This is a genomic window from Paenibacillus sp. LC231 (genome assembly GCF_001860525.1).
Taxonomy (GTDB): Bacteria; Bacillota; Bacilli; order Paenibacillales; family Paenibacillaceae; genus Paenibacillus_AQ.
Genome location: NZ_JFOM01000023.1, coordinates 1 through 55,974 on the forward strand (window position 1 = coordinate 1; position 55,974 = coordinate 55,974).

General features: G+C 48.0%; 71 protein-coding genes and 1 other annotated feature (1 of these 72 only partly in view). Of the genes, 3 read left to right on the top strand and 68 right to left on the bottom strand.

The window, feature by feature from the left end; genetic code table 11:
* Nucleotides 1-336: 336 nt before the first annotated feature.
* Nucleotides 337-567 (bottom strand): hypothetical protein, encoded by a 231-nt coding sequence (locus AK95_RS16265; protein ID WP_009592811.1) that lies wholly within the window; start codon nt 565-567, stop codon nt 337-339.
* A gap of 211 nt (nt 568-778) precedes the next feature.
* Entirely contained in the window at nt 779-1,387 is a 609-nt protein-coding gene (locus AK95_RS16270; RefSeq protein ID WP_071220999.1) for a stage II sporulation protein M, read from the bottom strand.
* Nucleotides 1,388-1,481: 94 nt separating this feature from the next.
* Between AK95_RS16270 and pdaB the strand changes: the two genes are divergently transcribed.
* Nucleotides 1,482-2,285, top strand: a complete 804-nt coding sequence (gene pdaB, locus AK95_RS16275) for a polysaccharide deacetylase family sporulation protein PdaB (RefSeq protein WP_071221000.1) — start codon at nt 1,482-1,484, stop codon at nt 2,283-2,285.
* A 55-nt stretch (nt 2,286-2,340) separates the two neighbouring features.
* On the opposite strand, the gene AK95_RS16280 is transcribed toward pdaB, so the two are convergent.
* Complete coding sequence (locus AK95_RS16280; RefSeq protein ID WP_071221001.1) at nt 2,341-2,934, bottom strand: KinB-signaling pathway activation protein; 594 nt, start codon at nt 2,932-2,934, stop codon at nt 2,341-2,343.
* A 238-nt stretch (nt 2,935-3,172) separates the two neighbouring features.
* On the opposite strand from AK95_RS16280, the gene gerD reads away from it, so the two are divergent.
* Nucleotides 3,173-3,886: a spore germination lipoprotein GerD gene (gene gerD / locus AK95_RS16285; protein ID WP_071221002.1), complete on the top strand. Its 714-nt coding sequence runs from the start codon at nt 3,173-3,175 to the stop codon at nt 3,884-3,886.
* An 82-nt stretch (nt 3,887-3,968) separates the two neighbouring features.
* Here gerD and AK95_RS16290 read toward each other — a convergent pair whose 3' ends face one another.
* From AK95_RS16290 to AK95_RS16600, 65 genes are all read right to left on the bottom strand, one after another.
* Nucleotides 3,969-5,063: an Mrp/NBP35 family ATP-binding protein gene (locus tag AK95_RS16290; protein WP_071221003.1), complete on the bottom strand. Its 1,095-nt coding sequence runs from the start codon at nt 5,061-5,063 to the stop codon at nt 3,969-3,971.
* Between the two features lie 63 nt (nt 5,064-5,126).
* Nucleotides 5,127-5,900, bottom strand: a complete 774-nt coding sequence (gene cwlD / locus AK95_RS16295; protein WP_071221004.1) for an N-acetylmuramoyl-L-alanine amidase CwlD — start codon at nt 5,898-5,900, stop codon at nt 5,127-5,129.
* A gap of 70 nt (nt 5,901-5,970) precedes the next feature.
* Nucleotides 5,971-7,140 carry a sulfate adenylyltransferase gene (gene sat / locus AK95_RS16300; protein WP_071221005.1) on the bottom strand — a complete coding sequence of 390 codons (1,170 nt, stop codon included), beginning with the start codon at nt 7,138-7,140 and terminating at the stop codon, nt 5,971-5,973.
* Nucleotides 7,141-7,197: 57 nt separating this feature from the next.
* The gene (locus AK95_RS16305) at nt 7,198-7,890 is read right to left on the bottom strand and encodes a phosphoadenylyl-sulfate reductase (RefSeq protein ID WP_071221006.1); all 693 of its coding nucleotides are present in this window, start codon (nt 7,888-7,890) and stop codon (nt 7,198-7,200) included.
* A 190-nt stretch (nt 7,891-8,080) separates the two neighbouring features.
* Nucleotides 8,081-9,730 (bottom strand): MDR family MFS transporter, encoded by a 1,650-nt coding sequence (locus tag AK95_RS16310; protein WP_071221007.1) that lies wholly within the window; start codon nt 9,728-9,730, stop codon nt 8,081-8,083.
* Nucleotides 9,731-9,739: 9 nt separating this feature from the next.
* Nucleotides 9,740-10,192 carry a MarR family winged helix-turn-helix transcriptional regulator gene (locus AK95_RS16315; protein WP_071221008.1) on the bottom strand — a complete coding sequence of 151 codons (453 nt, stop codon included), beginning with the start codon at nt 10,190-10,192 and terminating at the stop codon, nt 9,740-9,742.
* Nucleotides 10,193-10,514: 322 nt separating this feature from the next.
* On the bottom strand, nt 10,515-10,907 hold the full coding sequence (gene rpsI / locus AK95_RS16320) for a 30S ribosomal protein S9 (RefSeq protein ID WP_006212891.1): 393 nt from the start codon (nt 10,905-10,907) through the stop codon (nt 10,515-10,517).
* 20 nt (nt 10,908-10,927) lie between these two features.
* A complete protein-coding gene (rplM, locus tag AK95_RS16325; RefSeq protein WP_071221009.1) occupies nt 10,928-11,365 on the bottom strand; it encodes a 50S ribosomal protein L13 in 438 nt (145 codons plus the stop codon).
* 310 nt (nt 11,366-11,675) lie between these two features.
* Entirely contained in the window at nt 11,676-12,458 is a 783-nt protein-coding gene (gene truA / locus AK95_RS16330; RefSeq protein ID WP_071221010.1) for a tRNA pseudouridine(38-40) synthase TruA, read from the bottom strand.
* A gap of 313 nt (nt 12,459-12,771) precedes the next feature.
* Nucleotides 12,772-13,137: a 50S ribosomal protein L17 gene (gene rplQ / locus AK95_RS16335; protein ID WP_071221011.1), complete on the bottom strand. Its 366-nt coding sequence runs from the start codon at nt 13,135-13,137 to the stop codon at nt 12,772-12,774.
* 39 nt (nt 13,138-13,176) lie between these two features.
* Nucleotides 13,177-14,121: a DNA-directed RNA polymerase subunit alpha gene (locus AK95_RS16340; RefSeq protein WP_071221012.1), complete on the bottom strand. Its 945-nt coding sequence runs from the start codon at nt 14,119-14,121 to the stop codon at nt 13,177-13,179.
* A 134-nt stretch (nt 14,122-14,255) separates the two neighbouring features.
* Nucleotides 14,256-14,651 (bottom strand): 30S ribosomal protein S11, encoded by a 396-nt coding sequence (rpsK, locus tag AK95_RS16345; RefSeq protein WP_009589209.1) that lies wholly within the window; start codon nt 14,649-14,651, stop codon nt 14,256-14,258.
* 19 nt (nt 14,652-14,670) lie between these two features.
* The gene (rpsM, locus tag AK95_RS16350; protein WP_006212897.1) at nt 14,671-15,039 is read right to left on the bottom strand and encodes a 30S ribosomal protein S13; all 369 of its coding nucleotides are present in this window, start codon (nt 15,037-15,039) and stop codon (nt 14,671-14,673) included.
* Between the two features lie 20 nt (nt 15,040-15,059).
* Nucleotides 15,060-15,173 carry a 50S ribosomal protein L36 gene (rpmJ, locus tag AK95_RS16355; RefSeq protein ID WP_003333770.1) on the bottom strand — a complete coding sequence of 38 codons (114 nt, stop codon included), beginning with the start codon at nt 15,171-15,173 and terminating at the stop codon, nt 15,060-15,062.
* A 131-nt stretch (nt 15,174-15,304) separates the two neighbouring features.
* Nucleotides 15,305-15,520: a translation initiation factor IF-1 gene (infA, locus tag AK95_RS16360; RefSeq protein WP_006212898.1), complete on the bottom strand. Its 216-nt coding sequence runs from the start codon at nt 15,518-15,520 to the stop codon at nt 15,305-15,307.
* A gap of 2 nt (nt 15,521-15,522) precedes the next feature.
* Entirely contained in the window at nt 15,523-15,828 is a 306-nt protein-coding gene (locus AK95_RS16365) for a KOW domain-containing RNA-binding protein (RefSeq protein WP_071221013.1), read from the bottom strand.
* A 9-nt stretch (nt 15,829-15,837) separates the two neighbouring features.
* Nucleotides 15,838-16,590 (bottom strand): type I methionyl aminopeptidase, encoded by a 753-nt coding sequence (map, locus tag AK95_RS16370; protein WP_006212900.1) that lies wholly within the window; start codon nt 16,588-16,590, stop codon nt 15,838-15,840.
* A gap of 5 nt (nt 16,591-16,595) precedes the next feature.
* Complete coding sequence (locus tag AK95_RS16375; protein ID WP_071221014.1) at nt 16,596-17,240, bottom strand: adenylate kinase; 645 nt, start codon at nt 17,238-17,240, stop codon at nt 16,596-16,598.
* Nucleotides 17,241-17,329: 89 nt separating this feature from the next.
* Entirely contained in the window at nt 17,330-18,628 is a 1,299-nt protein-coding gene (secY, locus tag AK95_RS16380; RefSeq protein WP_071221015.1) for a preprotein translocase subunit SecY, read from the bottom strand.
* Nucleotides 18,628-19,068 (bottom strand): 50S ribosomal protein L15, encoded by a 441-nt coding sequence (rplO, locus tag AK95_RS16385; RefSeq protein WP_071221016.1) that lies wholly within the window; start codon nt 19,066-19,068, stop codon nt 18,628-18,630. Before rplO ends, secY begins: the two co-directional genes overlap by 1 nt.
* Before the next feature lie 46 nt (nt 19,069-19,114).
* On the bottom strand, nt 19,115-19,300 hold the full coding sequence (gene rpmD, locus AK95_RS16390) for a 50S ribosomal protein L30 (protein ID WP_006212904.1): 186 nt from the start codon (nt 19,298-19,300) through the stop codon (nt 19,115-19,117).
* A 12-nt stretch (nt 19,301-19,312) separates the two neighbouring features.
* Nucleotides 19,313-19,810 carry a 30S ribosomal protein S5 gene (gene rpsE, locus AK95_RS16395; protein WP_009589212.1) on the bottom strand — a complete coding sequence of 166 codons (498 nt, stop codon included), beginning with the start codon at nt 19,808-19,810 and terminating at the stop codon, nt 19,313-19,315.
* A 26-nt stretch (nt 19,811-19,836) separates the two neighbouring features.
* Nucleotides 19,837-20,205: a 50S ribosomal protein L18 gene (rplR, locus tag AK95_RS16400; protein ID WP_071221017.1), complete on the bottom strand. Its 369-nt coding sequence runs from the start codon at nt 20,203-20,205 to the stop codon at nt 19,837-19,839.
* Between the two features lie 111 nt (nt 20,206-20,316).
* Nucleotides 20,317-20,859 carry a 50S ribosomal protein L6 gene (gene rplF / locus AK95_RS16405; RefSeq protein WP_071221018.1) on the bottom strand — a complete coding sequence of 181 codons (543 nt, stop codon included), beginning with the start codon at nt 20,857-20,859 and terminating at the stop codon, nt 20,317-20,319.
* A gap of 29 nt (nt 20,860-20,888) precedes the next feature.
* Nucleotides 20,889-21,287 carry a 30S ribosomal protein S8 gene (rpsH, locus tag AK95_RS16410; protein ID WP_006212908.1) on the bottom strand — a complete coding sequence of 133 codons (399 nt, stop codon included), beginning with the start codon at nt 21,285-21,287 and terminating at the stop codon, nt 20,889-20,891.
* A 33-nt stretch (nt 21,288-21,320) separates the two neighbouring features.
* Entirely contained in the window at nt 21,321-21,506 is a 186-nt protein-coding gene (locus tag AK95_RS33490; protein ID WP_074961883.1) for a type Z 30S ribosomal protein S14, read from the bottom strand.
* Between the two features lie 46 nt (nt 21,507-21,552).
* Complete coding sequence (rplE, locus tag AK95_RS16415; protein ID WP_007132558.1) at nt 21,553-22,095, bottom strand: 50S ribosomal protein L5; 543 nt, start codon at nt 22,093-22,095, stop codon at nt 21,553-21,555.
* 28 nt (nt 22,096-22,123) lie between these two features.
* Nucleotides 22,124-22,480, bottom strand: coding sequence for a 50S ribosomal protein L24 (gene rplX / locus AK95_RS16420; RefSeq protein ID WP_006212910.1), 357 nt, complete (start codon nt 22,478-22,480; stop codon nt 22,124-22,126).
* Nucleotides 22,481-22,557: 77 nt separating this feature from the next.
* On the bottom strand, nt 22,558-22,926 hold the full coding sequence (gene rplN, locus AK95_RS16425) for a 50S ribosomal protein L14 (protein WP_006212911.1): 369 nt from the start codon (nt 22,924-22,926) through the stop codon (nt 22,558-22,560).
* Nucleotides 22,927-22,962: 36 nt separating this feature from the next.
* The gene (rpsQ, locus tag AK95_RS16430; RefSeq protein ID WP_009589223.1) at nt 22,963-23,229 is read right to left on the bottom strand and encodes a 30S ribosomal protein S17; all 267 of its coding nucleotides are present in this window, start codon (nt 23,227-23,229) and stop codon (nt 22,963-22,965) included.
* 45 nt (nt 23,230-23,274) lie between these two features.
* Nucleotides 23,275-23,472 (bottom strand): 50S ribosomal protein L29, encoded by a 198-nt coding sequence (rpmC, locus tag AK95_RS16435; RefSeq protein WP_007132561.1) that lies wholly within the window; start codon nt 23,470-23,472, stop codon nt 23,275-23,277.
* Entirely contained in the window at nt 23,462-23,896 is a 435-nt protein-coding gene (gene rplP, locus AK95_RS16440; protein WP_009589221.1) for a 50S ribosomal protein L16, read from the bottom strand. The genes rpmC and rplP overlap by 11 nt, the downstream gene beginning before the upstream one ends.
* A gap of 2 nt (nt 23,897-23,898) precedes the next feature.
* Nucleotides 23,899-24,564: a 30S ribosomal protein S3 gene (gene rpsC, locus AK95_RS16445; protein ID WP_006212915.1), complete on the bottom strand. Its 666-nt coding sequence runs from the start codon at nt 24,562-24,564 to the stop codon at nt 23,899-23,901.
* A 13-nt stretch (nt 24,565-24,577) separates the two neighbouring features.
* Nucleotides 24,578-24,910, bottom strand: a complete 333-nt coding sequence (gene rplV, locus AK95_RS16450) for a 50S ribosomal protein L22 (protein ID WP_015737624.1) — start codon at nt 24,908-24,910, stop codon at nt 24,578-24,580.
* Between the two features lie 36 nt (nt 24,911-24,946).
* Nucleotides 24,947-25,222 (bottom strand): 30S ribosomal protein S19, encoded by a 276-nt coding sequence (gene rpsS, locus AK95_RS16455; RefSeq protein ID WP_006212917.1) that lies wholly within the window; start codon nt 25,220-25,222, stop codon nt 24,947-24,949.
* A 71-nt stretch (nt 25,223-25,293) separates the two neighbouring features.
* A complete protein-coding gene (gene rplB, locus AK95_RS16460) occupies nt 25,294-26,124 on the bottom strand; it encodes a 50S ribosomal protein L2 (RefSeq protein WP_006212918.1) in 831 nt (276 codons plus the stop codon).
* A 29-nt stretch (nt 26,125-26,153) separates the two neighbouring features.
* Entirely contained in the window at nt 26,154-26,447 is a 294-nt protein-coding gene (gene rplW / locus AK95_RS16465; RefSeq protein ID WP_006212919.1) for a 50S ribosomal protein L23, read from the bottom strand.
* Nucleotides 26,447-27,070 (bottom strand): 50S ribosomal protein L4, encoded by a 624-nt coding sequence (rplD, locus tag AK95_RS16470; RefSeq protein ID WP_071221019.1) that lies wholly within the window; start codon nt 27,068-27,070, stop codon nt 26,447-26,449. The genes rplW and rplD overlap by 1 nt, the downstream gene beginning before the upstream one ends.
* 26 nt (nt 27,071-27,096) lie before the next feature.
* The gene (rplC, locus tag AK95_RS16475; protein ID WP_009589211.1) at nt 27,097-27,720 is read right to left on the bottom strand and encodes a 50S ribosomal protein L3; all 624 of its coding nucleotides are present in this window, start codon (nt 27,718-27,720) and stop codon (nt 27,097-27,099) included.
* A gap of 41 nt (nt 27,721-27,761) precedes the next feature.
* Nucleotides 27,762-28,070 carry a 30S ribosomal protein S10 gene (gene rpsJ, locus AK95_RS16480; protein ID WP_009589214.1) on the bottom strand — a complete coding sequence of 103 codons (309 nt, stop codon included), beginning with the start codon at nt 28,068-28,070 and terminating at the stop codon, nt 27,762-27,764.
* Nucleotides 28,071-28,530: 460 nt separating this feature from the next.
* Complete coding sequence (gene tuf, locus AK95_RS16485) at nt 28,531-29,721, bottom strand: elongation factor Tu (protein ID WP_071221020.1); 1,191 nt, start codon at nt 29,719-29,721, stop codon at nt 28,531-28,533.
* Between the two features lie 95 nt (nt 29,722-29,816).
* On the bottom strand, nt 29,817-31,898 hold the full coding sequence (gene fusA / locus AK95_RS16490; protein WP_071221021.1) for an elongation factor G: 2,082 nt from the start codon (nt 31,896-31,898) through the stop codon (nt 29,817-29,819).
* Nucleotides 31,899-31,946: 48 nt separating this feature from the next.
* Nucleotides 31,947-32,417, bottom strand: a complete 471-nt coding sequence (gene rpsG, locus AK95_RS16495) for a 30S ribosomal protein S7 (RefSeq protein ID WP_006212929.1) — start codon at nt 32,415-32,417, stop codon at nt 31,947-31,949.
* A 53-nt stretch (nt 32,418-32,470) separates the two neighbouring features.
* Nucleotides 32,471-32,890, bottom strand: a complete 420-nt coding sequence (gene rpsL, locus AK95_RS16500; protein ID WP_006212930.1) for a 30S ribosomal protein S12 — start codon at nt 32,888-32,890, stop codon at nt 32,471-32,473.
* Nucleotides 32,891-33,030: 140 nt separating this feature from the next.
* The gene (locus AK95_RS16505) at nt 33,031-33,282 is read right to left on the bottom strand and encodes a ribosomal L7Ae/L30e/S12e/Gadd45 family protein (RefSeq protein WP_015737626.1); all 252 of its coding nucleotides are present in this window, start codon (nt 33,280-33,282) and stop codon (nt 33,031-33,033) included.
* A gap of 171 nt (nt 33,283-33,453) precedes the next feature.
* Complete coding sequence (gene rpoC / locus AK95_RS16510) at nt 33,454-37,068, bottom strand: DNA-directed RNA polymerase subunit beta' (RefSeq protein ID WP_071221022.1); 3,615 nt, start codon at nt 37,066-37,068, stop codon at nt 33,454-33,456.
* A gap of 93 nt (nt 37,069-37,161) precedes the next feature.
* Nucleotides 37,162-40,707 carry a DNA-directed RNA polymerase subunit beta gene (rpoB, locus tag AK95_RS16515; RefSeq protein ID WP_071221023.1) on the bottom strand — a complete coding sequence of 1,182 codons (3,546 nt, stop codon included), beginning with the start codon at nt 40,705-40,707 and terminating at the stop codon, nt 37,162-37,164.
* Between the two features lie 348 nt (nt 40,708-41,055).
* Nucleotides 41,056-41,661, bottom strand: coding sequence for a class I SAM-dependent methyltransferase (locus AK95_RS16520; RefSeq protein ID WP_071221024.1), 606 nt, complete (start codon nt 41,659-41,661; stop codon nt 41,056-41,058).
* A 182-nt stretch (nt 41,662-41,843) separates the two neighbouring features.
* Nucleotides 41,844-42,206: a 50S ribosomal protein L7/L12 gene (rplL, locus tag AK95_RS16525; protein WP_071221025.1), complete on the bottom strand. Its 363-nt coding sequence runs from the start codon at nt 42,204-42,206 to the stop codon at nt 41,844-41,846.
* Nucleotides 42,207-42,274: 68 nt separating this feature from the next.
* The gene (gene rplJ, locus AK95_RS16530) at nt 42,275-42,778 is read right to left on the bottom strand and encodes a 50S ribosomal protein L10 (RefSeq protein WP_009591975.1); all 504 of its coding nucleotides are present in this window, start codon (nt 42,776-42,778) and stop codon (nt 42,275-42,277) included.
* Nucleotides 42,779-42,836: 58 nt separating this feature from the next.
* Nucleotides 42,837-42,995, bottom strand: a sequence feature (ribosomal protein L10 leader region).
* A gap of 69 nt (nt 42,996-43,064) precedes the next feature.
* Nucleotides 43,065-43,757, bottom strand: coding sequence for a 50S ribosomal protein L1 (gene rplA, locus AK95_RS16535; RefSeq protein WP_009591966.1), 693 nt, complete (start codon nt 43,755-43,757; stop codon nt 43,065-43,067).
* A gap of 80 nt (nt 43,758-43,837) precedes the next feature.
* The gene (rplK, locus tag AK95_RS16540) at nt 43,838-44,263 is read right to left on the bottom strand and encodes a 50S ribosomal protein L11 (RefSeq protein ID WP_006212938.1); all 426 of its coding nucleotides are present in this window, start codon (nt 44,261-44,263) and stop codon (nt 43,838-43,840) included.
* Nucleotides 44,264-44,334: 71 nt separating this feature from the next.
* A complete protein-coding gene (nusG, locus tag AK95_RS16545; protein ID WP_006212939.1) occupies nt 44,335-44,868 on the bottom strand; it encodes a transcription termination/antitermination protein NusG in 534 nt (177 codons plus the stop codon).
* A 21-nt stretch (nt 44,869-44,889) separates the two neighbouring features.
* Nucleotides 44,890-45,081 carry a preprotein translocase subunit SecE gene (gene secE / locus AK95_RS16550; RefSeq protein ID WP_006212940.1) on the bottom strand — a complete coding sequence of 64 codons (192 nt, stop codon included), beginning with the start codon at nt 45,079-45,081 and terminating at the stop codon, nt 44,890-44,892.
* Between the two features lie 24 nt (nt 45,082-45,105).
* Complete coding sequence (gene rpmG, locus AK95_RS33495; RefSeq protein WP_006212941.1) at nt 45,106-45,255, bottom strand: 50S ribosomal protein L33; 150 nt, start codon at nt 45,253-45,255, stop codon at nt 45,106-45,108.
* A gap of 567 nt (nt 45,256-45,822) precedes the next feature.
* Nucleotides 45,823-46,467, bottom strand: a complete 645-nt coding sequence (gene sigH, locus AK95_RS16555; RefSeq protein ID WP_006212942.1) for an RNA polymerase sporulation sigma factor SigH — start codon at nt 46,465-46,467, stop codon at nt 45,823-45,825.
* A gap of 205 nt (nt 46,468-46,672) precedes the next feature.
* The gene (locus AK95_RS16560) at nt 46,673-47,191 is read right to left on the bottom strand and encodes an NYN domain-containing protein (RefSeq protein WP_071221026.1); all 519 of its coding nucleotides are present in this window, start codon (nt 47,189-47,191) and stop codon (nt 46,673-46,675) included.
* Nucleotides 47,192-47,196: 5 nt separating this feature from the next.
* Nucleotides 47,197-47,949, bottom strand: a complete 753-nt coding sequence (rlmB, locus tag AK95_RS16565) for a 23S rRNA (guanosine(2251)-2'-O)-methyltransferase RlmB (protein ID WP_071221027.1) — start codon at nt 47,947-47,949, stop codon at nt 47,197-47,199.
* A gap of 89 nt (nt 47,950-48,038) precedes the next feature.
* Entirely contained in the window at nt 48,039-48,482 is a 444-nt protein-coding gene (locus AK95_RS16570) for a Mini-ribonuclease 3 (protein ID WP_071221028.1), read from the bottom strand.
* Nucleotides 48,479-49,885, bottom strand: a complete 1,407-nt coding sequence (cysS, locus tag AK95_RS16575) for a cysteine--tRNA ligase (RefSeq protein WP_071221029.1) — start codon at nt 49,883-49,885, stop codon at nt 48,479-48,481. The genes AK95_RS16570 and cysS overlap by 4 nt, the downstream gene beginning before the upstream one ends.
* 58 nt (nt 49,886-49,943) lie before the next feature.
* On the bottom strand, nt 49,944-50,633 hold the full coding sequence (cysE, locus tag AK95_RS16580; protein WP_071221030.1) for a serine O-acetyltransferase: 690 nt from the start codon (nt 50,631-50,633) through the stop codon (nt 49,944-49,946).
* 690 nt (nt 50,634-51,323) lie between these two features.
* Nucleotides 51,324-52,787, bottom strand: a complete 1,464-nt coding sequence (gene gltX, locus AK95_RS16585) for a glutamate--tRNA ligase (RefSeq protein ID WP_071221031.1) — start codon at nt 52,785-52,787, stop codon at nt 51,324-51,326.
* A 70-nt stretch (nt 52,788-52,857) separates the two neighbouring features.
* The gene (ispF, locus tag AK95_RS16590; protein ID WP_071221032.1) at nt 52,858-53,346 is read right to left on the bottom strand and encodes a 2-C-methyl-D-erythritol 2,4-cyclodiphosphate synthase; all 489 of its coding nucleotides are present in this window, start codon (nt 53,344-53,346) and stop codon (nt 52,858-52,860) included.
* Nucleotides 53,343-54,038: a 2-C-methyl-D-erythritol 4-phosphate cytidylyltransferase gene (gene ispD / locus AK95_RS16595; protein ID WP_071221033.1), complete on the bottom strand. Its 696-nt coding sequence runs from the start codon at nt 54,036-54,038 to the stop codon at nt 53,343-53,345. The genes ispF and ispD overlap by 4 nt, the downstream gene beginning before the upstream one ends.
* 77 nt (nt 54,039-54,115) lie before the next feature.
* Complete coding sequence (locus tag AK95_RS16600) at nt 54,116-55,204, bottom strand: PIN/TRAM domain-containing protein (RefSeq protein WP_071221034.1); 1,089 nt, start codon at nt 55,202-55,204, stop codon at nt 54,116-54,118.
* 397 nt (nt 55,205-55,601) lie between these two features.
* Between AK95_RS16600 and AK95_RS16605 the strand changes: the two genes are divergently transcribed.
* A protein-coding gene (locus tag AK95_RS16605; protein ID WP_071221035.1) for a nucleoside triphosphate pyrophosphohydrolase family protein crosses the window boundary here: on the top strand, nt 55,602-55,974 show its 5' portion. The gene runs 23 nt beyond the window's last position; 373 of the gene's 396 nt are visible here — the first part of the coding sequence; it begins with the start codon at nt 55,602-55,604; its stop codon lies beyond the right edge, outside the window.

Sequence of the window (55,974 nt, forward strand, 5' to 3'; positions counted from 1 at the left end):
CAAACTCTCCAATAAAGTGTTTGACTTGCTCATTTCTTAACTGACGAGAATTTGTTCAATTCTCTATTTCAACGTCCCACCAAAGTGGTTCGTTTTACTCACTCGTTGTTCAGTTTTCAAAGATCAATCCGTGTTTCTTGTTTATCATCCGCATCTCAGCGGCGACTTTTATAATATATCATACTTCCTATCAACTTTGCAAGTACTTTTTTTAAAAAGTTTTTTGAAGTTGGTTTTGAAGTTTGATGGCCGCCGGTTGGCGGCATCACCTTCGAAAAGGAAGCGAAAATTAATTTATCATATACTTAGCCGGTTAGTCAACACTTTTTCGTAAAATTAATGTTTGATCTGCGGAAACTTCCCGTTACGTGCATATTTGGAGAGTTCCTTCTGCGGTGCAAACCGGGCATACATGCGGAACACCGTTTTATATCGGTTAGCTATAGCCTGCCTGATGTTTTGGTCCAATCGTTGGTCGCTCAAATCCAGCAGCATCTCATCCAGTTCTTTTCGCAGTACATAATCAAGCTCCTTGCACTCTTTTTCATTGAATAGCATTCCCAGCATGATAGGACCTCCTTGTATAGTTAAGCGAACATGTAACGTCACTTCAATCGGATTAAAGCTGCTCTTGCCTATGTATTGGTGATTAACCGTATTGGCGGGATCTCTAAACCGAATGAATGCTGTCTGCACATTATGATGAACGTCCTGTCCACGCAGCTCTCTCTTTACTCTGCTAAGCTGCTTTATTAGGTATGCACAATTTCAGGGAAAATTATGACATCAGCCACAACGTAATTGTACTTTCGATCACTGCCGCAATGAGCAGCAGCACGACAACCCATAAGGAAGCAGTACCCAGCTTGCGCCAAAAGCCGCGCCACTCCGCGCCTATCCCGCTTCTGCGCTCCCTTGTTGCCACAATACTTCTCAATACCAGCCCGCCAAAAGCCAGGCCATATCCACATGCAATCACAATGACCGGTATCTCAATGATGCCATGAGGCAGCAGCCCTTTCACGATCAGATCGAACAGACTCTCTCCGCTCTCCCCCACAACCTTCAGCAAGAAACCTATCACCATGCCATTAATGACCAGGAAGAAGAACGGTATTACGCCAAGCAGCAAGCCTGAGAACATGACCAGCACGCTCTTAATGCTATTGTTAAGAAAGATAAAAACAAAGAAATTCCATTCGGGATGATCGGAGGAACCGAGCTGCTGGCTAATCTCCCCTAATCCTTGAAGCTGACCAAGAAGGAATTGCTCGAACCCCTCTGAACTTGCCCCCGCCACGATTCCGGCGATAAATAAGACCGCTGCCAAGAGCAATGCCTTCCGGATCGATCTTACATCTCTGAGAAAAATGCTAAAACGTAACATTCGCTACCTCCTAAATTGGTATAACTCGCAAGTACGAGCATATGTTGAAAGTAAACAAGCTATTGCACACTGAAGGGAGAGGGGCGCACGTATTATGAATTCTTTTTATGTATTCAACGGCAGAAAGATTAAGCGGTTTTTCTTCGTCCTTGCCGCGGCGATCTTTGCAATCGGCGTTATTTATGTGGAGAGTGACAACATCTCGGTCTTCTCCGAGAACAACCCGTCAGCGATTTACAGCGTGTCTACGGATAAGAAACAGATCGCGTTAACGTTTGACATCAGCTGGGGCGAAAAGCGCGCAGAGCCTATTTTACAGGCCTTAAAAGACAATGGAGTTCAAAAAGCAACCTTCTTCCTGTCTGCGCCATGGAGCAAAACGCATCCCGATATCGTGAATGCCATTAAGGAAAGCGGATATGAAATCGGGAGCCACGGCTTCAAGCACGATAATTACAGCACGCTCACCGATGAGGAAATACGCAAGCAGATTTCTTCGGCACATACTATTTTAACCGCAATGACCGGACAAGAACCCAAATTAATACGAATGCCTAACGGGGATTTTGACAAAAGAGTGCTCGGCATAGCCCAGAGTCTTAACTACACGGTGATCCAGTGGGATACCGACTCCAGGGACTGGAAGAATATCGGCGTCGACAAAATTGTGGACCGCGTCGTCTCCAAAGCACATCCGGGAGACATCGTGCTAATGCATGCCAGCGACTCGGTGAAGCAAACACATGAAGCTCTCCCTCTCATCATCAAGGAACTGCGTAATAAAGGCTACGAGTTCGTTACGGTAACCGATCTGCTTCAACAGGGCAGCGCCCAAGGCACCGAGGTTCGTGATCACGCTTCATTGCAGAAGAGCATCGAGGATGCAGGCGGACTTTAAACTCTCGAGAGGACCCTGTAATTGAATAATGTTTAACAAAAAAAGAGCTAAGGTGTTAGCTCTTTTTTTCGTCTTGTGTAACTTTATGAAGCGTCAGAATTTGGTATGCATTACAGATGAGCAATGGTACCACCATAAAGATCGTTGCGTTGCTGACTCCAATTTGCAGTACACCGATAATCTCCACAATGGAAATCGCCATCATGAAGAAGAGGGTCGGAATCCATGCATTAGCATTTGTGCTCTTCACTTTGAGATAAGCAACAACAACGGCAATAACCAAAATGGAAATACCTAAAATCAAATCCTGCTGCAGGCTAGTGGATCCGCCGACAAAGGTACGGAAGAACATTAGCTCCAGCAATGCTAGAACAGCCAACACAATCTGAATGTACTGCCAAGTCTTTCGGCGGAATATGCCTATCCCCATATAATTTAAAGTCAGGTACGCAAAAAAGCCCATCTGGGAGTATACGCTCACCAGTGCCCCAGAGCCCAACAAAATCAGCGGGTACATCAATAAATCGGCCATTCCCGTAAATTCGATCGCGCCATTAAACAACTGCAGGATCAGACCTACAATTAATGCCGCCACTGCCCCGACAAGGAGCGTTTTCAAAAACAATTTAGACCACTTTCGTAAGCTCAACTAACTTCCACCCCCACAGATCATTATTTTACCAACGTTCACAATAAAAAACCATTCTGAATCCGACATATTTCTGCAAATCCATCACATACTATGCGAAGAACCGTAAGAAAAACATCGATCGAGCGTACTTCACCAGAGGACCTACCGTAATGCTGCGGATGTTTTTCTTGCGATTATCGAATTTGTTCGGCTTCGCTTATAAATTCAATGATCTTGAAAAAGGAGGACAACGGTAATGAAGTGGCCGTTATTTCGTTTATGTATTATCGTCTTCGTTGCTGCCGTGGTGCTTACCGCTTGTGGTGCAGAACAAAGCTCGTCCCCGCAGCTCGGATATAAAGAAATCAAGTCCATGGTGGTCGACATTCTGAAAACCGACGAAGGAAAAAAAGCGGTAGAGGAAGCGCTGGCCGGCGGATCTGGCGGTTCCTCCGGAAGCGGCGGATCCATGGGGATGCGGATGATGTCCGCCCAGTCCGGGGATCAAATTCGCATGGCCGTTAAGGATACACTGGTATCGGAGGAATATAAGAAGGAAATTGAGAAGATTATGACCGATCCGCAATTCGCGGGTGATTTTGCCAAAGCCATCAATTCCGAGAGCAAGCAGCTGCATATGCAGCTTATCAAAGACCCGACGTATCAAAAAGCGATTCAAGATATGTTAAAATCTCCGGACGTGATGAAATCGTTTCTTGAACTGACCAATACCCCGGATTATCGCAAACAGTCCATGACCGTGATGCAGGAAGCTATGCAGAACCCGCTGTTCCGCATGGAGGTGCTGGAACTGCTTAAAACGGTTGTAAAAGACGAACTTCAGCCTAAAGTGGAGAAGAAAAAAGAAGGCGAAGGACAAGGACAAGAAGAGCAAGGCGGCGGTGGTGAAGGTGGTGGCGAAGGTGAAGAAGGCGGTGAAGGCGGCGGTGGCGGTGGCGGCGGCAGTTAAACAGCACCTCCCCACCTCTCCCATACACATAAACAGGCTCCCTACCAAGGGAGCCTGTTCATTATATGCGTATTGACCATGTCTAGATGGATTCCTCAAGCTTGGCTGCAATCCTTGCGGCGATTTCATCGTAGATCCCTGCGCTCTCGGTACCTGCCTTATACACCGACGGGGAGAAGTCCGGCTCTGAAGGGTGGTTATCCGGCGCTCCCAGCGGAAGCTGCGCGAGCAGCTCGGTATGAAGCGTCTCGGCAAGCTTCCCTCCGCCTCCACGACCAAATACATAATCCTTCTCCCCGCCATGGGAGCAGACATAATAAGACATGTTCTCGACGACGCCTAAGATTTCATGATCGGTCTGCAAGGCCATGGCACCCGCTCTGGCAGCTACAAACGCCGCCGTAGCATGCGGGGTCGTTACGATGATCTCTTTGCTCTGCGGAATCATCTGATGCACGTCCAGCGCCACGTCCCCTGTTCCTGGCGGCAGGTCCAGCAGCATGTAGTCCAAATCTCCCCAAGCGACGTCCGTGAAAAATTGACGCAGCATTTTGCCAAGCATCGGTCCGCGCCAAATCACCGGACTATTCTCGCGGATGAAGAAGCCCATGGACATCACCTTGACACCAAAACGCTCAACCGGATGGATGACACCCTCCTCGGTTACGGACGGCCCCTCTTCAATGCCCATCATATCCGGTACGCTGAAGCCATAAATATCGGCATCGATCAAGCCTACCTTCTTGCCTTGCCGAGCCAAAGCTGCAGCTAAATTCACCGTAACGGTGGATTTACCCACGCCGCCTTTGCCGCTTGCAATCGCAATGAAGTGAACGCCGGATTGCTCGCTAAGGAGTTTATTCTGCTCCATGCCGGCGGCATGTCCTTTTGTCAGCTTCTCGCGATCGTTATCTTCCTCCCGGGCGGCTCCGCCAACGGCATTGTCCAGAGGGCGCATGCGGATATGTATATCCTCTGCCCCCATAGCTTCAAGAATTTCTCTGATCTGCGCCTCCAAGGAAGCGCGTACATCTTCACTGCTGTAAGTCACGGATAATCGGACCGTGCGTTCCTTCACAACAATATCTCGAATACGCTGAAGCTCCATTAGGCTCTTCCCGGTTTCGGGATCGCGTAAAGGCTGGAGTATCTCCTGTACCGTTTCTCTAGTCAGCATATAAGCACCTCTGCTCTATGTAATGGAATAGACAATGTTTCGATATTCCTGTCCATTATACCATTACTCTGCAGCTTGTGACGACTCGCTGGCGGACTCTCCGGAGGTATAACGCAAAATGCCATTATACACAGAGGCTGCGACCTTTCTCTGGTATTTCTCATCACGCAGCAATTCGGATTCCTTCGGATGGGACAAGAAACCGACCTCTACCAAGGCAGAAGGCATGCGCAGGGCTTGAAGCAAAAATATCGTATCATCCGTTTTGGCCAAACGCTGCGTATTCTCCAGGTTATGCCGTATTTCTGCCTGAATCAATTCAGCGAGTTTTTGACTTTCCCCGTTATTTGGAGGGAAAAAGGTCTGCGCCCCTCTCCACCGATTGGACGGAATGCTGTTCAGATGCATGCTGATAAACAGATCCGCCTTACTCTCCTCGATCATCCGCACGCGTTGTTTGAGGTCTTCCGTTTTACGCTTGGAATACCCCTTTGTGCTTTCTGCAGCCAGGTCATAGTCTCCTTCTCTTGTCATAATGACGAGTGCGCCAGCCTGCTGTAAATAATCACGCAAATACAAGGCGATGGCCAGGTTTACATCCTTCTCGATGACACCTTGTCGGCTTACCGCCCCGCCATCTGGGCCGCCATGTCCTGCATCAAGGGCAATGACTTTGCCGGCAAGCGGCAAACTCCAGGTGTTCGACGTTTTGGCAGAGGGAATTTCGTATGTTACAACGACAATGAGCAGTGCCAGCAGCACAGCTCCAATCAGGGTTTGCTTGACTCTCTTTAACGATATCCATACCGTAACCTTGTCCGATCTCCGCCTGGACATAACAAAACCACCTCGTCCCATGAGTTGTTCTACTCCATCATATGGGACAAGGTGGCTATTTATGCCTTTGTTAGACCGTAATCTGCTCTTTCATGCCTTCGATTAACACTTGCGCGACTTCGGGGCGCGTAAATTCCGGTGGCGGGCACTGTCCTTCGCGAAGCAAGCCACGAACCTTCGTTCCCGACAAGGTCAGATGAGCCTCCTTCGGATGCGGGCATGTTTTGCTAGAAGCCATGTTTCCGCAAGTGGTGCAGAAGAAGCTGTGCTCAAAGAACAGCGGGGTAATACCCAGCTCTTCTGCAGTGAAATTCTTGAAAATTTCCTGAGCCTCATACGTGCCGTAATAGTCGCCGACTCCTGCATGATCCCGGCCAACGATAAAATGGGTACAGCCATAGTTTTTCCGAACCATCGCATGAAATATTGCTTCTCTAGGTCCCGCATAACGCATGGCAGCCGGAAATACGCCCAGGAAGGTGCGATCCGCGGGATAGTAGTTCTCCAGCAAGGTCAGATAGCTCTTCATTCGCACATTGGCAGGAACGTCATCCGATTTGGTCTCTCCTACAAGCGGATTGAGGAATAATGCGTCTACGATTTCCATGGCACTCTTCTGAATGTATTCATGTGCACGGTGAACAGGATTACGTGTCTGAAAGCCAACAACCGTATTCCAGCCCTTCGCTTTGAACTGTTCCCGGGTCTCTGCCGGATCAAAATAAAACTCGCCAAACCGTTCCGGCTGCGGACGATTCAGCACTTGGATCGGCCCGCCTACATAGGTTGAAGGACGTTCAAAAAGTTTCTTCACGCCTGGGTGCTCCGGATCATCCGTCTTAAATACTTGAACAGCCTCAGCTTGCTGATCCACCTGATAGACGCTCTCAATATCGATAACGCCATAGACGACCCCATCTTCTTCGCCTACAAGTGCCGCCTTCTCGCCGACGGCAAGTTTAGCCGCTGTATGCTCATCAACAGCCAGGGTAACCGGTATGCTCCAGACCGTACCGTCCGCTAAACGCATAGAGGAAACCACAGACTTGTAATCCTGTTCGTTCAAAAATCCTTGCAGTGGCGAAAATGCCCCGACCCCGATCAAATCCAGATCCGAGATGCTCCAAGCGTTTACGGGGATCTTATGAAGAGTGTCGACCTGTTTCAATAAATCTTCACGCTCTGCTCCTTGGGCTACCCGCTGTACCAGCGTTCCGCCATGAGGGAGTATGGCTGTCATGAATAATTCCTCCTTCTTATGCTGTAACTGTACGATCCTAAGTCGATCATGATTCGTTTATTTATGAAGTCCGCATTCCGTCTTCTCATGACCTGACCAGCGTCCAGCACGTGGGTCTTCTCCTGGCATAACCTGTCGTGTGCAATATTCGCAGCCAATGCTCGGATAATTCTGATCATGCAGCGGGTTGTAGATGATCTCGTTAGTTCGGATGTAGTTCCACACATCCTCGCTAGTCCAGGCCGCAATCGGATTGAACTTCACCAAACCGAACTTGGTATCATATTCAATCTTTTTCGAATTCGCCCGTGTAGGGGCTTGATCTCTTCGTATTCCTGTAATCCAAGCCTCATATTGAGACAGAATCCGGGTCAATGGCTCTACCTTTCGGATATTGCAGCACTCATTCGGGCTGACGCTCCATAATGCTTCACCATGCTGTGCAACTTGCTCTTCCGGCGTAATGAGCGGAGAGACCCGCACGAATTCCAGGCCATAACGTTCGGCCATACGATCCCGCGTTTCGTACGTTTCCTTGAAGTGAAAATCGGTATCCAGATAAAAAATATCCGTCGACGGGCTAATCTTTTGAATCATGTCCACCAATACCACATCTTCTGCTCCAAAGCTGCAAGCAAACGTTATATTGGGAAATGTCTTGATCGCATATGCGATGACTTCCTCAGCCGATGCATGCTCAAGCTCTTCTGCTTGCACTCGGATCAAATCCTCTTTCTCCAGCAAATTCATGATTGGATGCCTCCCCCGATATTAATCCCGATAATCCTACTGAAATAATATGAATTAAATACAGTATAAAACATTCCTAATAAATGTCAACCATCAAATCGTTACCATGATAAACGAAAAAACCCTTCCTGCATAAGCAGAAAGGGTCTTCTTCCTCTTCGATTTCCAAACATTTTGACAAATACCAATCTTAGTCTGTTGTTGCCACCGATACCTCTGTAGCTCTAGTACCAGCGCCGGCACTCTTCCCTTCCGAGTCCTCGGATTTGGGAGCGGATGCCTGATTCGTCGTTCGCAGCGGAATCTCCTTTAAGAAGAATACGAGCAGCAGCGCGACTACGAGGACTAACGTACCTGTGAGGAACACCATGGACAATGTATTTCCAAGTGCATCGCGGATACTGTCGATCATTTGCGCGAACAAAGGCTGTACATCGGCAGGAAGACTTGCCTGCGTTTGTTCGATCAGCGGTTTATTCATCAGTGTCTGCGGATTAGCGAAGGACAACATCTGCTGTGCCAGCTGCGGATCCACCGAGCTAAAATCCGGTGCATTAGTCGACTGAAGTGCTTCCTTCAAATTCTTCGTCAGACTGTTCGACATAACCGTTCCCATAACCGCGATCCCGATTGTGCCGCCGAGATTACGGAACAACTGGGATGAAGCCGTTGCTACACCGAGCTCATTGTGGGGTACCGCATTCTGCGTAGCCAGCGAGAATACCGGCATACCCAAACCAAGACCGATACCAAAAATAATGGTACTAACCACAGTAAGCCAAATGTTGTCCATGAACACCATAATGCCCATTCCGACCATCATAATTGGAACTCCAAGAAGTGCGTACCGTTTGTACTTGCCACTTTTAGCAATGAGTTGACCTGCTATAGCACTCGTACCCATCATGAAAATCGACATCGGGATGGTTACATAACCGGCATAGGTTGGTGAGATACCAAGCACACCTTGAACATAGAAGGAAATATAAATCATGGCACCCATCAGACCAAAATTCATAAAAAATCCAATCAGATTAGAAACCGTAACGACACTATTTTTGAACAAACTAAGTGGCAATACCGGTTCCTTCGCCTTCATCTCTACCAAGATAAAGATAAAAGCTGATACGACTGAAGCTGCGATAAGACCAATAATCTGCGGTGATCCCCAAGCATATTCCGTACCTGCCCAAGAAAAGGCCAGCAGTAAAGGAACGATGGACGTTGTAAGGAATAAGGAACCCAAATAGTCAATAGACTGGCCAAGCTTGCGTTCAACCTTCGGAAACAATGTCCAAATCATGATGAAGGCAACTACACCCAGCGGCAGGAAGATCCAGAATAACCAACGCCATTCGATGTGATCGACCAGATATCCGCCAAGCGTAGGACCAAGGACACTGGAAAAACCGAATACCGCGGTCATCAGCCCCATCCATTTGCCACGTTCGCGCGGTGGAAATAAGTCCCCGACCGACATAAATGCGGTCGATTGGATAATACCGGCACCTATACCTTGAATACCGCGATAAATAATGAATTGATATACGTCTGTTGATGTACCCGTCAGGAAAGCCCCTAACATGAAAAATAATATACCTATCAAAATAAACGGCTTACGTCCGAACATGTCGGACAGCTTACCCACCAATATCGTTGCGATCGTTGATGTTAACAAATAAATATTGATGGTCCATGTATAATAGTCCATACCATCAAGAATGGCGATAATCCGCGGCATTGCGGTGCTCGTTATCGTCTGGTTAATGGCTGCGAAGAACATCGCAGCCATGATCGCAATCATAATTGAAACTTTACGTTTAAGCGTTAAATGCTCCATGCTCCACCTCTACCCGTTGTTGTGATTGTCTTTATCTATGTTTGACAGCATCAAGGAGAAGATTCTTCTCAAATGCTGAATGTCTTCCTCAGAGAGAAAATTGAAAAACCCCTGAATCATTTCCTTCTGATCCTTCTTCACTTTCCTAATTACATCTAGACCCGGTTCCAAGAGAGTGATGTTGACAACTCTCCGGTCATCCTCGGCACGCTCTTTCTGCAAGTATCCTTCCGCAACCAATTTATCCGTTAGGCCGGTTATAGCCGGCGGTGTTAAAGACAAAGCTTCGGCAAGCTCCGATACCTTCAGCGGCCCTCGCAGCTTTAATACATACAGCACCTGAAATTGTGGAAAGCTTAAGTTGTACTTCCCGGCGCTCGACTTGTTCCATTCCTGATGAATGTTCTTCAGCAGTGCCCGGAACATCGACGACACCTTAAAAATCTCTTCATTACGATCCAACCATATCCCCCCCCTTCTCTGCTCCGAAAATTACTTATTTAATTAATGATTAAATAGTAATTATTTAAGTACTTAATTAATTCGCAATTAATAATATATCTCTATTTACATATCAAGTCAAGTGGTTAACGATGTAAGATCATCCCTATCTACATCCATCTATCCGCAGGTTGTGCACATCATGTGAACAACCGGTTCTAGGTTTGACCAACGAAATCCGAGTGAATTGTCCATCCTGTGAATATCTTTGTGGACAAACGCTTTCTCTAAACATAAAAAAGCCCTTGACCATAATGGCCAAGGGCTTGGTAAGTCGCAAATATTAACGCTTGGAGAACTGAGGCGCGCGACGAGCTGCTTTAAGACCGTATTTCTTACGCTCTTTCATACGAGGGTCGCGAGTCAGGAATCCAGCTCTTTTCAGAGAAGGACGGAATTCTGGATCTGCTTTCAGAAGAGCACGGGAGATACCGTGACGGATTGCTCCAGCTTGACCGGAGATGCCGCCACCGTGAGCGATGACAAGCACGTCATATTTGCCCAGTGTTTCTGTCAGATTCAAAGGTTGTTTAACGATCAGCTTGAGTGTTTCCAAACCGAAGTATTCATTAATATCACGTTTATTGATGACAATGCGTCCTTCACCCGGTACGAGGCGTACACGTGCTACCGAGTGTTTACGACGACCTGTCCCATAGTATTGTACTTGTGCCATGAAACTGTCCTCCTTTTTAATTAACCGCGAAGTTCGTAAGCTTCTGGTTTTTGTGCTTCATGTGGATGTGCTGTGCCTGCATATGCTTTCAGTCTCAGCTTCATTTTCTCGCCCATGCGAGTTTTAGGAAGCATGCCGTGAACCGCGCTTTCGATTACACGCTCTGGGTATTTCGCAATCAGGTCTTGAGCTGTAGTTACTTTCAATCCACCTGGATGCAGGGAGTGACGATAGTATTTTTTGTTCTCCATCTTTTTGCCAGTGAGGTGGATTTTCTCGGCGTTGATAACAACCACGAAATCCCCTGTGTCAACATGTGGAGTGAATTGAGGCTTATGTTTGCCGCGGATCAGAGCCGCAACTTCACTTGCCAAACGGCCAAGCGTCTTGCCTTCGGCATCAACGATGTACCATTTGCGCTCAACTTCATTTGGCTTCGCCATATAGGTGGTACGCATGTATAGTTCCTCCTTGTATTCGTCCGAAAATCATCATTAATTTTCATTATTTATCTTCATTCATGTTTAAAGCATTGTCATGGTGTTGCAGTCTTGCATTCGGCATTTTCTTAACCGGGGCTGTGGGAGAGCCGTTAAGAAAACACAACTTATATAATACAGGATTACGCCCACTTCCGCAAGTGTTTTTTGATTTTCCACCTTACACCATGCGTGTTATTCTAACAAGTCGCCCATCACATCCAGAAGCGATTTCTTTCTTCTTTATGTGATCGCCATACCTGTGGTCTGATAGCGACCGGCATTAAGGTTAATCCTTACCGGCGAGATCATACTCCACTTCCCATAACATCAGGCCCTTGCCCATGGCTGTTGGACCGGCTGCTGCCCGGTTTTTGGCTTCCAGTATGACCAACATGTCATCCGGATGGCGCTTGCCTTCCCCTACCTCAATCAACGTCCCCATAATGATCCGAACCATATGCTGCAGAAACCCGTTCCCGGATACGTACGTATGAATGACTCCTTGATCTCTCGTGCCTGGACGGCACATGGACGTATCCTTCTCGATCCATGCATCAAAAATAGTACGAACGTGAGACGGCTTCGTCGACTTCCGTGACGCAAACGTTGTATAGTCATGCGTTCCGATCAGATGAGAAAGTCCCTGCTCCATGGCTGCGATATCCAGTTTCCCATGATGATGGATCTGGTACCGCCGATTGAATAGATCCGGATATTGGTTTGCATTGATGGTAAAACGATAGGTTTTGCGTTTCGCTGCGTGGCGGGAATGGAATTCCATCGGTACCTCCATCGCATCCGAAACCACGATATCTTCCGGCAGCCAGGTGTTTAATGCCATACACCAACGCTCAACGGGAATTGGAGAAGCTGTGTAGAAATTGAATACTTGGGCACGAGCATGCACCCCAGCATCTGTCCGGCCAGAAGCCGTAATCTTGAGCTGTTCACCAGACAAACGGCGGATCGCTTCCTCCAAATAGTCCTGAATCGTGTGGCCACCGGGCTGGGTCTGAAAGCCGTTATAATCGGTACCGTCGTAACTGACCTTCATCAGAAGATTACGCATTGCTGACCTCCTGAGTATAGCGGAAGTTTTCTTTCGATTATATAGAGCCATCAGCTTCGCTGATAACTTATACATTCTACATCCATCAAAAAAAGAGCCCCATAGGAGCTCCTTTTCATCATGTTAAGCCGAACCCTTCGAGTCAGCCACATGACTAGAAGGTCCCCGTTATTGTTGCCCATGGAGTAGTCGAGACGAGTCGAACCAGATGATCGACTATATCTCGCACCACTTCCCGTTCATGGCTCCAAGAATAAACATCTACAGAGCCGGGCATACATAACTACAGTCACTTCAATGGAACAAAGCTATATTACGCGCGATCTACCAGTTCCAAGTAAACCATTGGAGCTGCGTCACCACGACGAGGTCCCAGTTTCAGGATACGAGTGTATCCGCCTGGACGCTCGGAGTAACGAGGAGCGATTTCGGAGAACAATTTTTGGATTGCATCTTGTTCACCGTCTACTGTTTCACGACGCACGAATGCAGCTACTTGACGACGAGCGTGAAGATCACCTTTTTTTGCTTTTGTGATCAACTTCTCAGCGATCGAACGAACTTCTTTCGCTTTGGCTTCAGTCGTTTGAATGCGCTCATATAAGAAAAGGTCGGTTACCAGGTCACGGAACAACGCTTTACGCGCACTGGAATCGCGGCCCAACTTTTGGTATGCCATGTGTTTTTCCCTCCTTTGCTAAGCTAAGCCGAATCTATGCTATTCTTCCGTACGAAGTCCCAGGCCCAACTCTTCAAGCTTCTCTTGTACTTCCTCCAAGGATTTGCGTCCGAGGTTCCGGACTTTCATCATATCCTCTTCGGTTTTCGTGGTCAGCTCTTGTACCGTATTAATGCCGGCACGTTTCAAGCAGTTGTAGGAACGAACGGAAAGATCCAGCTCTTCGATCGTCATTTCAAGCACTTTTTCTTTCTTGTCTTCTTCTTTCTCAACCATGATCTCAGCATCCTTCGCTTCGTCGGTCAGACCTACGAAGAGGAACAGATGCTCAGTCAAGATTTTCGCGCCGAGACTAACAGCTTCTTCCGGGCGGATGCTGCCATCCGTCCAAATTTCAAGCGTCAGTTTATCGTAGTTGGTTACTTGACCAACACGCGTATTTTCCACACCGTAGTTAACACGGCTAATCGGAGTATAGATCGAATCGACGGGAATGACGCCGATAGGCTGGTCATCGCGTTTGTTCCGATCCGCCTGGACATAGCCACGACCGCGACTGGCAAAAATACGCATATGAAGTCTTGCACCAGGGCCGAGCGTTGCAATATGAAGATCTGGATTCAGAATCTCCACATCACTATCCGCACGGATGTCACCAGCAGTAACAACCCCTTCACCCTCCGCATCAATCTCGAACACTTTCTCTTCATCGGAATGAATTTTCAGAGACAAAGCTTTCAGGTTCAGGATGACCTCGGTCACGTCTTCCATGACACCCGGAATCGTGGAAAATTCATGCAGTACGCCATCGATTTGAATCGATGTGACTGCAGCTCCCGGTAGTGAGGATAACAAGATGCGGCGAAGCGAGTTCCCCAGCGTCGTGCCATACCCTCTCTCCAGAGGCTCAACAACGAATTTCCCATAGGTTCCATCTTCATTGACATCAACGGTCTCAATTTTCGGCTTTTCGATTTCAATCACGCAAGTACCCCTCCTTCAAACGTCGCTCCTATATGAAACTGTCATCTTATCCAGTAATCCATGTAGTAGTATGCCTAAACAACCATTATTAGCAGATTGCAACGGATTTATACCACATTAACAGGATGACTTCATTATACGCGACGACGTTTTGGTGGGCGGCATCCGTTATGTGGAATTGGTGTAACGTCTTTGATCAGGTTGACTTCGAGACCTGCTGCTTGCAGAGAACGAATTGCTGCTTCACGACCAGCACCAGGACCTTTAACCATTACTTCCACCGCTTTCATACCGTGTTCCATAGCCGCTTTGGCAGCTGTTTCAGCAGCCATTTGCGCAGCGAACGGGGTCGACTTACGGGAACCTTTAAATCCAAGGCCGCCGGAGCTTGCCCAAGAAATCGCGTTTCCGTGAGGATCCGTAATCGTTACGATTGTATTGTTGAATGTGGAGCGGATATGAGCCACGCCACTTTCAATATTTTTGCGGTCACGACGTTTAGTACGTACGACTTTTTTTGGTTTAGCCATTGTCTATTATCCCCCTTTCTTATTTCTTCTTGTTCGCTACGGTACGACGAGGACCTTTACGTGTACGAGCATTCGTTTTAGTACGTTGACCACGAACAGGCAATCCACGACGGTGACGAATACCGCGGTAGCAGCCGATCTCCGTGAGACGTTTAATATTTAAGGAAATTTCACGACGCAGGTCACCTTCTACCTTAACCATACCATCGATCGTTTCGCGCAATTTGCTGACTTCATCTTCTGTCAAATCACGGACACGAGTGTCTGCATTGATTCCAGTTTCTTTCAGTACTTTCTGGGAAGTCGTTTTACCGATTCCGAAAATGTAAGTCAAGGCGATCTCAACGCGTTTGTCACGTGGCAAATCCACACCAGCTATACGAGCCATTTTACGCTACACCCCCTTCTTTAACCTTGTTTTTGTTTGTGTTTCGGATTTTCACAGATAACCATTACGTTCCCTTTGCGGCGAATGACTTTGCATTTTTCGCAAATAGGCTTTACAGAAGGTCTTACCTTCATGCTAATTACCTCCTCCAAGTTTTACGTTGTAAAACCAGCTTCGAAACTAAAGTAGTTTGTTACCGCTGCTGAGTTTTACGTCAGTAAAACCGCTTCGCAGCTTTCCTTAATTCCCCAGGGGAACCTTGAATCTATTTACGGTACGTGATACGACCTTTGGTTAAATCATACGGCGAGAGTTGAACAACCACTTTGTCTCCTGTAAGGATACGGATAAAGTGCATCCGCAGCTTTCCGGAAACATGAGCGAGAATTTGATGACCATTCTCCAGCTCGACTTTAAAGGTAGCATTCGGCAACGGCTCAATAACCGTTCCTTCGACTTCAATGACATCTTCTTTAGCCACAGTTAGTCTCCTTTCTGATCTGCCTTGGATTTATCGGATACAAACCGGTCCAGTGCGAAACGCAGCTTACCGTTTGTAACCCGACCGCTTTCTTGCAAACTGTTTACCACTTCACTGCTAATGTAGGATTGAGGTTCAAGATGAAGAACATTCTTCTTCTTGGCCCCGTCAAACTTGCGTTTGTCCCCATCCGCGATCCACACGAACCTGCTGTCCTCAATCGAAACGATAACGGCATACTGTCCGGCATCTCTGCCTTTCAGTATCTTAACAATCTGCCCGGGCTGATGCGTGACTTCATTATTCATGTTATCACCCTATTCCGGCAGCTTCGTCAAAATTTCCATGCCATCCGGCGTGACTGCTACCGTATGCTCGAAGTGAGCACATAGTGAGCCGTCTACCGTTACAACCGTCCAGTTGTCTTCCAGCGTCTTGACGTTCCGCTTACCCGCATTGACCATCGGCTCAATCGCGAGCACCATGCCCGGTTTGAGTCTTGGTCCGCGGTCAGGGATGCCATAGTTCGGAATTTGCGGATCCTCATGCAGATCGGTACCCACACCATGACCAACGTATTCCCGGACGACAGAGAAACCTGCATCCTCGATATGACGCTGTATGGCATGAGAGATTGTAAACAAGCGGACATCGGGTTTGATTAGCGCAAGTCCAGCATAGAGCGATCCTTCCGTTACGTCCAGCAGACGCTGGGCCTCTTCGGAAATCTCTCCTACAGCGTAGGTCCATGCCGAGTCACCATGGTAACCCTGGTACTGTGCACCGATATCAAACGTAACGATATCGCCCTCGATTAATTTGCGTTTGCCTGGAAATCCATGCACCAATTCTTCGTTGACTGATGCGCAAATGCTGGAAGGAAATCCGTTGTAGCCTTTAAAAGATGGCACAGCGCCTTGGCTTCGAATGAACTTGTCGGCCATAAGGTCAAGTTCCCCGGTCGTAATGCCCGGTTCTACATGAGCTGCAAGGAGTTTGTGGCATTCCGCCACGATCCTTCCTGCTTCTCTCATCAAGCTCAGTTCCGTTTCGGATTTACAAATGATCATTATACTTAACCTCTCAGTATAGACGCAATTTGTGTTGAAACCGCGTCGATTTCCTGATCACCATCGATTTGACGCAAAAGACCTTTGTTCTCATAAAACGTGAGGAGTGGTGCTGTTTTGTTGATATATTCGTCTAAACGAATGCCGACGCTCTCTTCGTTATCATCGGAGCGCTGGTACAATTCGCCGCCGCATTTATCACAAATGCCTTCCTGTTTAGGAGGATTAAAGATCACATGATAAGTCGAACCACAGTTTTTGCAAATCCGGCGGCCGGTAAGGCGAGCCAGAAGCTTTTCCCGATCAACTTTCAGGTTGATGACATGATCGAGACCAGTATTCAAGCGGGCGAGAATCTCATCCAGCGCTTCCGCTTGCGAAAGGGTTCTTGGAAAACCGTCCAATAAAAAACCTTTTTCGCAATCGGACTGCTGCAGACGCTCTTCCACAATACCAATCGTTACGTCATCCGGTACCAGCAGACCCTGATCCATGAATTCCTTCGCTTTAATCCCGATGGGAGTTCCTTGTTTGATCGCGAGACGAAATGCATCGCCCGTTGAAATATGAGGAATACCGAATTCATTCACGATGTTTTCTGCTTGCGTCCCTTTTCCTGCCCCAGGAGGACCCATGAATAAGATGTTCACCTTACGTCACTCCCTCCCCTTGATTGACTAGCAAGAACAACACAATAGGCGCCGGGAAGCGATACAGACCACTCGCCGGAACCTATCGCCTATTTATTGATAAAACCTTTGTAATGACGTTTGATCAGTTGGCTTTCGATCTGCTTCATCGTATCCAGTGCAACACCGACCACGATCAAGAGGGACGTACCACCAATCTGAACCGTACGCGGAAGACCTGCAAGTGATCCAAAGAACACCGGAAGTACGGAGATCACGGCCAGGAACAGAGCTCCTGTCATGGTCAGACGGGTCATAACCCGGGTCAGATACTTCTCGGTAGCTTTACCAGGACGAATGCCCGGAACATAGCCGCCGTTCTTCTTCATATTATCAGCCATTTGGTTCGGGTTCATCTGCACGAAGGTGTAGAAGAACGTGAAACCAATGATCATGAGCACATACAGTACCATTCCAAGCGGGCTGTCATAAGCCAGATTCTCCGTAACCCATTTTGCCCAACTCTGGTGAGCCCAGAAGCTGGCAAGGATAACCGGGAACTGCAAGAGTGACATCGCAAAGATTACCGGAATAACGCCTGCTCCGTTAATCTTGAGTGGAATGTGTGTATTCTGTCCGCCGTACATTTTGTTTCCTACAACACGCTTCGCGTATTGAACCGGAATCTTACGGATACCTTGCTGAATGAATACAACACCGGTAATGATCAGAACCAAAATCAGCAGGATGATGACACCCTTCAGAATGTTCATAAACACTTGACCATCCTGAATGAAGTTCGATTCGATCGTTGTCCGAATGTGCATCGGGATACCAGCAGCGATACCTGCAAAGATAATGATCGAAATACCGTTACCGATTCCGCGTTCCGTAATCTGTTCACCGAGCCACATCAAGAATGATGTCCCTGCGGTAAGCACAATTGCGATCACGATAAAGTCGATAGTGGTTGCTCCAGGCACCATATCCATGCCATACAGGCGGTTAAACCCAATAGACATCGCTAACGCCTGGATCAAACCCAATATTACCGTACCATAACGAGTAATTTGAGCCAACTGTTTCTTCCCGTGTTCCCCTTGTTTGTTCCATTCCGCAAACTTTGGAATGACGTCCATCGACAGCAACTGTACGATAATGGACGCAGTAATATATGGAAATATCGAAAGGGCGAAGATCGAAAACTGCGATAGTGCGCCCCCCGAGAACGTGTTAAGAAGACCGAACAACTCATTGCCTGTCTGATTCGTCTGGGTAAAAACCTCTTTGTTAACACCGGGAACCGGAACAAAGGATCCAATACGGAAGATGATCAGAACGAATAAGGTGAACAAAATACGCTTGCGAAGGTCATCCACACGCCATATATTTTTCAGGGTCTTAAACATTAGATCACCTCGGTTTTACCGCCGGCAGCCTCGATCTTCTCTACCGCAGATTGAGAAAACTTAGTAGCTTTTACAGTCAAAGAAACGGTAACTTCACCGTTGCCAAGAATTTTGATTCCGCTCTTTGTATTGTTAACAATACCGCTCTCAACCAAAACTTCTGGAGTCACTTCAGTACCTGCTGCAAAGCTGTTAAGTTCTTCGATGTTCACAATCGCGTACTCTTTCCGAGTTGGGTTTACGAAACCGCGCTTCGGAAGACGACGATACAATGGGTTCTGTCCACCTTCGAAGCCTGGACGTACACCACCGCCGGAACGAGAGTTTTGTCCTTTGTGACCGCGACCCGACGTTTTACCCGTACCGCTACTAGTACCGCGTCCAACGCGCTTGCGCTCTTTGCGGGATCCAGGTGCTGGGCTCAGCTCATGTAACTTCATCGTTCGTTGCACCTCCTTAATATGTCCGGGAATAAACTGCCCGGGATTAACCTTCGATTTCTTTAACAGAAACCAGGTGATTTACTTTCTTGATCATTCCGCGAATTGCAGCATTGTCGCTTTGAACCACGGAATGGTTGATTTTGCGAAGTCCGAGTGTTTTCACGGTTGCACGCTGATCCTCTGGACGACCAATCACGCTGCGTACGAGGGTGATTTCAAGTTTAGCCATGAGATTCCCTCCTTAACCCAACAGCTCTTCGACGGATTTGCCGCGAAGCTTGGCAACATCTTCAACACGCTTCAGGCGGGACAACCCTTCCAAAGTCGCATTGACCATGTTCATGGAGTTCGAAGAACCTAGAGATTTTGTCAAAATGTCGCCTACGCCAGCCAGTTCAAGTACTGCACGAACCGGTCCGCCAGCGATAACTCCAGTACCTTCAGATGCCGGCTTCAACAATACTCGGCCTGCTCCGAAGTGACCTGTTACGAGGTGAGGAATAGTTGTTCCAACAAGTGGAATGTGAATCAGGTTTTTCTTAGCATCTTCAATACCTTTGCGGATTGCATCCGGTACTTCGCCTGCTTTACCGATACCTGCTCCTACCCAACCTTTGCCATCACCGACAACTACCAGTGCACTAAAGCTAAAGCGACGTCCGCCTTTTACAACTTTAGCAACGCGGTTAATGTTTACTACTCTTTCAGTCAGTTCTAAAGTGTTAGGATCTACACGCAAGTCGTTTACCTCCTTTTGAAAATATCTTAGAATTCAAGGCCTGCCTCGCGAGCTGCCTCTGCAAGTGCTTGAATACGTCCATGATACAAGTATCCACCACGATCGAATACGATCACTTTGTAACCTTTGTCTGCAGCACGTTTTGCAACGAGTTCGCCGACTTTACGAGCGGATTCAACGCTTCCGCCGTTCTTGATGTCGTTAGCCAGTTCTTTATCCAGCGTAGAAGCTGATGCCAAAGTCACGCCAGCCACGTCGTCGATCAATTGAGCATAGATGTGTTTCGAAGAACGGAACACGTTCAGACGTGGACGTTCTGCTGTGCCTTGGATTTTCTTACGGACACGCAGGTGTCTTTTCAGACGAGCTTTGTTCTTGTCTTGTTTCGTGATCATGCTTCCATTTCCTCCCTTCAGTTTTGCCTTAAAAGCTTCACTTTTAGACGCATCGGGTAAGTGTGGGAGAAGAAGTAAGTTATCCACCAGGTGAATCCCCGGTCAGCTAACTTATTTCTTCTTACCAGCTTTACCTTCCTTACGGATAATGCGCTCACCTTCGTATTTAATACCTTTACCTTTGTATGGCTCAGGCTCACGTACGGAACGAATCTTAGCAGCGTATGCACCTACGCGCTCTTTATCGATACCACGAACCGTGATTTTTGTGTTTGCCGGTACGTCGAACTCGATACCTGGCTCCGGTGTAATTTCAACTGGGTGGGAGTAACCCACGTTCAGAACGATTTTATCTCCGGATTTGCTTGCACGGTATCCGACACCTACCAACTCAAGGTTTTTCGAGAATCCTTCAGTTACACCGTTGACCATATTCGAGACAACGCTGCGGGTCGTGCCGTGAAGAGAGCGATGTGTTTTGTTGTCGGAAGGACGAACAACATTGATCTCGTTGTTTTCTACTGTAATTTGCATGTCTTTATGCAGTTCACGAGTCAAGGTACCTTTAGGTCCTTTAACAGTGATTACAGTGTTATCCAGTGTGACTTCCACACCGTTTGGAATAGCAATTGGTTTACGACCAATACGGGACATTCATTACACCTCCTATCTTGTGACGTTGATTACCATACGTAGCAGAGAACTTCTCCGCCAGCTTTGGATTGACGAGCTTCTTTGTCGGTCATAACTCCCTTAGACGTGGAGATGATCGCAATACCCAAACCACCAAGTACGCGAGGTACTTCGTTGCTCTTCGTGTAAACGCGAAGACCTGGTTTGCTGATTCTTTTCAGACCTGTGATTACACGCTCGTTGTTGGAACCATATTTCAGGAATACACGAATGATCCCTTGTTTATTGTCTTCCACAAACTCTGCATCACGGATGAAGCCTTCACGCTTCAAAATGTCAGCGATTTGTTTTTTAATCGTCGAAGCAGGCATTTCTACTGTTTCGTGGCGAACCGTGTTCGCGTTACGAATACGAGTTAGCATATCTGCAATTGGATCGGACATAGTCATGTAGGATAAACCTCCTTCCCGTTTATAAACTTCTTACCAGCTTGCTTTTTTCACGCCAGGAATCTGGCCTTTATAAGCTAATTCACGGAAACAAATTCTGCAAATTTTAAACTTCTGCAGTACCGAATGTGGGCGACCACAACGTTCACAACGGGTATATGCCCGTACTTTGTATTTCGGTGTACGTTGTTGTTTAACTTTCATCGAAGTTTTTGCCACTTAGCCTGACACCTCCTAAATAGTTTCGGAGAAAAGGACAACCGTCTTATTTCGCGAAAGGCATGCCCAGTTGAGCAAGCAGTTCACGGGATTCTTCGTCGGTTTTGGCAGTCGTTACGATAACGATATCCATACCGCGAACTTTATCCACTTTGTCATACTCAATTTCAGGGAAAATGAGTTGCTCTTTCAGACCGAGCGTATAGTTACCGCGTCCGTCAAATGCTTTGGTGGACACGCCTTGAAAGTCACGTACACGTGGAAGTGTAACGTTGAACAGCTTGTCGAGGAAGTAGTACATACGCTCACCGCGCAGTGTTACCTTCACACCGATAGGCATGTTCTCACGCAGTTTGAATCCCGCGATGGATTTCTTCGCACGGGTGATAACCGGTTTTTGACCAGCAATCAGCTGCATGTCGTTCACAGCGGAATCAAGCACCTTCGAGTTAGCTACAGCGTCACCTACACCCATGTTGATGACAACCTTCTCGATTTTTGGTACTTGCATTACTGTCTTATAGCTAAACTTCTGCATCAGAGCAGGAGTTACTTCGTTCAAAAAACGTTCTTTCATTCTTGCTGCCATGATTCAAGGACCTCCTTTCTAAACCGTCTTATTTATCGATAACTTCTCCGGATCTTTTTGCTACGCGAACTTTTTTACCGTTGTCCAATACTTTGTAACCGATACGGGTTACTTTTCCGCTCTTCGGATCAACGTGCATAACGTTCGATACATGGATCGGAGCTTCCTTCTCGATGATACCGCCTTGTGGGTTCATTTGGTTTGGCTTCTGGTGCTTCTTAATCATGTTCACACCTTCAACCAAAACACGATTTTCACGAGGGTACGCTGCGATGACACGGCCTTTTTTGCCTTTGTCTTTACCGCTGATGACGATAACTGTATCATCTTTTTTCACGTGCAGTTTGTTGCTATGGGATTCCAGAACTTTTTTCACTTTAGGCATTCGTTACACCTCCTATGACTAGCCAGTTCAACTATTTATCGGGTTCCCGAAAAGTTACGTCACTTTTTGGGGTGTTATTAGATTACTTCCGGAGCCAAGGAAACGATTTTCATGTAGTCTCTTTCGCGAAGTTCGCGAGCAACTGGTCCGAAAATACGAGTTCCGCGTGGGCTTCTGTCGTCTTTAACAACAACAGCTGCATTCTCGTCAAATGAGATGTAAGATCCGTCTTTACGACGTACAGAACGTTTCGTACGAACGACTACCGCTCTTACTACATCACCCTTTTTGACAACGCCGCCTGGTGTTGCTTGTTTGACGGAACATACGATCAAATCACCGATTTGAGCTGTACGACGACCAGTACCACCCAATACGCGGATACACATCAGTTCCTTCGCACCGGAGTTGTCAGCAACAGCTAAACGTGTAAATGGTTGAATCATTTAAATTTCCTCCTTCCATCAAAAACTGATCATATCTTAGATGATAACCGCTTTTTCAACCACTTCTACCAATCTCCAGCGCTTGTCTTTGGAGAGCGGACGAGTTTCCATGATTTTAACGGTATCTCCGATTTGAGCTTGATTGTTCTCATCATGCGCTTTAAATTTTTTCGTGTATTTAATGCGTTTGTGATACAAGTCATGCTTCTTATAAGTTTCAACAGCTACAACAATGGTTTTATCCATTTTATCGCTGACAACTTTACCAATTTGCACTTTACGAGCATTGCGTTCTTCGCTCATTTGTTAGCCTCCTTCCTGAATACAGAACAGCGAGTTTCTGTTTCATTAACTAATCCCAAGTTCTCTTTCACGGATAACGGTTTTAGCACGAGCTATTTCTTTGCGAACGTCACGGATCCGAGTCGGGTTGTCAAGCTGGCCTGTGGCCAATTGAAAACGGAGGTTAAAGAGTTCCTCTTTAAATCCGGCGATTTTTTGCTCGATTTCTGCAGTGGTTAAGTTGCGCAGTTCATTAGCTTTCATTTGCTTCACCACCCACTTCTTCTCGTTTCACAAACTTCGTTTTAACAGGCAGCTTGTGAGCGGCGAGACGCATCGCTTCGCGGGCGATTTCCTCGGACACGCCTCCAAGTTCAAACATGATCTTGCCTGGTTTTACAACGGCAACCCATTTCTCAACGTTACCTTTACCGCTACCCATCCGCACTTCGAGAGGCTTTTGAGTAATCGGCTTATCTGGGAAAATCTTAATCCATACTTTACCGCCACGACGAATGTAACGAGTCATCGCGATACGAGCAGCCTCGATCTGACGGTTCGTGATCCAGCCTGGTTCTGTAGCTTGCAGACCGAATTCGCCGAAGTTCAGTTCAGTACCGCCTTTAGCTTGACCTCTCATATGGCCGCGCTGTTGTTTGCGGTGTTTTACACGTTTTGGTACCAACATGATTAGTTGCCTCCTTCCTGAGCAGCTTGTTTCTTAGCCGTAGGAAGAACCTCTCCACGATAGATCCATACTTTCACGCCGATACGGCCGTAAGTCGTATGCGCTTCTGCTGTACCATAGTCGATGTCTGCACGAAGCGTATGAAGTGGAACAGTTCCTTCACTGTAGCCTTCCGTACGAGCAATCTCGGCTCCGCCAAGACGTCCGCTGACCGATGTTTTAATCCCTTTAGCTCCAGAGCGCATAGTTCTTTGAATCGCTTGTTTCAGTGCACGACGGAAAGATACACGACGTTCCAGCTGTTGTGCAATGCTTTCAGCAACAAGAATAGCGTCCAGTTCAGGGTTTTTGATTTCAGAAATGTTGATGTGAACTTTTTTGCCGCCGGCAATTTTAGTCACTTGTCCGCGCAGTACTTCTACTTCGGAACCACCTTTACCGATAACCATACCTGGCTTCGCAGTGTGGATCGTCACGTTCACACGATTAGCCGCTCTCTCGATTTCGATACGGGATACAGCGGAGTCTTTCAATTTATTTTTCAGGTATTCACGGATTTTCACGTCTTCCAGCAAAAGATCACCGAAGTCTTTGCCTGCATACCATTTGGATTCCCAATCACGGATAATACCGATACGGAGTCCTACTGGATTTACCTTTTGGCCCACACGTTTTCCCTCCTTATTTTTCAGCTACCACCAAAGTAATGTGGCTGGTGCGTTTATTGATCCGGCTTGCACGTCCCATCGCACGCGGGCGGAAACGTTTCATAGTCGGTCCCTGGTTGACATAAGCTTGCGTCACAACCAATTTAGTTACATCCAAAGAGTAGTTATGCTCAGCGTTAGCGATAGCCGAGTTCAAAAGCTTCTCAACAACCGGAGATGCAGCTTTCGGAGTGTGACGAAGAATAGCGATCGCTTCGCCGACTTGCTTACCGCGGATCAAGTCAACAACGAGTTGAGCTTTACGAGGAGCAATACGAATCGATCTAGCATGTGCTTTTGCTTCCATATGTTTAACCTCCTCTCAAACAAAGAGCTTCATTAATTATCTTCTTGTTTTCTTATCATCTTCATGACCTTTGTAAGTACGAGTTGGAGCGAACTCACCCAACTTGTGTCCTACCATGTCCTCTGTTACATATACAGGTACATGTTTACGGCCATCGTATACTCCGAACGTGTGACCGATAAATTGCGGGAAAATAGTGGAGCGGCGGGACCAGGTTTTGATCACAGCCTTTTTGCTTGCGGCGTTCATGTCCTCCACTTTTTTGAGCAGATATCCGTCAATAAAAGGTCCTTTTTTCAAACTACGGCTCATATTGAAATCCTCCCTTCACCAAATTGTCTCGTTACCTTCGAGCCTGTCACGAAGTTATGCACAATCGCGCATTACTTCGTGCGGCGGCGAACGATATATTTGTCAGAAGCTTTACCTTTTTTACGTGTTTTGTAACCAAGGGTTGGTTTACCCCATGGAGACATAGGCGATTTACGTCCGATTGGAGCGCGGCCTTCACCACCACCGTGAGGGTGATCGTTAGGGTTCATGACGACACCACGTACTTCAGGACGTTGTCCAAGCCAGCGGCTACGACCCGCTTTACCGATTTTGATCAACTCATGGTCTTGGTTACCCACAGAACCGATAGTTGCACGGCAAACTTTCAGGATGCGACGAACTTCACCGGAAGAAAGACGAACAGTTACGTACTTATCTTCTTTACCGAGAAGCTGAGCTTCTGTACCAGCAGCACGAACCAATTGTCCGCCTTTACCTGGTTTCAACTCGATGTTATGGATAACGGTACCTACCGGAATGTTTTCCAGTGGAAGTGCGTTACCGATCTTGATGTCAGCACCTACTCCAGATACTACTTGGTCTCCAACTTTCAGACCTTTAGGAGCGATGATATAACGCTTTTCACCATCTACATAGTGAATCAGAGCGATGTTGGAAGTACGGTTCGGGTCGTATTCGATTGTAGCAACGCGACCTGGAATGCCGTCTTTATTCCGTTTGAAGTCAATGATACGGTATTTACGCTTATGTCCGCCGCCATGGTGACGAACCGTAATTTTACCTTGGTTGTTACGGCCAGCTGTTTTGCTCAGCGGAGCCAAGAGCGATTTTTCCGGCTGATTCGTGGTGATTTCTTCGAAAGTCGACACGGACATGTTGCGTCGAGCCGGGGATGTCGGTTTATACTTTTTAATAGGCACTGAATTTTCCCTCCTTACTTAAGAAATTCTTATTCAACCGATTCAAAGAACTCGAGCGGTTTGCTGTCTGGAGCCAAAGTCACGATTGCCTTTTTCCATTCGGTTGTGTAACCGGAATAACGGCCATAACGCTTTGGTTTAGCAGGAACACGCATCGTATTCACGTTCGATACTTTAACTTTAAAAATAGATTCGACAGCTTGCTTGATCTCGGTCTTGTTAGCACGGATATCCACTTCAAAAGCATATTTCAGCTCTGCCATGTAGTCAGCCGTACGTTCCGTGATCACCGGGCGCTTGATTATATCGCGTGGGTCTTTCATTACGCGAGCACCTCCTCTACCTTCTGAACTGCTTCCTTCGTAATGATCAGTTGATCGTACGACAGTACGTCAAGAACATTAATGCCGTCAGCCGCTACGAATTTCACACCAGGAATATTACGAGCGGAAAGGGCTACATTATCATCATAGCTTGGAGCAACGATCAGAGCTTTACGGCCTACTTTCAGGTTGCTAAGAATGTTAGCAAACTCTTTCGTTTTCGGCGCATTCAGCGTCAATTGATCCAATACGATAATCGCGTTGTCAATCACTTTGGAAGACAATGCGGATTTGATAGCCAAACGACGGACTTTCTTAGGAAGTTTAAATGTGTAGCTGCGCGGAGTTGGTCCAAATACCACGCCGCCGCCTTTCCATTGTGGAGAACGGATCGAACCTTGACGAGCACGGCCGGTACCTTTTTGTTTCCAAGGCTTACGTCCGCCGCCGCGTACTTCAGAACGTCCTTTTACTTTGTGGGTACCACGACGAAGGGAAGCGCGCTGCAGCAATACTGCGCTGTGCAGTACGTGTGCGTTCGGCTCGATGCCGAATACAGCTTCATTCAATTCTACTTCGCCAACTTGGCTACCGCTGACATTATAAAGTGCTACTTTAGGCATTGTTTGTTCCTCCTTTCTTTAGGCGATTATTTCTTCACCGTTTCTTTGATTTGAACGAAACCTTTTTTAGGTCCAGGAATGGAGCCTTTTACAAGGATTACGTTACGCTCTGCATCGACTTTAACAACTTCGAGCTTTTGAATCGTAACTGTCTCATTGCCCATGTGACCTGGCAGACGCTTTCCTTTAGGAACACGGTTTGCCTGGATCGAACCCATGGAACCTGGTCTACGGTGATAACGGGAACCGTGAGACATTGGTCCGCGGCTTTGGCCCCAACGCTTGATTACACCTTGGAAACCTTTACCTTTGGAAATACCCGTTACGTCAACAAATTCGCCTTCTGCGAAGACATCAGCCTTCAGCTCTTGTCCAACCTCGACACTCGCGAGGTCAACACCGCGAATTTCGCGAACGTAGCGCTTAGGCGCAGTGTTTGCTTTTTTCGCATGGCCTGCTTCTGGTTTGTTAGATCTGTTCTCTTTCTTATCAGAGAAACCGACTTGAATCGCTTCGTATCCGTCGTTTTCCAGATCTTTCTTTTGAAGAACAACACAAGGACCTGCTTCGATAACCGTTACAGGAATTACAACACCCTCAGGGGTAAACACTTGAGTCATTCCGAGCTTTCTACCTAAGATACCTTTCATGTTGACACCTCTTTTCTCTTCTCTAATTCATTATGCAATGCTTACAGTTTGATTTCGATATCTACACCGGACGGCAGGTCCAAGCGCATCAAGGCATCCACAGTTTGTGGAGTCGGGTTCACGATGTCGATCAAGCGTTTATGTGTACGCATTTCGAACTGTTCCCGAGAATCCTTATACTTGTGCACCGCACGGAGAATGGTAATTACTTGTTTCTCAGTTGGCAGCGGGATCGGACCGGATACACCAGCACCCGAACGTTTTGCTGTCTCAACAATTTTCTCAGCGGATTGATCAAGAACTCTGTGGTCGTATGCTTTCAAGCGAATACGAATTTTTTGCTTTGCCATTTTATTCCCTCCTTCTATCGCCCAATTTGGTATCGGACATACTCCGCGAAAATTTTCCAACCACCTGCCTCATGGCAAAGGGGCCGGGTGTGTCGGTAACCTCTCGCATCATCGCAACGTCGCAGAACAACATTCACTATTATATATAAAAGATAGGCGTATTGCAAGCACTAATTCATAATTAATATGCATTTGCATCATTAACCGAAAGTTGCAGGACTTGGTTAATAGATTCCGTCGCTTCAGCATATCATATTGTACCGAGTTATCTCTTCTATATAATAGATTGTTCCGAATCTAAGTAGCTAACATCCATTTGGATATTGTAATCGGGTTACTCGGACTGACCTCAAAAAGGAAAAGAGCCTGATCCAAAGGACCAGACTCTTTTATCAGGACAACACATTGTTACTCGTTACAATACACTGTTGCTATATTCAAGGCTGTTCGTAAGCCTTAATTACTTAATGATGCTAGCAACGGAACCAGCACCTACGGTACGGCCGCCTTCACGAATGGAGAACTTAGTTCCTTCTTCAATCGCGATTGGGTTAATCAGGTTAACCGTTACTGTGATGTTATCACCAGGCATAACCATTTCGGAACCTTCTGGCAAGTTGATCACACCAGTTACGTCCGTTGTACGGAAGTAGAACTGTGGACGATAGCCAGTGAAGAAAGGCTTATGACGTCCGCCTTCTTCTTTGCTCAGTACGTATACTTGAGCTGTGAACTCAGTGTGTGGCTTAACAGAAGCGGGCTTAGCAAGTACTTGACCGCGCTCGATTTGAGTACGTTCAACACCACGAAGCAATGCGCCGATGTTGTCACCAGCTTGAGCGGAATCCAGCAATTTACGGAACATTTCTACGCCCGTAACAACGGATTTCTTAGTTTCTTCAGCGATACCAACGATTTCGATCTCGTCACCAACTTTGATCGTACCACGCTCTACACGACCTGTAGCAACGGTACCACGACCAGTGATGGAGAATACGTCCTCGACAGGCATCAAGAAAGGCTTGTCAGTGTCGCGCTCTGGCAATGGGATGTACTCGTCGATTGTTTTGAACATTTCAACGATTTTTTGTGCCCATTCGCCATCTGGGTTTTGCAGAGCTTCACGAGCGGAACCACGAGTGATCGGAGTGTCGTCGCCTGGGAAGTCATACTCGCTCAGAAGGTCGCGAACTTCCATTTCAACCAATTCCAGGAGCTCTTCGTCTTCAACCATGTCGCATTTGTTCAAGAATACAACGATGTAAGGAACGCCTACTTGGCGGGACAACAGGATGTGCTCGCGAGTTTGCGGCATTGGGCCGTCAGCTGCGGATACAACCAGGATAGCTCCGTCCATTTGAGCAGCACCAGTGATCATGTTTTTAACATAGTCAGCGTGACCTGGGCAGTCAACGTGTGCATAGTGACGAGTATCAGTTTCGTATTCAACGTGAGCAGTGGAGATTGTGATACCGCGCTCGCGCTCTTCTGGAGCTTTGTCGATTTGGTCGAATGCTACAGCAGCACCACCGTAAGTTTTGGACAATACAGTTGTGATTGCAGCAGTCAAAGTTGTTTTACCATGGTCAACGTGACCGATAGTACCGATGTTAACATGGGGTTTCGTACGTTCGTATTTAGCCTTTGCCATTTGAACAATTCCTCCTTAAGGGGATATATATGTTAGGCCGGAAGCGGAGTTAACGGGATGTTGATCCCGCCTCCTATCCAGCAGGTAAAACGTTATTACTCTCCGCCTTTGATCTTGGACACAATTTCATCGGAGATATTCTTAGGAACTTCTTCGTAGTGGGAGAGTTCCATGGAGAACACACCGCGTCCTTGTGTACCGGAGCGAAGGGTAGTGGAGTAACCGAACATTTCGGAAAGAGGTACTTTCGCACGGATAATTTGAGTACCACCACGGGAGTCCATACCTTCGATACGTCCACGGCGGGAGTTCAGCATACCCATTACGTCGCCCATGTATTCCTCAGGCACGGTAACTTCAACTTTCATGATTGGCTCAAGCAGGACAGGCTTACACTTGTCTTTAGCTGCTTTCAGAGCCATGGAACCGGCGATTTTAAACGCCATTTCATTGGAGTCAACATCATGGTAAGAACCGTCGACGATTGTTGCTTTCACGTCAACAAGCGGGAAGCCGGCGAGTACACCGTTCTTCATTTGCTCTTCAATACCTTGTTGTGCTGGACCAATATATTCTCTTGGTACCGAACCACCGACAACTTTGCTCTCGAATTGGTTACCGCTACCTGGTTCCAGAGGTTCGAACTCAACCCATACATGACCGTATTGTCCACGACCACCGGACTGACGAACGAATTTACCTTCAACGCGAGCTGGAGCACGGAATGTTTCGCGGTAAGCTACTTGTGGTTTACCCACGTTAGTTTCTACCTTGAACTCACGACGCATACGGTCGATGATGATGTCCAAGTGAAGCTCACCCATACCTGCCAGGATCGTTTGGCCTGTTTCTTCATCAGTATGTGCACGAAGAGTTGGATCCTCTTCCGTCAACTTACCGAGAGCCACACCCATTTTATCTTGGTCAGCTTTTGTCTTAGGTTCTACTGCGATTTCGATAACCGGATCAGGGAAGTTCATGGACTCCAGGATAACCGGATTTTTCTCATCACATAGTGTATCACCTGTACCCGTATCTTTCAAACCTACGGCAGCTGCGATATCTCCGGCGAATACTTCGGAAATTTCTTGACGGCTGTTCGCATGCATTTGAAGGATACGACCGATGCGCTCGCGCTTACCTTTCGTTGCATTCAGTACGTAAGAGCCGGATTGCAGTACACCGGAGTATACGCGGAAGAAAGTCAGCTTACCAACATAAGGGTCTGTAGCGATTTTGAATGCCAAAGCCGAGAACGGCTCTTCATCGGAGGAATGACGGATAGCTTCAGTTCCATCTTCAAGGGTACCCTTGATGTCTGGAACGTCAGTTGGAGCCGGCAAATAATCGATTACGGCATCAAGCATCAGCTGAACGCCTTTGTTACGGTAAGAAGAACCACAGATAACCGGGAAGATCTTAACTTCGACAACACCTTTACGCAGAGCAGCTTTCAACTCAGCAATGGTGATTTCTTCACCTTCAAGATATTTCATTGTCAAGTCTTCATCAAGTTCTGCTACCTTCTCAACAAGCTCGTTGCGAAGCTCTTCCACTTGATCCTTGAATTCTGCTGGAATTTCGGTTTCTTCGATATTTTGACCGAGGTCATCCTTATACATAAAAGCTTTTTCCTCGATAATATCGATGATGCCAATGAAATCATTCTCTGCACCGATTGGAAGCTGAATCGCTACCGCATTCGCTTGCAGACGCTCTCTCATATCTTTAACTACGTTCAAGTAGTCGGCACCGATAATATCCATTTTGTTTACGTATGCGATCCGCGGAACTCCATAACGGTCTGCTTGTCTCCAAACAGTCTCCGACTGAGGTTCAACGCCCTCTTTCGCACTGAATACACCTACTGCCCCATCCAATACACGAAGGGAACGTTCAACTTCTACTGTGAAGTCAACGTGCCCCGGGGTGTCGATAATATTAACGCGATGACCCTTCCAAGAAGCGGTAGTCGCAGCGGATGTAATCGTGATACCGCGCTCCTGCTCCTGCTCCATCCAGTCCATTGTAGCTGCACCCTCGTGAACTTCCCCGATTTTGTGCGTACGGCCTGTATAGAACAAAATCCGCTCTGTAGTGGTCGTTTTACCAGCGTCAATATGCGCCATGATCCCGATATTACGTGTATTTTTCAAGGAGAACTCTCTTGTCGCCATGCGAATAGTCTCCCTTCAAAATTAGAAGTATTAATTAGTTGCTGAATCCTACCAACGGTAGTGAGCAAACGCTTTGTTCGCTTCAGCCATTTTGTGTGTATCTTCGCGTTTCTTAACGGAAGCGCCTGTGTTGTTGGAAGCATCGATGATCTCAGCCGCCAAACGCTCTTCCATGGTTTTCTCGCCGCGGTTGCGGGAGTAGTTTACGAGCCAACGTAATCCAAGGGATGTACGTCTCTCTGGTTTAACTTCGATCGGAACCTGGTAGTTAGCACCGCCGACACGACGAGCTTTAACTTCCAATACTGGCATGATGTTCTTGATAGCTGCTTCAAACACTTCCATCGGATCATTACCAGTACGTTCCTTGATGATGTTGAACGAATTGTAAAGGATGCTTTGAGCAACACCTCTTTTACCATCCAACATGATGCGGTTGATCAGACGAGTCACCAGCTTGCTGTTATACACTGGATCTGGCAGCACGTCTCTTTTAGTTACTGGACCTTTGCGTGGCATGGATATCCCCCTTTCTTCAGTCATGAGTCATATTACGAAAACATGAGCATCAATTAGCTTTTTGCTTTAGGACGCTTCGTGCCGTATTTGGAACGAGCTTGCATCCGGTTGTTTACACCAGCGGTATCAAGTGCGCCGCGAACGATATGGTAACGTACACCCGGAAGGTCTTTTACCCGTCCACCGCGAACCAATACAACACTGTGCTCTTGCAAGTTATGTCCGATACCCGGAATGTAAGCCGTCACCTCAATGCGGTTCGTCAAGCGAACACGAGCATATTTACGAAGTGCGGAGTTCGGTTTTTTCGGCGTCATTGTGCCTACACGAGTGCATACACCGCGTTTTTGCGGAGCGCTCAAGTCGGTCTCCTCACGTTTCAAAGCGTTAAAACCTTTTTGAAGAGCTGGAGATTTCGATTTGTAAACTTTAGCTTGACGGCCCTTGCGAACCAGTTGGTTAATTGTTGGCATGCTAGCCACCCCCTTCCCGTATTTATCATTCGATTACAAACCCCGTTTAAGTCCACAGACCCAGGCGGTTCATAAAAGAACAAATGAAAAGTTTTTGCCGAGAGAAGTAACGTCTTCTCCAACAAAAACGATTTCTCAAATCATGATTTCAAGACAGCTACCATAGCTGCACCAACTTCAATACCGCATGCTTCTCCAAGCTCTATCATCGTGGGTACATAATTGATATGCACGCCATTCTTATCACACTCGGATACGACTTTTGAAATCAAACGTTGGTCGCAATCTTCAGCCACATATACCTCTGTAGCCAAACCGGATTCAACGGCCTTCATCGTTTGTTTGGTGCCAATCTTGATGTGTGCATCCTGTAATCCTTTATCATTAGACACAAGTCATTCCTCCAAAAGAACAGGGAACAAAGAAACTATTCACGCACCTTTGCTATATTAGCATCTGCCCTAATCGATGTCAAGCTATTAAATCAGGAAAAAAGAAACTTTGGGACGAGGAGGTCTTCCGCATCTTAAGATACGGAAATCTCCTCATCACCTGACTGTTTCTTAATCTATAGAAGCTGTTTCGAGTTCCTGACTTTCGTCATTCACATCGTTTTGTCCCTCGAACTTCACGCTGCGATAACGGTTCATACCGGTACCTGCAGGGATCAGTTTACCAATGATAACATTCTCTTTCAGACCAAGCAGCTGATCGACTTTGCCTTTAATGGCAGCGTCAGTCAACACGCGAGTCGTCTCCTGGAAGGAGGCTGCTGACAAGAACGAATCCGTTTCGAGAGATGCTTTTGTAATCCCGAGGAGAACCGGTTTAGCAACCGCTGGTTCTTTTCCGGAGAGAATAGCGTCTTTATTCGCTGTCTCGTATTCATGCATATCCACGAAGGAGCCTGGCAGCAGGTTCGTATCTCCCGCATCAACGATACGGAATTTACGCAGCATCTGTCTGATCATAACTTCAACGTGTTTATCGTTAATTTCCACGCCTTGGTTACGGTATACGCGTTGAACTTCCTGAAGGATGTAGTTCTGCACGCCGCGGATACCTTTGATACGAAGCATTTCCTTCGGATCAATGGAACCATCGGTCAGTTCATCCCCGGCTTCAATTTGCTTGCCTTCGCTTACGCGCAGACGGGAGCCATAGGTAACAGCGTAAACCTTAGTCTCAGCTTCACCTTGTACTTCGATTTCACGACGGTCCTTCGTTTCGCGGATCTCTTTAACCACGCCGTCGATCTCACTAATGGTCGCTTGACCTTTAGGATTACGGGCTTCAAAGAGCTCCTGGATACGCGGAAGACCTTGTGTAATATCATCGCCGGCAACGCCGCCTGTGTGGAACGTACGCATCGTGAGCTGTGTTCCCGGTTCGCCGATGGATTGAGCTGCGATAATACCAACCGCTTCACCAATCTCAACATGCTTACCAGTAGCCAGGTTACGGCCGTAACATTTTTTGCAGACGCCATAACGTGCACGGCAGCTCAAGATGGAACGAATTTGAAGCTTCTCAACGCCAGCTGCTACGATTTCCTCAGCTTTGTCGGAGTCAATCAATTCGTTACGGTTCACGATAATCTCTTTCGTTTCCGGATGACGGACAGTTTCAAATGCATAACGTCCCTCAATACGGTCGTAGAGATCCTCGATAACTTCTTTACCGTCCTGAATACGGCTAACGGTAAAGCCTTTATCCGTGCTGCACTCATCTTCGCGAACGATAACATCCTGGGCTACGTCAACAAGTCGACGAGTCAAGTAACCGGAGTCAGCGGTACGAAGCGCCGTATCGGCAAGACCTTTACGCGCACCGTGCGTGGACAGGAAGTACTCGAGTACCGTCAGTCCTTCACGGAAGTTCGATTTGATTGGGAGTTCGATGATACGACCCGACGGGTTGGCCATCAGACCCCGCATACCGCCAAGCTGAGTGATCTGCGATTTGTTACCCCGTGCTTTGGAATCTACCATGAGCATGATGGAGTTAAAGCGGTCCATCGATTTCATGAGTACATCCGTGATATCATCCTTGGTCTTAGACCAGATATCGATAACACGATCATAACGTTCTTCATTCGTAATCAAGCCGCGGCGATATTGGTTCGTTACCACTTTAACCTTCTCGTCGGACTCTTTCAGAATTTCATTTTTCTCGTCAGGTACGATAACGTCGGATACCGCAACCGTTACGCCTGCACGTGTGGAATAGGTGAAACCGAGCTGCTTGATTTTATCCAAAATCACAGAGGTCTCCGTTGTATGGTACGTTTCGAAGCAGCGTGCAATGATGGAACCCAGATATTCCTTACCAACAGCACCGCTGATTGGCAGTTCCTGAATCACTTTTTGAATATCTGCACCCTTCTCGTACACGAAATACTTCTCAGGCGTGCCTTGCAGCAGGTTCGTACGAGTCGCTTCATTGATGTACGGGAAGCTGGCAGGGAAAATCTCGTTAAAGATAATCCGGCCGATCGTCGTAATCAAAATCGCATCCTGCTGTTTTTCCGTGAAGCTGGTTTTGCCAAGAGCTTTCACCGGAATCGCTACGCGTGCATGCAGACCAGCTGCTTCACGCTGATAAGCGGAAACCGCTTCGTTCACGCTGCCCAGAATCATGCCGGTACCTTTTTCTTCCTTGTTATCCATAGTCAGATAGAAGGAACCCAGTACCATATCCTGAGAAGGCGTAACAACCGGTTTACCGTCTTTCGGGTTCAAAATGTTACCCGATGCCAGCATCAAAAGACGTGCTTCAGCTTGAGCTTCAGCTGACAAAGGAACGTGAACCGCCATTTGGTCACCGTCAAAGTCAGCGTTATACGCTGTACATACGAGCGGGTGAAGACGGATCGCATGGCCCTCAACCAGAATCGGTTCAAATGCTTGAATACCGAGTCTGTGAAGCGTCGGTGCACGGTTCAGAAGAACCGGATGCTCTTTAATAACCTCTTCGAGCACATCCCATACTTCTGGACTTACACGTTCTACTTTGCGCTTCGCACTCTTGATATTATGTGCAAGGCCTTTGTTGACCAGTTCTTTCATAACAAACGGCTTGAAGAGCTCAAGCGCCATTTTCTTAGGCAGACCGCATTGATACATTTTCAGGTAAGGACCTACAACGATAACGGAACGACCGGAATAGTCAACCCGTTTACCGAGCAAGTTCTGACGGAAACGTCCTTGTTTACCTTTCAGCATGTGGCTGAGGGATTTAAGCGGACGGTTACCAGGACCTGTGACCGGACGACCGCGGCGGCCGTTATCGATCAGTGCATCGACAGCTTCCTGCAGCATGCGCTTCTCGTTCTGAACGATAATATCCGGCGCGCCGAGATCCAGCAGTCTTTTCAGACGGTTGTTCCGGTTAATAACACGACGGTACAGATCGTTCAAGTCGGAGGTCGCAAAGCGTCCACCATCAAGTTGAACCATCGGGCGAAGCTCCGGCGGAATGACCGGCAGCACATCCATGATCATCCACTCCGGATTGTTGCCGGAGTTACGGAACGCCTCAATTACTTCCAGGCGTTTGATGGCCCGGTTGCGGCGCTGACCCTGTGCAGTGCGCAATTCTTCCTTAAGGAACTCAAGCTCTTTGTCAATGTCGATGTCTTGAAGAAGTTTCTTAACCGCTTCAGCACCCATGCCTGCTTGGAATCCGTAACCGTACTTCTCACGGTAGCTGCGATATTCCTTCTCGGACAACAGTTGCTTCTTCTCCAGCGGTGTATCTCCCGGATCGGTTACAACATAAGATGCGAAGTAAATGATCTCCTCCAGAGATCGTGGGGACATATCCAGAGCCAGACCCATACGGCTTGGAATGCCTTTGAAATACCAAATATGCGATACAGGAGCCGCAAGTTCGATATGACCCATCCGTTCACGACGGACTTTAGCGCGTGTTACTTCAACGCCACAGCGATCGCAGACTACTCCTTTATAACGGACACGCTTATACTTACCGCAATGACATTCCCAGTCCTTCTGCGGACCAAAAATCCGCTCACAGAACAAGCCTTCTTTCTCCGGCTTCAATGTACGGTAGTTAATCGTTTCCGGCTTCTTCACCTCTCCGCGAGACCAAGAGCGAATTTTTTCCGGTGAAGCAAGACCGATTTTCATGTACTCAAAATTGTTAACGTCCAACAAGGAGCAACCCTCCTCAACCTAGTCCTATTTATGTGCTATACGACCATAACACCACCGCCGACTTATAAGCCGACGGGGGTGAATGATTGACCGTTATTCCACTCCGACTTCAGTGCCTTCCAAGTTAAGGCTCAGTTTATCACCTTGAGCATCGTCTTCGTCATCGAGTTCTTTCATCTCGATTTCCTCTTCATTCTCGCTCAGGATTTTGACATCCATACCGAGAGACTGAAGCTCTTTAATCAATACCTTGAACGATTCAGGAACACCCGGTTCCGGAACGTTCTCGCCTTTGACGATGGATTCGTAGGTTTTCACCCGGCCGACCACGTCATCCGACTTGACGGTAAGAATTTCTTGCAGCGTATAAGCAGCACCGTAAGCTTCAAGTGCCCACACTTCCATCTCACCGAAGCGCTGTCCACCGAACTGAGCTTTACCACCCAGCGGCTGCTGCGTAACGAGAGAGTATGGTCCCGTAGAACGGGCGTGAATTTTATCATCAACCATGTGCGCGAGCTTGATCATGTGCATGACGCCGACGGTAACTTCACGTTCAAAACGTTCACCCGTCCGTCCGTCGTACAATACGGTCTTACCATTGCGCTGCATGCCTGCTTCTTCCATCGTATCAAACACGTCATACTCGCTTGCACCGTCAAATACCGGTGAAGCCACGTGAATGCCGAGCTGGAGCGCAGCCATACCCAAGTGAACCTCGAGCACCTGACCGATGTTCATCCGTGATGGAACCCCTAGAGGGTTCAACACAACTTGAACCGGCGTGCCATCTGGCAGGAACGGCATATCTTCTTCAGGCAAAATACGGGCAACGACACCTTTGTTACCGTGACGTCCGGCCATTTTGTCACCTTCGGAGATTTTACGTTTCTGTGCGATGTAAACGCGAACCAGTTGGTTAACGCCCGGCGGCAATTCGTCGCCGTTCTCACGTGTAAACACCTTCACGTCTACGATGATTCCGTCACTACCGTGAGGAACGCGCAGCGAGGTATCGCGCACTTCGCGAGCCTTCTCACCGAAGATCGCATGCAGGAGACGCTCTTCAGCCGTCAGCTCGGTTACACCCTTAGGCGTTACCTTACCTACGAGAATATCTCCGGCGCTGATTTCGGCACCGATGCGGATAATTCCACGCTCGTCAAGGTTCTTCAGCGCTTCTTCACCTACGTTAGGAATATCACGCGTAATTTCTTCCGGTCCGAGCTTCGTGTCACGAGCTTCGGATTCGTACTCCTCGATATGAATCGAAGTGTACACATCCTCTTTGACCAGTTTCTCGGAGAGAAGAATCGCATCCTCGTAGTTGTAACCTTCCCAAGTCATGAACGCAACAACGACGTTGCGGCCCAGTGCCAATTCGCCCATCTCCGTGGATGGACCGTCTGCGAGAATGTCGCCTTTTTTGATGACATCGCCGCGTTTAACGATTGGACGCTGATTGATGCATGTTCCTTGGTTCGAGCGCATAAATTTGTGTAATTTATGTTTAATAAGATCGCCTTTGACTTCTTGTCCGTCGACATTTTCCACACGGCGGACCCAGATTTCATTAGCGGATGAACGTTCAATAATCCCGTCATGTTTGGATACAATACATACACCGGAGTCTTTCGCAGACTTGTGTTCCATTCCGGTTCCGACGAGCGGAGCTTTAGGAATAAGAAGCGGAACAGCCTGCCGCTGCATGTTGGATCCCATCAGCGCGCGGTTGGAGTCATCGTTCTCAAGGAACGGAATGAGCGCCGTCGCTACCGACACGACCTGCTTAGGCGATACGTCCATGTAGTCTACACGGTCGCTCGGCATAGGAAGGATGTTATCGGACTGCTTGTTATAACGGACGATAACCATTTCGTCAGCGAAGGTACCATCTTCGTTGAGCTCGGCGTTCGCCTGGGCAACGATGTAGTTATCCTCTTCGTCTGCAGTCAGGTAATCGATTTGGTCCGTTACTTTACCGGTCTTCGGATCCACCCAACGATACGGAGCTTCAATGAAGCCATATTCGTTGATGCGCGCAAACGTCGACAAGGAGTTGATCAGACCGATGTTCGGTCCCTCCGGGGTCTCGATCGGACACATACGGCCATAGTGACTGTGGTGAACGTCCCGCACTTCAAAGCCCGCACGCTCACGAGTCAAACCGCCGGGTCCGAGAGCAGACAGACGACGTTTATGCGTCAGTTCCGCAAGCGGGTTGGTCTGATCCATGAACTGGGACAGCTGGGAGCTGCCGAAGAACTCTTTAATCGATGCGATAACCGGACGTATGTTGATAAGCGCCTGCGGCGTAATCACGTTTGCATCCTGAATCGACATTCTTTCACGAACGACACGTTCCATCCGGGACAAACCGATACGGAACTGATTTTGAAGCAATTCGCCTACGGAACGCAGACGACGGTTACCCAGGTGGTCAATATCATCCGTATTGCCAATCCCATGCAGCAGGTTGATGAAATAGCTGATGGAAGAAATGATATCTGCCTGTGTAATATGCTTCACCGATTTATCAATGTTTGCGTTCGCGATGACCTTCACGACTTTGGCATCCTCAATCGGAGAGAATACATCGATCGTTTGCAGCGGGATATCCTCGCTGTCCATCACACCGCCGGTAACATGATAATTCTTGAAGCCTACGCTCTTCTCAAGGTAAGGCATGATCTCGTCCAAAAGACGGCGGTCTACGGTTTGACCAGCTTCTGCAATGATCTCACCCGTATCGATGTCTATCAAACTCTCTGCCAAACGCTGATTAAAGAGACGGTTCTTAATATGAAGCTTCTTGTTGATCTTGTAGCGACCAACGTTAGCCAAATCATAACGCTTCGGATCGAAGAAACGGGCAACGAGAAGGCTCTTCGCATTCTCCAGTGTTGGCGGCTCGCCCGGACGAAGACGTTCATAGATTTCGATGAGCGCTTTTTCCGTAGAGTCGGTGTTGTCTTTATCCAGCGTATTTTGAATATATTCATCATTGCCCAGAAGATCCAGAATCTCGGCATCTGTACCAAAACCAAGTGCACGTAAAAGTACCGTTACAGGGATTTTACGGGTACGGTCGATCCGGACATAGATAATATCCTTCGCGTCCATCTCCAGTTCAAGCCAAGCGCCGCGGTTAGGGATAACTGTTGCAGTGTACGTCGTCTTACCGTTTTTATCCACTTTTGTGCTGAAATAGACGCTGGGAGAGCGAACCAACTGGCTGACAATAACCCGTTCGGCACCATTGATAATGAATGTTCCGGTTTCCGTCATTAACGGGAAGTCTCCCATGAACACTTCCTGCTCCTTGACCTCTCCGGTCTCCTTGTTAATGAGCCGGACTTTCACGCGGAGCGGCGCCGCATAAGTAACGTCGCGTTCTTTCGCGTCATCGACGGTGTATTTCGGTTCTCCAAGGCTGTAGTCAATGAACTCTAGCACCAAATTACCTGTGAAATCCTGAATCGGCGAGATGTCCTGGAACATTTCGCGGAGTCCTTCCTCCAAAAACCATTCATAAGATTTTTGTTGGATTTCAATCAGGTTCGGAACTTCGAGTACCTCGTTAATACGAGCATAACTTCGCCGAGTGCGTCGACCATATTGAACAAGATGTCCTGCCAACTTAAACTCACCCCTCATGTCTACTCACTTTAAAAATTTCATTGCGAACCTCTGTTTGTAACACTATAATGGAACATACAGAGGACACTCCCATAAATAGAGAAAAGCCCTTATCGAATACCTTTTCGAAAAAAGAGCAGCTTATCCATGGTTATGATAATCATCTCATATCCTGTAGATTTGCCCAAAATGTACATATTATACGTCAATATGATCGACTTTATGCATCTTTCCACACATTAAGTCTTGACATTTCAGCCAACTAAAGACAAAGAGACCATCCTAATACTGACATTTTATAATAATACCATACCAGCATACCCAAGTCAACAGCCTAGTCGAACTATTTTAAGAAGATTTCGTCGCTTTGAATATCCGGTATCCTTTATCCTTCGTTACTTCCTCAACATGATGAAATAGACTCTCCAGCTTCGCTTTGGCTGAAGGAGCGCCTTGCTTCTTCTGAATCACAACCCACAGCTGCCCATCCTCGCGCAGATGCTTCCACGCTTCTTCGAATATGGCATGCACCGTCTCTTTCCCGGCACGAATCGGCGGATTGGTAAGAACCACGTCGAATTGCTGACCCTGCACCGCAGCAAACAAATCGCTCTCCAAGATCGTCACATTGGATATACCATTACGTTTCGCATTCTCCTTGGCTAATTCGACAGCACGGCTATTAATGTCGATCATCGTCACATGTCCTTGGGGTGCCATTCTTGCCGCTGACAGACCGATCGGACCATATCCGCAACCTACATCCAACACCTCAGCATGCTGATTAAAGTTCATAGCCTCTATTAATACCTTGCTCCCATAATCTACGCCACTCTTAGAGAATACGCCCGCGTCACTGATAAAGTTGAAAGTCTGCCCCCGAAGCTCCGTCTTTAACTCCTTACGGTCATGAGCAATTTCCGGCTGATTCGAGTAATAATGTTGATTCGGCATCATTTCCTCCGTCTTGAATCAAAGTCTGCCGCCTAAGATATTTCGCTCTTAAGCGCTCTTATCCCAGTATAACCTTTCTTGCGGAGAATCAGTACCTTGTGATCTCCCCGCCACAATAACAAACCCCTTGAACAAATATTCAAGGGGTTTGATTCTTGCTGACGTGAATCTCAAGAAGTTAATTACTTAACTTCTACGGATGCGCCTGCTTCTTCCAATTTAGCTTTAACAGCTTCTGCTTCTTCTTTAGCTACTTTTTCTTTCAATGGTTTTGGAGCGTTGTCAACTAGTTCTTTTGCTTCTTTCAAGCCAAGACCTGTGATTTCGCGAACCACTTTGATTACATTGATTTTGGACGCGCCTGCGCTAGTCAGGATTACGTCGAACTCGGACTGCTCTGCTTCAGCAGCTACACCAGCGCCACCTACAACAGCTACTGGAGCTGCAGCAGTTACACCAAATTCTTCTTCGATTGCTTTAACGAGATCGTTCAGTTCCAGAACGGACATACCTTTAATTGCTTCCAAGATTTGCTCTTTGCTCATTTAAGTTGAACCTCCATTTATTATTAAGATTTTATAGTTGTTGTTACACAGCTTCAGCAAGACAAAGCTTATGCGCCTTGTTCTTCCTTCTCAGCAACAGCCTTAACTGCAAGCGCGAAGTTGCGCACTGGAGCTTGAAGCACGCTGAGGAGCATGGAGAGGAGACCTTCGCGGGACGGAAGTTCTGCCAGAGCTTTGATTTCGCTCTCTCCGATTACACGGCCTTCTACTACGCCGCCTTTCAATTTCAACGCGTCGTTTTTCTTAGCAAAATCGTTAAGGATTTTTGCTGGAGCGACAGCGTCATTGGTACCAAATGCAACAGCTGTTGGACCAGTCAAGACTTCGTCCAGATCAGTCAGCTCTGCTGCCGCAGTTGCACGGCGAAGCAGCGTGTTTTTCAGTACTTGGAACTCGACGCCAGCTTCACGAAGCTGTTTACGAAGTTCAGTTACTTGCGCAACGTTCAGTCCGCGATAGTCAGCAACTACTGTCGATACGCTCTCGCGCAGTTTAGCAGCAACGACATCAACCGCTTCTTGTTTCGCTTGAATCACTTTTGCGTTTGCCAATGATTACACCTCCTGGTTGTATTAGTAGCGTAAGAGCACCAAGCTCCCCGCTCTTCCTACGGGCACTAAAAAAGCCTCCGTAGAATCACGAAGGCCTGATGAATCATCATTTGGCCGGAGAAACCGGACAAATTGTTGACGTTCTATCATAACACCTCGGTAGGAAATTAAGCCTGCTTAGGGCACCTACTGTCTACGGTAAGCATATTCAACTTTAAGGGTCAGTCTCGAAGACTCACAACTGTTACATAATACCAAACCTCATCGACCAAAGTCAATGGTAATATTATCTGTAGACGGTTGTGTTCACGCGAGCGCTTGGTCCCATCGTCGAGGAAACAGCGATGCCTTTCAGGTATACACCTTTAGCAGCAGCTGGTTTCGCACGATTCAATGCATCGATGAGAGCTTTGAGGTTCTCATTCAATTGAGCTGCATCGAAAGACACTTTACCGATCGGCGCGTGAATTTGACCTGCTTTGTCCAGACGGTACTCGATTTTACCGGCTTTGATTTCTTGAACAGCCTTAGCAACATCGAATGTAACCGTGCCAGCTTTAGGGTTAGGCATCAGGCCTTTACCACCGAGCAGACGGCCAAGTTTACCGACTTCACTCATCATATCAGGTGTAGCTACGCAGACATCGAACTCGAACCAGCCTTGTTGGATTTTGTTGATCATGTCTTGATCGCCAACAAAATCAGCGCCAGCAGCTTCTGCCTCTTTCGCTTTTTCACCTTTTGCAAATACCAGAACGCGTTGTGTTTTACCTGTGCCGTGAGGCAAGACAACAACACCACGAACAGCCTGGTCTTGTTTACGCGGGTCTACACCCAAACGTACAGCCGCTTCAACAGTTTCGTCGAATTTGGCAGTTGCAGCCTTCTTCACAAGCTCTACAGCTTCCAAAGGCTCATAAGTTGCTTCGCTGTCAATCAGCTTCGCAGCTTCAACGTATTTTTTACCGTGTTTAGCCATGTTTGTTTTCCTCCTTTGTGGTGTTAGCGGAAATTCCTCCCACATAATCCGAACCTAGTTCGGTTTCAATCAAAAGACAATTAGTCTTCGATTGTGATACCCATACTACGGGCAGTACCTTCTACCATCTTCATTGCAGCTTCAACAGATGCAGCGTTCAGGTCAGGCATTTTTTGCTCAGCGATTTGACGAACAGCGTCACGCTTAACAGTTGCAACTTTCTTCTTGTTAGGCTCGCCGGATCCTTTTTCGATCTTAGCAGCCACACGAAGCAGAACAGCAGCCGGTGGAGTTTTAGTGATGAACGTAAAGGAACGATCTTCAAACACCGAAATTTCAACCGGAATGATCAGACCAGCTTGATCAGCAGTACGTGCGTTGAACTCTTTACAGAATGCCATGATGTTGACACCCGCTTGACCCAATGCAGGACCTACTGGAGGAGCCGGATTCGCTTTACCTGCAGGAATTTGCAGTTTCACAATCTTGATAACTTTCTTAGCCATGGTTGACACCTCCTTGCATCAATAGTGGTAGCGGACGCTTTGACACGCCCTCCCACAAGAAACCTGAAGAATTAAATCTTCTCCACTTGAGTATAATCCAACTCCAGCGGGGTTTCCCGTCCAAACATGTTGACGTGAACTTTCAACTTGCTCTTTTCAGCCAAAATCTCTTCCACGGAGCCCACAAAATTCGCAAAAGGACCAACCTTGATACGAACGGATTCCTTGATGTCGAATTCGATCTTCGGTTTCGGCTCTTCCATGCCCATATGCTTCAGAATCTGTTCTACTTCTTCTGGAAGCAAAGGCGTCGGTTTAGAACCGGACCCTGTCGAACCAACAAAACCGGTCACTCCTGGTGTATTGCGGACAACATACCAAGAATCATCGGTCTGAATCATTTCGACCAAGACATATCCCGGGTAAACTTTACGCATGACGGTTTTTTTCTTGCCGTCTTTGTTTACGATTTCTTCTTCCATCGGAACAAGAACGCGGAATATTTTGTCCTCCATGCCCATGGACTCGACACGTTTTTCCAAATTGGCTTTGACTTTATTCTCATACCCAGAGTAGGTATGAACTACGTACCATCTTTTTTCCATATCAAGCCACCTGGGACCCTTCTAAATTATCGCTTCGATCACAGCGGAAATACCGATGTCTACAACCCAAAAATAAATCGTGACAAACACAATGGTGCCGAGAACAATTAAAGTATAGTTCGTCAGTTCTTTACGATTGGGCCAGCGAACTTTTTTAAGTTCCGCCCAGCTTTCAGAGAAAAAGGAAAACAGAGACTTGAAACCACGTTTCACGCCGACTACACCTCCAAAAGAAAACTATCTGGTTTCGCGATGAGGAGTTTGCTCGTTACAGAACTTGCAAAATTTCTTCATCTCCATGCGGTCGGGGTGATTTCGCTTGTTTTTGGTGGTTGTGTAGTTTCTTTGTTTGCAGCTTGTACAAGCCAAAGTGATAATTACCCGCATGATGTGCACCTCCCGAAGACGTCCTTCTTTGTCAGAAGAATCGATATTGATCCTAGTAGAAACAACCTTGTTCTCATCGAAACCCGGTTATTTCTGCGAGATGAATAAAACCGTTGTTCCAAAAGCTGTAACAACGATCCATTCATAAAACACGCGAATTTAGGCCTACCTAAAACACTTTATCACAAGGGTAGCGCCATTTCAAGCCTTTTTCTCTCTGATTGCGGGCTGCAATAAATGCCATTGCCAGCTAATCCAGGGAATAAGTCCCCGGAATAATGTAAACATCTCACTGTAAAAAACTGTGGCGTTTCACAGTCTTTGTCCATCCTGCATAGCATTTAGTCTATATCCAGTATGTTCAATCTTCCAAGAGATGAAACACCAAATATTACACATTTTGCGTTTTGCGAAGATGGACATCTTGGAATTTCGTCCTATCAGCTAAAAAATCAATGGCGACAAAGTATCAAAAAGATCCTTCGCCGGCCATCCTGATTCAATAACGATCAGGCAATTAAAAAAAGGCTCTGATTGAGCCTTCTGCTTCTTATCCGACACTTGCTATTAATTATCCCTGACTTCCAGATAACGTTCAAGCTTTCGCTTTACTCGCTGGAGTGCATTGTCAATCGATTTTACATGACGCCTTAAATCTACCGCAATCTCTTGATAGGATCGACCGTCCAAATAGAGCATCAGGACTTTCCGTTCCAGATCACTTAAGATCTCTGACATCTTGTCTTCCAGGCCGACAAATTCCTCTTGATTGATGATCAGTTCCTCCGGATCGCTTACCGCGGTACCGCAAATGACATCCAGCAGCGTACGGTCCGAATCCTCATCATAAATCGGCTTGTCCAATGAGACATACGAATTGAGCGGAATATGCTTCTGTCTCGTAGCGGTCTTAATTGCCGTAATGATCTGTCTGGTAATGCAGAGCTCGGCAAAGGCCTTGAACGAGGACAGCTTATCCCCTTTAAAATCACGAATTGCCTTGTACAGCCCGATCATGCCTTCCTGGACAATATCTTCCCGGTCAGCGCCAATCAGAAAATAGGAGCGGGCTTTAGCACGTACAAAATTCCGGTATTTATTGATCAAATACTCCAGCGCCCCGCTATCACCCTCGCGGACCGCCTCGACAATGTCTTCATCGCTTATCACATCATACCCTGACAACATGACTTCCTTGAGGTCCACACTCAATAGAATCCCTCCGGCCCGGAACGCACGGTAGCCCGTCACTCGCTTGAAATATATGACAAGTATATATGATGTCTACTAGACCGTCAACCACGATCTGCCTAAAATAGACCGATAATAACATTTAATGTAAACTTTTTCATAGATTCATATACCGTTTTCATTCTCCAAATGAGCCGACCTCTCGTCCCTAATGTGTAAAACAGTTCTATTCCCTTCGCCAGCGCTCGAACGCCTGTCTCACATCCGGCGGCAGCTTCCCGTCAAGTGTATTCCTGCTCTTGGTCTGCTCTTTCGTTATTTTCTGCTTCACTTCGCGCTCGCTCTGCTCCACCTCGTTAAGCAACTCCCGGGCGGACAGCCGGAGTGCTCCCCGAGCAAAAATCACGTGCTGCTCAATTAAATCGCTGGTCGCCACATAAATTTTTCGCCGGCGGTGGCTGAACTCACCGACTAGCCGTTCAATGCACTCATCGGCGGTTTCTTTCTCCTTCGTAAAAAACACCTGAACCTTGCCTTGCGTGTAGGATTTCCCCAGTCCAGGAACACGGTATGCGTCAAAAATCACCACGACTCTGAGGCCTGAGAACGCCTGGTAATCCGCTAATTTCTCCAGCAGCATGTCTCGCGCTTCATGCATGCTGCTATTGGCGAGCTTCGCAAGATATGGCCAGCCGCCGATCATATTATAACCGTCGACCAGCAGCACATCCCGCCAATCGGCCATCATTGCTAACCTTGAAGGCGGCGACGGCGAAGCACTTCGTACATAACGACACCTGCGGCAACCGAGGCGTTAAGCGAATTGATCTTTCCGGCCATCGGCAGTTTCACAAGCACATCGCATTTCTCACGGATCAGACGCCCCATCCCTTTATTCTCATTACCGATAACGATAGCAACCGGCCCGTCAAAAACATCGGTGTCATACAATTCCTGAACGGCATCAACAACGGTCCCGACAACCCATACACCCATTTCCTTCAGCTGATCGATGGTTTGGCCCAGATTGGTCACCCTAGCTACGGGCACATACTCCACTGCGCCGGCAGATGTTTTGGATACCGTTGCCGTTACTTGTGCGGATCTGCGCTTAGGCAGTATGACGCCATGAGCACCCGTGCAGTCTGCCGTCCGGAGAATCGAGCCCAGATTGTGCGGATCCTCGATCTCGTCAAGAAGCAGCAGGAAAGGCGGTTCGCCTTTTCCCTCTGCAACCTTCAGCAAATCCTCCACTTCCACATAAGCATAGGGTGCCGCTTGCGCAACCACGCCTTGATGCTGAACTCCCGGAACCATCTGATCCAGCTTGCGTTTGTCTACATGCTGAATGACAATACCCAGTTTCTTCGCTTCCGCGATGATCGGCAGGGTCAGGTGCTTTTGCGCATTTTCGGCAATCCATATTTTGTTGATCGTACGTCCTGATTTGAGCGCTTCCGTTACGGAGTGCTTACCAGCTACTACTTCCTCTTCTTGCAACATGTAGTTCTCCTCCTGCATATCAGCCGGCGTCCCCCCTTGCGGAAACACCGGCTGTATCGTTTCAATGTGATGCGATATTGTCTAACGGTCTATTTAACAGACCCCTCAATATACTCGATGCTCTTCCCTATGAGCTCACGGAGCCGGTCCTGCTCACCCGTATAATATAAATACCCAACCAGCGTCTCAAATGCCGTAGCATGCCGGTATTCGAGGACGTCGGCATTTTTGGGGATGCTGCCGGATTTGGCGTTGCGTCCCTGACGCACAATATCGCGCTCTTCTTCCGTCAGTTCCGGATCCAGATAAGCCAATATTCGGCTCTGTGCCTTCGCCGACACAAATCCTGTTGCCGAACGGTGCAGGTGATGGGGGCGGAGATTCGCTTTCGATATCAAAAACTGCCGCACCGCCACCTCATAAATGGAATCTCCGATATAGGCAAGCACGATGGGCGGGATTAACCGGGCCGGCTTCGACGGCGGAAAATCGAACCAGCCTACTGCGGGATCATGAAACTCAGGCCCGCTCATTTACGCCGCCAGCGCATACCTTGCGCCGTATCCTCAAGCACGATGCCTTCATCCGCCAGCTTGTCGCGGATTTCATCCGCTCGGGCCCAGTTTTTATTCTTCCGGGCTTCGATACGTTCGGCAATCAGAGCTTCAATCTCCTCATCCAGCAATTCATCCGTGCCTGTATTTACGATGCGCAGCACGCCGTTCATTTCGTTGAAAGCGCGCAGCACTTCATGCAGGTCCGCCGCAGGAATCGAGGCTTCCTTCAACAGCTGATTCGCCTCGCTGGCCCATTGGAACATGGCGGTGATGGCGTCCGGCGTGTTGAAATCATCCTGCATCTTCTGATGAAATTCGACAAGGACGGCCGATATTTTATCCGCAACTTCCTGGCTTACGGTATCGTCCTTCGAACCGATCGCGGTACTCAATCGATGCTCGATATTAGCCGCCGCATTCGCCAGACGTTCCACGCTGTTCTGCGCCTGCTCCATCACCTCATCGCTATAATTCAGCGGGTTGCGGTAATGGGTGGACAACATGAAATAGCGGATAGCTTCTTTCGTATATTGTTCACGAAGTTCCTTAACCAATACACCGTTCCCTAACGATTTCGACATTTTCTCGTTATTGATGCGGATATATCCATTGTGCATCCAATAGTTCGCCAGCGGTTTGCCTGTCAGTGCCTCCGACTGCGCAACTTCGCATTCATGGTGCGGGAACTGCAGGTCCTGGCCGCCGCCATGGATATCCAGCGTATCCCCGAGATAACGACGGGCCATGGCGGAGCACTCAATATGCCAGCCTGGACGGCCGTCGCCCCAAGGACTGCTCCAGTAGATCTCTCCAGGCTTCGCGGCTTTCCATAGGACAAAGTCTTCCGGATTTTCTTTCCGCTTATCCACCTCAATCCGGATACCGAATTGCAGCTCGTCGAGATTTTGCTGGGACAGCTTCCCGTAATCGTCAAACTTGCGGGTCCGGTAGAATACATCTCCCCCGTTCTCATAAGCAAAGTCGCGGTCAATGAGTTCCTGGATGAATTCGATAATGTTCTCCATATTGTCCGTTACCCGTGGATTCAATGTCGCTCTTGGTATGCCAAGACCGTCCAGATCCTCGTAATAGGCGTTAATAAACTTATCCGCGACCTCCGGAACGGTCGTCCCGGTTTGCTCCGCTTTCCGGATCATTTTGTCATCCACATCCGTAAAGTTCACCACGTAATTCACATCATTACCCTGGTTCTCAAAGTAAGCTCGAACCACGTCGAAAAAGATCATCGGCCGAGCATTCCCGATATGGATATAATCGTACACGGTAGGACCGCACACGTAGATCTTTACCTTCCCGGGTTCCTGAGCAACAAACGTTTCTTTCATGCGGGTTAGCGTGTTATAGATTTGCAGTGCCATAGGGTATCATCTCAATCCTTTCATTCCATCGCTTATTGTTCCTTCACGGCTTACGGGCTTACTCTTCTTTGGCCGAAGACACAACGGCCTCGGATACCATGCCTTTAGGCTGGTTTCGTTTGCTCTCATGAAGCTCCGCCCGGAGCTGATCGATCTCCTTCTGCATCGAACGGAGCATATCAACAATCGGATCGGGCAGATTCGTATGATCCAGCCGGTCGCGCACCCGCTCCCCGTTCTGTTTCACGATTTTCCCCGGATTGCCGACAACGGTGCTGTTTTGGGGAACAGGTCTTAATACGACTGCATTGGAACCAATGTTACAGTTATCCCCAATCGTAAAGGAACCTAGCACCTTCGCCCCCGAACCGATGACCACATTGTTGCCGATGGTCGGGTGCCGCTTGCCTTTTTCCTTGCCGGTTCCTCCAAGCGTAACCCCCTGGTAGATCACTACGTCATCCCCAATCTCACAGGTCTCTCCAATAACAACCCCCATCCCATGGTCAATGAACAGCCGCTGCCCGATACGGGCTCCCGGATGAATCTCGATCCCTGTCATAAACCGGCTGAACTGGGATATCAACCGGGCCAGCGTATACCATCGCCGCTTAAATAATGCATGAGCTACCCGGTGCGCCCATAATGCGTGAAGCCCCGAGTAGGTGAATACCACTTCAAAAAGTCCCCGGGCAGCCGGGTCATTCTCGAACACTGTCCGAATATCCGATTTCATCTGTTTAAACATGAACGCTCCCTCTTTCCCCTCTTCCAATCGCGCATGCAACTTGCTATCCATCGTTATTCCTGTAACTAAAAAACGCCCCTGCAGCTTATCGCTGCAGAGGCGCTAGACCGCGGTTCCACTCTGCTTAGAACCGGCACAAGCTTCCTCCCTTCGTCAGGGACGGATTCTACCGATTCTCTTCATGTCATTAACGGCAGACGACCGGCATGATCTAACGATTGTGTTCGCTTCAACCATGCAGCTCACAGGTGCATTTCCGCTGCAGGCGACGGGACAACTCTCAGCCGGCAAATTCAAGTGGTCCTTGTCTTCTGCCGATTGTCCTCTCTGGAACGTGCCTGTTTTACGCGTACTTCTCCTGATCGTAGCTTTTATATGTTTAATATTTGTTGATCTAGTTGATGGCAACAACGACAACGCTCTATAGAACGCTGCGATTCCGGATTGTGCTTCCGATCGCTGTTGCCTTCCGATTTCTTTAACGATTATTACTTAGGTGGAAATCGGAATGCAAAGGCGAACGCTTCGCTTCTACAGCACAATTCCGGCCTCTCCGCTACTTTCGCCGTAAGAGTGACTGCTACCAAACCTTAACCTAGATCAAAGAATACTTTACTTATAGTTTGGTGTAATTATAACTGATGAGATACGGGCTGACAAGGAACGTTTATCGAGGAAGCCGCCCGAATTTTATGCGCCTTTGATCTGAGAACGCAAACGGTCAAGCACGCGATCCCTGCCAAGCAGCCAGATCGTCTGGTTCAGGTCGCGGCCATGGGTTTGTCCCGTCAAGGCTACGCGGATCGGCATAAAGAGCTGTTTGCCCTTAAATCCGGTCTCCTTCTGAACTTCCTTGATCAGCGCCGCAATCTTCGGAGCGTTAAACTCATCCGTCTGCTCGATCTTCGCAAGGAATGCCGACAATACGACTGGGACCTGCTCGCCGCCCATCACTTCAATCCCTTCGGCATCCAGCTCCAGGTGCGTACGGAAGAACACTTCCGACAGATCCACGATATCCGAAGCCGCCGTCAGCTGCTCCTGATAGAGCGCCACGAGCGCGCGTGCCCACTCCTCTTGCTCGGCCGTAAGCTCGGACGGCAAGCGGCTGGCTTTTTGCAGATGCGGAATGGCTAAATCGGCGATCCGATCCGGATCCGCATTCTTGATATACGTGTTGTTCAGATGAGCCAGCTTGTTCGTATCGAATACCGCCGGGCTCTTGGACAGACGATGCTCATCGAAGATCGAGATCAGCTGCTCTTGGGAGAACACTTCCTCTTCCCCTTCCGGAGACCAGCCAAGCAGCGAGATGAAGTTGAACAGCGCTTCAGGCAAATAGCCAAGCTGGTCATACTGCTCGATAAACTGGATGATCGATTCATTACGCTTGCTCAGCTTCTTATGATCCTCGCCCACGATCAGGGTCATATGTCCGAACTGAGGCGGCTCCCACCCGAAGGCTTCATAGATCATCAGCTGGCGCGGCGTATTGGAGATATGATCCTCCCCGCGGAGCACATGGCTGATCTTCATCAGATGATCGTCTAAGGCTACCGCGAAATTGTAGGTAGGAATGCCGTCTTTTTTGACGATAACGAAGTCGCCCGTCTCTTTGCTGTTAAACGAAATCGTACCCTTCACCATATCATCGAATGTGTAGATCCGATCTTCCGGAACGCGGAAGCGGATGCTGGCCACACGACCTTCAGCCTCAAACGCCTGCCGCTGCTCTTCCGTCAACTCCCGGTGCTTCCCGGAATAGCGCGGCGTTTCGCCGCGAGCCATCTGCTCTTCCCGCTCCTGCTCCAGCTCTTCTTCCGTGCAATAGCAGCGGTAGGCAAGCCCGCGATCCAGAAGGTCCTGCCAATATTGTTTATAAATATCAAGACGCTCAGTCTGGCGATAAGGCCCGTACTCGCCCCCGACATCCACGCTTTCATCCCAGTCCATGCCCAGCCACTTCAAGTATTTCAGCTGGCTTTGCTCTCCGCCTTCTACGTTGCGTTTTACATCCGTATCCTCGATACGGATAATGAATTTCCCGTTGTTTTTGCGGGCGAATAAATAATTGAATAATGCCGTTCTGGCATTGCCGATATGTAAATGTCCCGTTGGACTCGGTGCATAGCGCACGCGGACTTCTCCGGTCATTGTAAACCCCTCCGCTTCCCTATTCTTTCAAGATTCCTAGCTCAAAAAATTCCCTTATTGAACACATACTTCAAGATGATAGCACACCTTTTACGAGGCAGACAACCGATTGCGCGGCGATTCCTTCGCCCCTGCCGGTAAACCCGAGCTGCTCGGTAGTGGTCGCCTTCACGTTCACCTGATCCACCTCAGCATCCAGCGCTTTGGCGATCACTTCCGCCATCTGCGGAATATAGGGTGCCATCTTTGGCTTCTGCGCAATAATCGTGGAATCGATATTACCAAGTGTATACCCGCGTTCCTTGGCCATGACCCATACCTGCTCCAAGAGCTTCAGGCTGTCGGCGTCTTTAAAGGCAGGATCGTTATCGGGAAAGTGGCGCCCAATGTCGCCGAGCCCAAGCGCCCCCAGGATCGCGTCCGTTACGGCGTGCAGCAGCACGTCGGCGTCGGAGTGCCCGAGAAGCCCTTTCTCATAAGGAATCGTGACGCCTCCGATGATGCACGGCCTTCCTTCTACAAGCTGATGTACGTCAAACCCCTGTCCTACTCGAATCATTCCATGTCCTCTCCCTTACGTTTCTGTAAAAAAGCCGCATATTCCAGATCCTCCGGCGTGGTGATTTTAATATTGTTGTATTTCCCCTCCACCACGGTTACCGGATGTCCTGCCCGCTCCATCAGCATGGCATCGTCGGTGCCTGTAAACCCATCCTTCGCCGCTGCCTCATGGGCGGACAGCAGGTCGGAAAGACGAAAAGCCTGTGGGGTCTGAACGGCCCACAGACTTTGACGGTCCGGGGTGCCTGTAATCTGCCCCTTACCGTTCACCTGTTTAATCGTATCCTTCACGGGAACCCCAAGTACCGAGGCGCCCTCGCGGATTGCCGCATCGCGGCAGGCTTCAATCTCCTCTTGCGTTACAAACGGCCTAACGCCGTCATGTATCATTACCCATTCTGAAGAAATTTGCTTGATGCCTTGGTATACGGACTGCTGCCTCTCGCTTCCCCCAGGGATTACAGCGGACACCTTGTCCAAACCGTATTCCTGTATCCAGGATTCGCAGCGAGGGACATCCTCCATCCCCGTCACAAGCACAATTTCCTGCAGCCATGGTATCCGGCTGAATGCTTCAAGCGTATGAACGATAATGGGCTTTCCGTTCAGAGCCAGGTACTGCTTGCTCTCCCGGGTACCCATCCTCGTTCCTTTTCCCGCCGCTACAATGACAGCGCCAAAGTTACTCATCAAGCACCAAACTCCTGTCTCACCCAACACGCCCCAAACGGACGAATAGCGGATATGTATATCCCCATCATACCCCTTTACTGGGCTTTTTCCAACAGTTTTGGTTTTGCAAAGATCATTCTGCCCGCCGAGGTTTGCAGTACGCTGGTAACGAGCACTTCCATCATCGTGCCGATGTACTCACGACCGCCCTCCACGACGATCATCGTGCCGTCATCCAGATACGCAACGCCTTGACCATGCTCCTTGCCGTCCTTGATAATCTGTACCAGAATTTCTTCCCCTGGCAGGACCACCGGTTTGACCGCGTTAGCGAGATCATTAATGTTCAGGACCGACACACCCTGCAGCTCACAAACCTTATTTAAGTTAAAATCATTGGTGACCACTTTGCCTTGAAGCACTTTGGCCAGCTTCACCAGCTTGCTGTCGACCTCAGATATTTCCTCAAAGTCGCCTTCATAAATGAGTACCTTGACGTCCAGCTCTTTCTGGATTTTGTTCAAAATATCAAGGCCGCGCCGGCCGCGATTTCGCTTAAGAAGGTCCGAAGAATCCGCAATATGCTGAAGCTCCTCCAGGACAAACTCAGGAATGACAATCGTTCCTTCGATAAATCCGGTCTTGCAAATATCCGCAATTCTCCCGTCAATAATGACACTCGTATCCAAAATCTTATGTTCCTCTATGCGCCGGCCCTCAGGCTCAGCGGCTTGGCTCCACTTGCCCGACATCCACAAGGACGCCAATTCATCCTTCTTCTCCAGTCCAATGCGAAACCCGATGTAACCGCCGAGCAGCGTAATGCCAACCTGCAGCAGCTGCCCTGCTTGTCCAAGCAAGGACAACCCCGGTGACAGCAATAGCGACAGCAGCAGGCCGCTCAACAGTCCCGCTGTACCCGCAGCCAGCTCATTCATCGGAATCCGGGAGAACGAAGTGATCAGGCTGTGCAGCCATCTCGTGACCCGATCCGCTGACAGCACGCCGATCATGCCAAACAATAATCCTCCAAGCACCGCGAAGGCTCCGCTTCCCGCTGCAAATAAACCTTGTCCAAAAATAGGCGAGAGCCCTGAGAAAGACCGTTCCATTGTATGATATAACGTATACCCGCCCCATGCTCCGCATAATACTGTAAATGCTAAAATAGCTTTTTTTAACATGAGCTTCCGCACACCTCCTTTTTATACCTGAATATCTTTGCTTCTATTTTCCAGTATGGTCCAATTTATAAAGTCGTAATCGTGCCGACCCATCTTTTTTTAAGATTATCGAATGTAACGTTTTTCGGTGGAACCCAATAAATTGGATAATCGCAAGATAAACATCCTCAAAAACGCGGTGTCTCTTCTGTTGAAGTGCATCGATTGACGTTTTTTTTATAATATTTCCATATCCCCATATTCTACCGGTTTCGCCTACCCCCATCAGGCTTTGACGTGTACTGACATCAACCTCACAAATGGAATTGACCGCCTGCAGACACCTGAAATTGGTTGAAATCGCCTGAAGTAGTGGAATATAATGAACTCAATTCATAATATCGAGGTGGATGTATAAATGAGCGCTCCTAGTTTACAGGCTTTTCAGGACCAAGTTTCCGAATTGTTGCTCCGTCACCGCAGTCTCTTGGATGTTCTGTCTAAAAATGGTCAAAGCAATGCTTCAGTCAACCGGGCCGTAACCAAGGCCATCACAGAATGCGGATGCATCGAGCTCCACGCTACGAAGCAAACCTTCGATATCGGCGCTGATCTCGAATCAGCCCGGGAATTAGCCGGCACGCACGTCGAAGGCCATCTGTGCGAGAATTGCCGTGAAGCGGTTAGCACCGAGCTTGGCCGCAACCTATTTTATATGTCTGCCCTTGCGAATCTTCTGGACATTCAACTGGATGAAGTTGTTGTCAAGGAGTCGCAGAAATGCTCCACAT

Excerpts from the sequence above, each read along its gene's own strand:
- fusA (WP_071221021.1), bottom strand. The coding sequence starts at position 31,898 with ATGGCGACAAGAGAGTTCTCCTTGAAAAATACACGTAATATCGGGATC.
- rpmC (WP_007132561.1), bottom strand. The coding sequence starts at position 23,472 with ATGAAAGCTAATGAACTGCGCAACTTAACCACTGCAGAAATCGAGCAA.
- rplE (WP_007132558.1), bottom strand. The coding sequence starts at position 22,095 with ATGGCAGCAAGAATGAAAGAACGTTTTTTGAACGAAGTAACTCCTGCT.
- ispF (WP_071221032.1), bottom strand. The coding sequence starts at position 53,346 with ATGATTCGAGTAGGACAGGGGTTTGACGTACATCAGCTTGTAGAAGGA.
- sat (WP_071221005.1), bottom strand. The coding sequence starts at position 7,140 with ATGACAGCCATACTCCCTCATGGCGGAACGCTGGTACAGCGGGTAGCC.
- ispD (WP_071221033.1), bottom strand. The coding sequence starts at position 54,038 with ATGAGTAACTTTGGCGCTGTCATTGTAGCGGCGGGAAAAGGAACGAGG.
- rplP (WP_009589221.1), bottom strand. The coding sequence starts at position 23,896 with ATGTTGGTACCAAAACGTGTAAAACACCGCAAACAACAGCGCGGCCAT.
- rpsL (WP_006212930.1), bottom strand. The coding sequence starts at position 32,890 with ATGCCAACAATTAACCAACTGGTTCGCAAGGGCCGTCAAGCTAAAGTT.
- truA (WP_071221010.1), bottom strand. The coding sequence starts at position 12,458 with ATGCGTAATCTTCTGATGAAGGTCAGTTACGACGGTACCGATTATAAC.
- AK95_RS16270 (WP_071220999.1), bottom strand. The coding sequence starts at position 1,387 with ATGTTACGTTTTAGCATTTTTCTCAGAGATGTAAGATCGATCCGGAAG.
- tuf (WP_071221020.1), bottom strand. The coding sequence starts at position 29,721 with ATGGCAAAGGCTAAATACGAACGTACGAAACCCCATGTTAACATCGGT.
- rpmJ (WP_003333770.1), bottom strand. The coding sequence starts at position 15,173 with ATGAAGGTAAGACCTTCTGTAAAGCCTATTTGCGAAAAATGCAAAGTC.
- rplD (WP_071221019.1), bottom strand. The coding sequence starts at position 27,070 with ATGCCTAAAGTAGCACTTTATAATGTCAGCGGTAGCCAAGTTGGCGAA.
- rpsI (WP_006212891.1), bottom strand. The coding sequence starts at position 10,907 with ATGGCACAAGTACAATACTATGGGACAGGTCGTCGTAAACACTCGGTA.
- rplC (WP_009589211.1), bottom strand. The coding sequence starts at position 27,720 with ATGAAAGGTATCTTAGGTAGAAAGCTCGGAATGACTCAAGTGTTTACC.
- rlmB (WP_071221027.1), bottom strand. The coding sequence starts at position 47,949 with ATGTTGCAAGAAGAGGAAGTAGTAGCTGGTAAGCACTCCGTAACGGAA.
- AK95_RS16305 (WP_071221006.1), bottom strand. The coding sequence starts at position 7,890 with ATGAATTTGCTGGAGAAAGAGGATTTGATCCGAGTGCAAGCAGAAGAG.
- AK95_RS16290 (WP_071221003.1), bottom strand. The coding sequence starts at position 5,063 with ATGCTGACTAGAGAAACGGTACAGGAGATACTCCAGCCTTTACGCGAT.
- cysS (WP_071221029.1), bottom strand. The coding sequence starts at position 49,885 with ATGGCACTGCAAATCTATAACACGCTAACCCGCATGAAAGAAACGTTT.
- rplM (WP_071221009.1), bottom strand. The coding sequence starts at position 11,365 with ATGCGTACCACCTATATGGCGAAGCCAAATGAAGTTGAGCGCAAATGG.
- rplF (WP_071221018.1), bottom strand. The coding sequence starts at position 20,859 with ATGTCCCGTATTGGTCGTAAACCAATTGCTATTCCAAACGGTGTGGAA.
- cwlD (WP_071221004.1), bottom strand. The coding sequence starts at position 5,900 with ATGTCCAGGCGGAGATCGGACAAGGTTACGGTATGGATATCGTTAAAG.
- rplK (WP_006212938.1), bottom strand. The coding sequence starts at position 44,263 with ATGGCTAAGAAAGTTATCAAGATTGTGAAACTGCAAATTCCTGCAGGT.
- nusG (WP_006212939.1), bottom strand. The coding sequence starts at position 44,868 with ATGGAAAAAAGATGGTACGTAGTTCATACCTACTCTGGGTATGAGAAT.
- AK95_RS16520 (WP_071221024.1), bottom strand. The coding sequence starts at position 41,661 with ATGCCGAATCAACATTATTACTCGAATCAGCCGGAAATTGCTCATGAC.
- AK95_RS16265 (WP_009592811.1), bottom strand. The coding sequence starts at position 567 with ATGCTGGGAATGCTATTCAATGAAAAAGAGTGCAAGGAGCTTGATTAT.
- map (WP_006212900.1), bottom strand. The coding sequence starts at position 16,590 with ATGATCATTTGTAAATCCGAAACGGAACTGAGCTTGATGAGAGAAGCA.
- rplL (WP_071221025.1), bottom strand. The coding sequence starts at position 42,206 with ATGAGCAAAGAGCAAATCTTGGAAGCAATTAAAGGTATGTCCGTTCTG.
- rpsG (WP_006212929.1), bottom strand. The coding sequence starts at position 32,417 with ATGCCACGCAAAGGTCCAGTAACTAAAAGAGACGTGCTGCCAGATCCA.
- cysE (WP_071221030.1), bottom strand. The coding sequence starts at position 50,633 with ATGTTTAAACAGATGAAATCGGATATTCGGACAGTGTTCGAGAATGAC.
- rplR (WP_071221017.1), bottom strand. The coding sequence starts at position 20,205 with ATGATCACGAAACAAGACAAGAACAAAGCTCGTCTGAAAAGACACCTG.
- gerD (WP_071221002.1), top strand. The coding sequence starts at position 3,173 with ATGAAGTGGCCGTTATTTCGTTTATGTATTATCGTCTTCGTTGCTGCC.
- rplV (WP_015737624.1), bottom strand. The coding sequence starts at position 24,910 with ATGGAAGCAAAAGCACATGCTAGATCGATTCGTATTGCTCCTCGTAAA.
- rpsH (WP_006212908.1), bottom strand. The coding sequence starts at position 21,287 with ATGACTATGTCCGATCCAATTGCAGATATGCTAACTCGTATTCGTAAC.
- AK95_RS16600 (WP_071221034.1), bottom strand. The coding sequence starts at position 55,204 with ATGTTAAAAAAAGCTATTTTAGCATTTACAGTATTATGCGGAGCATGG.
- AK95_RS16570 (WP_071221028.1), bottom strand. The coding sequence starts at position 48,482 with ATGAGCGGGCCTGAGTTTCATGATCCCGCAGTAGGCTGGTTCGATTTT.
- AK95_RS16310 (WP_071221007.1), bottom strand. The coding sequence starts at position 9,730 with ATGGAGCATTTAACGCTTAAACGTAAAGTTTCAATTATGATTGCGATC.
- rpmG (WP_006212941.1), bottom strand. The coding sequence starts at position 45,255 with ATGCGGGTAATTATCACTTTGGCTTGTACAAGCTGCAAACAAAGAAAC.
- rplO (WP_071221016.1), bottom strand. The coding sequence starts at position 19,068 with ATGAAGTTACATGAGCTGAGCCCAGCACCTGGATCCCGCAAAGAGCGC.
- pdaB (WP_071221000.1), top strand. The coding sequence starts at position 1,482 with ATGAATTCTTTTTATGTATTCAACGGCAGAAAGATTAAGCGGTTTTTC.
- AK95_RS16560 (WP_071221026.1), bottom strand. The coding sequence starts at position 47,191 with ATGGCCGATTGGCGGGATGTGCTGCTGGTCGACGGTTATAATATGATC.
- rplX (WP_006212910.1), bottom strand. The coding sequence starts at position 22,480 with ATGCCTAAAGTGAAAAAAGTTCTGGAATCCCATAGCAACAAACTGCAC.
- rpsS (WP_006212917.1), bottom strand. The coding sequence starts at position 25,222 with ATGAGCCGTAGTTTGAAAAAAGGACCTTTTATTGACGGATATCTGCTC.
- rpsK (WP_009589209.1), bottom strand. The coding sequence starts at position 14,651 with ATGGCTAAACCAAAAAAAGTCGTACGTACTAAACGTCGTGACCGCAAA.
- rplA (WP_009591966.1), bottom strand. The coding sequence starts at position 43,757 with ATGGCTAAACACGGTAAAAAATACGTTGAAGCTGCGAAGCTGATTGAC.
- rpsJ (WP_009589214.1), bottom strand. The coding sequence starts at position 28,070 with ATGGCAAAGCAAAAAATTCGTATTCGCTTGAAAGCATACGACCACAGA.
- gltX (WP_071221031.1), bottom strand. The coding sequence starts at position 52,787 with ATGACCGGAGAAGTCCGCGTGCGCTATGCACCGAGTCCAACGGGACAT.
- rpsQ (WP_009589223.1), bottom strand. The coding sequence starts at position 23,229 with ATGAGCGAAGAACGCAATGCTCGTAAAGTGCAAATTGGTAAAGTTGTC.
- rplQ (WP_071221011.1), bottom strand. The coding sequence starts at position 13,137 with ATGGCATACCAAAAGTTGGGCCGCGATTCCAGTGCGCGTAAAGCGTTG.
- rpmD (WP_006212904.1), bottom strand. The coding sequence starts at position 19,300 with ATGGCTAAACTTGAAATCACCCTCGTACGCAGCGTGATTGGTCGTCCA.
- secY (WP_071221015.1), bottom strand. The coding sequence starts at position 18,628 with ATGTTTAAGACCCTGAAAAATATATGGCGTGTGGATGACCTTCGCAAG.
- rplN (WP_006212911.1), bottom strand. The coding sequence starts at position 22,926 with ATGATTCAACCATTTACACGTTTAGCTGTTGCTGACAACTCCGGTGCG.
- rplW (WP_006212919.1), bottom strand. The coding sequence starts at position 26,447 with ATGAAAGACCCACGCGATATAATCAAGCGCCCGGTGATCACGGAACGT.
- AK95_RS16365 (WP_071221013.1), bottom strand. The coding sequence starts at position 15,828 with ATGAATAATGAAGTCACGCATCAGCCCGGGCAGATTGTTAAGATACTG.
- rpsM (WP_006212897.1), bottom strand. The coding sequence starts at position 15,039 with ATGGCTCGTATAGCTGGTGTGGATTTGCCACGTGACAAACGCGTTGAG.